This window comes from Humibacillus sp. DSM 29435 (assembly GCF_001758225.1).
GTDB lineage: Bacteria > Actinomycetota > Actinomycetes > Actinomycetales > Dermatophilaceae > DSM-29435.
In genome coordinates this window covers 1-57,671 of record NZ_MAST01000005.1, presented here as the reverse complement: position 1 = coordinate 57,671, position 57,671 = coordinate 1, and the positions used below count along the sequence as shown (strand labels likewise).

Sequence of the window (57,671 nt, the reverse complement as noted above, 5' to 3'; positions counted from 1 at the left end):
GGTCGGCGGAGATCACGTCGAGCAGCGGGGGAACGCTCGTGATCGCGATGCGCAGGTTGGTCGCCACGGCGACGAGCACCGCGGCCATCACCCACACGGCCGGTAGGGCGCGAACCGTGGCCGGGACCCTCGGCCGACGTGCGAGGTGCCGCCCTGACCCGTCGGTCACCCCGCGCCCGGTGTCGGGCGACTGCGCGTCGTGCATCTGTCAGACACTAGAGGTGTCGACGAGCAGGTCGGCCCGTCGTCTCGTTCCGTCGCTCTCGAAGAGCGCGGTCTCCTGGTCGGCCCACTGCTGCCACTTCGGCCGGTACGCCTCCCCGTCACGGGCGATACCGCGCTCCATTCGCAGGCCCGGGTCGGCCTCGACGAACACCCGCACGGCGGCATACGCCCCGGCCGGCATGACGCTCGCGCCGCAGCCCTCGACGACGAGGAACCGCGACGGCAGCACCGCACGGCTGCCTCTCCACTCCTCCCGAAGCCAGCTCCACAGCCGGTACGCGGCCGGCTCCCCCCGGGAGATCGGTTCGAGCACCTGCGCGGTCAGCAGGCCGGGCGCGGCCGCGAGACCGTCCCAGCCGGGGTAGAGGTGGTCCATGTGCACCAGCTCGACGCGGGTCGAGACGCCCAGGTCGAGGATGCCGGGAAGCGCGGCGAGCGCGTCGGCCACCCCTTGCGCGAGAGTGGTCTTGCCGGCGCCGCTGGGGCCGTCGATGGCGACCACGACGGTCGCACCGCACCGCGGGTCGGCCCCCGCCGCCAGCGCGGTGATGGCGGCGACATGCTCGGGCTCGGGCGATGCCGTGATGTCGTCCCACATGGCGGTGACCCTACTGCGGCGGGCACGGCATCCAGACGTGGTGCCGGTCATCGGCGGTCGAGGCGGTCCTGCGCCGACCGACGCGGTCCCGTGCCCGCGGGTGCTGCCCGCTCGCCTAGATTGGGCTCATGCCCGTCGCCACCCGTGTGATCGCCTGTCTCGACGTCGACGCCGGCCGGGTCGTCAAAGGGGTCAACTTCGAGAACCTGCGCGACGCCGGCGACCCCGTCGAGCTGGCCCGGCGCTACGCCGACCAGGGGATCGACGAGCTGACCTTCCTCGACGTCACGGCGAGCAGCGGCAACCGGGAGACGACCTTCGACGTCGTGCGGCGCACGGCCGAGCAGGTGTTCATCCCGCTCACGGTCGGCGGCGGCGTGCGCACAGCCAACGACGTCGACCGGCTGCTGCGCGCGGGCGCCGACAAGGTGGGGGTGAACACCGCGGCGATCGCGAGGCCTGAGCTCATCGCCGAGATCGCTGACCGCTTCGGGGCCCAGGTGCTGGTGCTCTCGGCCGACGTGCGTCGCCGACGAGGCGACGACGGGCTCCCCACCGACGACTTCGTCATGACCACCCACGGCGGGCGCACCGCCGTCGACCTCGACGCGGTGCAGTGGTGCGCCCGTGCTGCCGAGCTGGGGGCCGGTGAGATCCTGCTCAACTCGATGGACGCCGACGGCACCAAGAACGGTTTCGACCTCGAGCTGATTCGCCGGGTGCGGGCGGCGGTCTCGGTGCCGCTCATCGCCAGCGGTGGTGCCGGTCGGGTCGAGCACTTCGCGCCGGCAGCAGCCGCCGGGGCGGATGCCGTTCTGGCCGCCAGTGTCTTCCACTTCGGCGAGCTCACCGTCGCCCAGGTCAAGGCGGGCCTGCGCGAGGCGGGGGTCACGGTTCGCTGAGCGCACGGCGCCCGTCACAGCAGTGGCGAGGTGGGCTCAGACGCCGAAGTCGGCACCGCGCAACGCGGCCACGTCGTCGTCGGAGCCCTCGAAGCTGACCTGTGCCACGCGTTCCCGGCCGAAAGCGAACAGCACCAGCTCACCGACCGGCCCGCGCACGACCACGGTGCCGCCGGCGCCCGGAGCCTTGGCGGCATGGCGGCCCAGACCGGTCGCGATCAGCACTACTCCGGTCGGGGCCTTGCGCAACATCAGCTTCGAAGCAGACTTCAGGGCGGCCCAGAGGGCCTGCTGCAGCTCGGTGGACAGGTTCCGGGGTGTCCAGTCGGGCTGGGCGCGGCGCAGGTCCTCGAAGTGGACGAAGAACTCCGTGAGGTTCGCCTTCTCGTCGACCGCGGGGATGGCCATGGGGTTCCAGACGGGCGGGCCCGAGCGGATCTTCTGCACGAGAGCACCGAAGTCGCCGGCCGCCACCTGGGCCATGCCCCGGTCGGTTCGGCCCGCCAGCGCCGGGATGAAGAGGCCGGCCAGCAGGTCGGGGCGGGTCTCGCGGATCAGCAGGTGGGCGGCAAGGTCCTTGGCCCGCCACCCCTCGGCGATGGTGTCGGCCTCGGGTCCGAGACGCTCCAGCTCGTCGCATAGCGCGTGACGTTCGGACTGTGCGTGGCGTGTCATGACCTCCATCCAACCAGTTGACGGCCAGACCCGAACGCGGTGGAGGGCTGGCGGGGCTGCCCTTAGGCTCGACCGGTGATCGAGCTGGTGCGCCCCACCGTCGACCTCGCCGACTCGTGGTGGGCGATGGTCGACGCGTTCGGCGGCGAGACCATCCACGGCTCGTCGCTCCGGCCGGGCGATCGCGCCGGTCTGCGCGACCCCGCCGTGTTCGAGATCTGGGTCGACTGGCTGGCCGAGCAGTCCAGAGACGACGTGGCGCTGCCCGATGGCAGGGTGCCCAGCTCGTATCGCTGGATCGTCGACGCCGACCGCGTCGTCGGAACCCTCGCCCTGCGCCACGGCCTCAACCCCGCCCTGCTCGTGGTGGGCGGACACATCGGGTATGCCGTCGAGCCCGGCTCTCGTCGTCGTGGCGTGGCCACCGCCGCCGTTGGGCTGGCCCTCTCGATGGCGGCGGCGCGGGGCATCGACCCCGTGCTCATCACGTGTGACCCCGACAATGTGGCCTCGGCCCGCACCATCGAGAAGGTCGGCGGAGTGCTGGCCGACGAGCGCGCCGGCAGCCGCCGGTACTGGGCTGCGACGGGCACGACTGCCTCCGCTTTGCGGCATCCGGAATAAGGAAACTGCGGGTGCCTGTTGTCGAGGGGTCGTGAGAGGCTCAGCGGTCGAGCAGTAGAGCTCGCAACGAGTGTCGCGAACGAGCAACCGTCCAGACGAAGCAGCAGGGAGAACGACACGTGAGCACGGCCACACCCTCGACCCTGCGCGAGGGCTGGAGCGTCATCGGGCGCGGCATCAGGGGCCAGCCGCGCTGGTTCGGCCTGGCGGTCGTGGGCAGCGTGGTCTACGGCATCATGACCAGCCTCACAGCGGCTGCGATCGGTTTTGTGGTCGACCGGGCCGTCACGCCTGCCATCGCGGCCCGATCGGTGACGGCCGGGCAGCTGTGGTTCATCGGCGGGGTGATGTCGGCCGTCGTGCTGACCACCATCCTCGGGGTCATCGGCCGTCGCCTCGCGGGCGGTGTCGCCATGTTCAACCTCGGGGCGATGTACCGCAGGCAGGTGACGCGTCAGTACCTGCGGCTGCCCCTCAGCTGGCACCACAAGCACCCCTCGGGCCAGCTGCTGTCGAACGCGAACGCTGACGTCGAGGCGACCTGGAACATCTTCGGGCCGTTGCCGATGGCCCTCGGTGTCGTGGTCATGTTGGTGTTCGGGGTGCTGCAGATGCTCATCGTCGACCCATGGCTCGCCGTCGTGGGCCTGACGGTCTTCCCGATGCTGTTCGTCGCCAACATCGCGTTCCAGCGGGCGATGTCGCCGCGAGTCACGCGCGCCCAGCAGCTGCGGGCCGATGTGTCCGAGGTCGCCCACGAGAGCTTCGAGGCGGCCCTCATCGTCAAGTCTCTAGGCCGCGAGGACCACGAGGCCGAGCGGTTCCGCGCGGTCACCCACGAGCTGCGTGACGCGAACATCGAGGTGGGCCGCACGCGCGGCCGGTTCGACCCTGCCATCGAGGCGATCCCGACGATCGGCACGCTCGCCGTGCTCTTCGTGGGCACGTTGCGCGTGCGCAGCGGTCTGCTGTCGCCGGCTGAGGTGGTGCAGATCGCCTACCTCTTCTCCATCCTCGCCTTCCCGGTGCGCGCCCTCGGGTGGGTGCTCGCCGAGCTGCCCCGGGCCGTGGTGGGCTGGAAGCGGATCTCCGCCGTGCTCGACGCCGAAGGCAGCATGGCGTACGGCCCTCGCCGCCTACCGACCGGCACGGCCAGCCACCTGCAGGCCGAGTCGCTCTCGTACGCCTATGAGATCGAGACCGAGCAGGGCGACGCCGATCTCAACCCGGCCGTCGTCGATGTCAGCCTCGACATCGCTCCCGGCTCGACCGTGGCGCTCGTCGGCCCCACCGGCAGCGGCAAGTCGACCCTGACCAACCTGATGATGCGACTGGTCGACCCCGACACGGGCGCGGTGCTGGTCGACGGCATCGACTTGCGCCAGGTGCGACAGGGCGGCGTCTCCGAGGTGGCCGCCCTCGTGGCCCAGCAGACCTTCATGTTCGACGACAGCGTCCGCGGCAACATCACCCTCGGCCTCGACCACGACGACGACGCGGTCTGGCGGTCACTCGACGTCGCGCAGGGTGCCGGCTTCGTGGGTGACCTGCGCGACGGGCTCGACACGCACGTGGGTGAGCGCGGGGCCAGCCTCTCAGGGGGGCAGCGGCAGCGGATCGCGTTGGCCCGAGCCGTGATTCGCGAGCCGCAGCTGCTCATCCTCGACGACGCGACGTCGGCCGTCGACCCGAGCGTCGAGCAGGCGATCCTCTCGCGGCTGCGCGAGGCCAGCACCGGCACCACGGTGCTCGTCGTCGCCTACCGCATGGCCACCATCCTGCTCGCCGACGAGGTCGTCTACCTGGAGGAGGGCCGGGTCATCGACCACGGCTCGCACGAACAGCTGCTCTCCCGGTGCGTCGGCTACGAGCGGCTCGTCACCGCCTACGCCCGTGAGTCGGCCGAACGTGATGCCATCGCCGCCGATGAGGAGGTGTCGCGATGAGCATGCGCGGCCAGCCGATCGTCGAGCATCACGGGATCGCCTCCGGCACCGAGATGTCGACCTGGGCCACGCTCAAGCGCGGCTTCGTGCTCTCCCCCGAGCTGAAGAAGGGCATCTGGGTCACCGTTGCCCTGGCCGTGCTCTCGACGCTGGGCCGCGTGCTGGTGCCCTTCGTGGTGCAGCGCATCACCGACGAAGGGCTGCTCGCCGACGGTGGGCCCGACCTGGGCAGTGTGGCGATGTACATCGGCGTCGCCCTGGGCGGTGTGGTGGTCACGGCCTTCTCTGCCTACTTCGTCAACATCAGGCTCTTCCAGGCGTCCGAGAACGGGCTGGCAACGCTGCGCACCAAGGCGTTCCGGCACATTCATGACCTCGCGATGCTGACCCAGAACACGGAGCGACGCGGGTCGCTCGTCTCGCGGGTGACCTCCGATGTCGACACCATCTCGACGTTCGTGCAGTTCGGCGGGCTGATGCTGCTCATCAACGTCGCGCAGATCACGCTCGCCACCGTGCTCATGGTGGTCTACAGCCCGTTGCTCGGGCTCGTGGTGTGGGTGTGCTTCGTGCCCCTGTTCGTCATCATCCGCAAGTTCCAGGGCATCGTCGGTCGGGCCTACACGCGGGTTCGCGAACGGGTCGGCGACATGCTCGGTGCCGTCTCCGAGGCGGTGGTCGGCGCCCAGGCGATCCGGGCCTACGGAGTCGAGGAGCGCACGGCGCAGCGCATCGACGCCGCGGTCGAGGCACACCGAAAGGCGGCGATCGGGGCCCAGGCGCGCTCGGTGATCGCCTTCACCTCCGGTCAGCTGGTGTCGGGCATGACCACGGCCGTCGTGCTGGTGGTGGGCACCGTGCTCGCCGCGCGGGGGAGCCTGACACTCGGTGAGCTGCTGGCCTTCCTCTTCCTTGTGAACCTGTTCACGCAGCCCGTGCAGCAGGCGACCGAGATCCTCAACGAGATGCAGAACGCCGTCGCCGGCTGGCGGCGGGTGATCGGCATCATCGACACCGAGGCCGACGTCGCCGACCCGGGCGACCGGGGCGTCACCCTGCCCCGCGGCCCGATCACGGTGCAGTTCAACGGGGTCGGCTTCGCCTACCCCGGCGGCGACCCCGTGCTGCACGACATCGACCTCACCATCGCACCCCGCAGCCGGGTCGCCATCGTCGGCGAGACCGGGTCGGGCAAGTCCACCCTGGCCAAGCTGCTCACCCGGCTGATGGACCCCACCACCGGCACGGTACAGCTCGACGGCGTCGACCTCGACAGCATCCGCTTCTCCACGTTGCGTTCGCGCGTCGTGCTCGTGCCGCAGGAGGGCTTCCTCTTCGACGGCACGCTGCTCGACAACGTGCGTTTCGGCCGGCCCGAGGCCACCGAGGACGACGTGCGGCTCACGCTCACCGAGCTCGGGCTCGACCCGTGGGTGGCCACGCTGCCGCTCGGGCTGGCCACCGACGTCGGCCAGCGTGGGGAGTCGCTCTCGGCCGGTGAGCGACAGCTCGTGGCGCTGGCCCGGGCCTACCTGGCCGATCCCGACCTGCTCGTGCTCGACGAGGCGACCTCGGCCGTCGACCCGAGCACCGAGGTCAGGCTCCAACGTGCTCTCGACTCGCTCACCCGCGGCCGCACCTCGATCGCCATCGCGCACCGGCTCTCGACCGCTCAGGCGGCCGACGAGGTGATCGTGGTGGATGCCGGCCGCATCGTCGAGCGCGGACACCACACCGATCTGGTGCGACTGGGCGGCGTCTACGCGGGCCTGCACGACTCCTGGGTGGCCCAGCAGACCACGGTCTGACCCACCCCCAAACCTCCGTCCCCATCCCGCGAACGACTCGTTCGAGGTCGAACGAGTTGGTGTACCGACTCGTTCGATCACCAACGCGGCGTTCGAGACGATCTCGGGGTCGTCACCGGCAGGAGAGGATGTCACCATGAACGACGCCACCGGGAACGTCCGACTCGACCCCGCCATCGCCGATCTGCTCAAGCGTGACCGGCACGGGCTGTTCGCCGCAGTGGTGCAGCAGCACGACAGCCTCGAGGTGCTCATGGTCGGATGGATGGACGACGAGGCGCTCCGCCGCACCCTCGCGGAGGGCCGGGTGACGTTCTGGTCACGCAGTCGCGAGGAGTACTGGCGCAAGGGCGACACGAGCGGCCACGCCCAGTGGGTCAAGGGCGTGCGCCTCGACTGTGACGGTGATGCAGTGCTCGTCTCGGTCGACCAGGAAGGGAGCGCCTGTCACACCGGCGACCACACCTGCTTCGACGCCCGAGTGCTACCGGCTGCGGTCGGAATGCGTGACCAAGGCGCTTCAGCCGCTGAGTGATGCCGCAAGAAGAGCCCGTCCGCGCCGAACGCCGGGCTGGGGGTCGAACGCACCGGCATGCCAGCACGTTCGCCCTCGAACGAGTCGTTCGGGGAAGTGGCGGGGGAGGGACCGGGGGGAGGGACGGGGACCGGTGCGCGGCCCGGGTGGGACAGAATGGGCGGGTGCCACACCAGACCGCCCCGCTCGCTGCTGCGCCGGCTCCCGAAGCAGACCTCACCTGGGGGCAGACCTGGCCGAGCCTGGCGGTCTTCACCGAGCTCGCCCTCGACCACCGCCGGGTCATCCCGGTCGTGCGCCGCCTGCTTGCCGACGCGGAGACCCCGGTCGGGGTGTACCGCAAGCTCGCCGGCGAGCAGCCGGGCACCTTTCTGCTCGAGTCGGCCGAGCACGGGGGCATCTGGGCGCGGTACTCGATCGTCGGGGTACGGTGCGCCGCCACCCTGACCGAGCGCGACGGAGAGGCCCACTGGATCGGGACGCCGCCGGTCGGGGTCCCGACGGCAGGTGACCCGACCACGGCGCTGCGCGACACCGTGGCCGCGCTCGCCACCGAGCGGATCAGGGGGCTGCCGCCGCTCACCGGGGGAATGGTCGGCGCCATCAGCTACGACGCGGTGCGGCGGTGGGAAGCGGTACCCGACGGGGGCCGCGACGAGCTCGACCTGCCCGAGCTCGCGATGATGCTCGCGACCGACCTCGCCGTCTTCGACCACACCGACGGCTCGCTGCTGCTCGTCGCGAACGCGATCAACCACGACGCCACCGACGAGCGCATCGAGGCGGCCTGGGCGGATGCCGTGAGCCGCCTCGACCGCATGACGCGCGAGCTCGCAGCCCCGGCCCCGAGCACGGTGGCGACGATCGACCCGATCACCACGACCCCGTCGAGCAGCCACTCCCAGGAGCAGTTCGAGGAGATGGTGGAGGCGGCCAAGGAGGCGATCCGCGCCGGTGAGGCGTTCCAGATCGTCGTGTCGCAGCGCTTCACCGTTCCCTGCCGGGCCAGCGCCCTCGACGTCTACCGCGCCCTGCGGGTCAGCAACCCGAGCCCCTACATGTACCTGCTGCGCCTGCCGCACCCCGACGGCAGCGCCTACGACGTCGTCGGCTCGAGCCCGGAGGCCCTCATCAAGGTGACCGGGCGCCAGGCGATCACGCACCCGATCGCCGGCTCACGTCCGCGGGGCAAGAGCCCCGACCACGACGCCCACCTGGCCGAAGAGCTGATTGGCGACGCCAAGGAGCGGGCCGAGCACCTCATGCTGGTCGACCTCTCGCGCAACGACCTCCAGCGCATCTGCGAAGCCGGCACCGTCGACACGGTCGACTTCATGTCGATCCGCCGCTACAGCCACATCATGCACATCGAGTCGACCGTGATCGGCGACCTCAAGGCGGGAGCCAGCGCCTACGACGCGCTGGTCGCCACCTTCCCCGCGGGCACGCTCTCGGGGGCGCCGAAGCCCCGAGCCATGGCCCTGATCGACGGCTACGAGAACCTGCGCCGTGGCCTCTATGGCGGGGTGGTGGGCTACCTCGACTTCGCCGGAGACCTCGACCTGGCCATCGCCATCCGCACCGCCCTGATCAAGGACGGTCGTGCGCACGTGCAGGCCGGCGCCGGCATCGTTGCCGACTCGGTGCCGCACCTGGAGTTCGAGGAGACGGTCAACAAGGCAGCCGCTGCCCTGCGCGCGGTGGCCGCCGCCGCCGGGCTGCGGCCGGTGAACCCATGAGTGCCGGCGCCGGCGAGACGCCCGACCGCCAGCCGGAGCCCGCGCGGCACCAGGATGCCGTTCGGTCACCCGCCTCACCAGCACGCAGGCACCTCGGCAAGCGGGGGGCTGCGCTCGTCGTGCTTCTCCCCGCCGCGGTGCTGCTCGGGCTCACCACCTTGCCCTGGGCTTCGGGCCGGGCCCGTGACGTGCTGACCTCCGGCGTCATCGAGGTGAGCGGCAGCACGGCAGCACCGGGCACGGTCGGGGTCGCACTCGTGACGATCGTGGCGCTCCTCGCGATGATGACCGGGGGCCCGGTGATCCGGGCCGTGTCGGCCGGGGTGCTGGTGCTGGCCGCCGTCGGCACGCTCGTGCTCACGGTGGCGGTGGCGGTGGCGCCGGTCGGGACCGTGGCGGAGGCGGCCGCCCGTCAGCTCGCACGCACCACGGCGCCAGAGGCAGTGGCCACCACGACGGTCTGGGCCTGGCTCGCCGTCGTGATGGCGGGGCTGCTCGCTGTCGGGGCCGTGTCGGCCGGCGTCTCGAGCCGCTCCTGGGCGGGGCTCTCGAGCCGTTACGAGCGAGCGCCTCAGCCTGATGGCGACGCCTCGGGCAGCACCGGTGCCATGGCGCCCAAGGGCCCTCGCGGGCAGGTGCGAACTGCGTGGGACGAGCTGAGCGAGGGTGGCGACCCCACCCTGCGAGACGGGCCCGGCCCGACCTGACACAATGAAGTCTCGGCAGGCCAGCACGCGGCGCCGAGCTGACGATGGAGGACCTCATGGCAGACCACGACGAGAACCACGGGCACAGCACGGCGGCCTGGACCGCTGTCGGCATCATGTTGCTGGGGTCGCTCATCGGATCGGTGGCGACCCTCATCCCCAGCCTGTGGCTCGGGGCAGTCGCCGCCGTCGTCATCATCGCCGGGGCGGTCACCGGCAAGCTGATGTCCATGGCCGGCTACGGCAGCGACGGGCACCACGCCCAGGCCGGTGGCCTGGTCGACGCCCCCGACGAGGTGGGCGCCGAGACCCGCGGCAAGAGCTGAGCCTGATGGCCACGGTTCTCGACGGGATCATCGTTGGCGTTCGCGAGGATCTCGCCGTTCGTCGTGCCGCCCTACCCTCAGCAGCTCTGGAGTCGCTGGTGTCTCAGGCGCCCCCTGCGCTCGACCCGATGCCCGGCATCCGGCACGCCGATGGCGTCGCGGTGATCGCCGAGGTCAAGCGGTCGAGCCCGAGCAAGGGCGCCCTGGCGGCCATCCCGGCGCCGGGCGACCTGGCTCGCGCCTACGCCGACGGGGGAGCCGCCGCCATCAGTGTGCTGACCGAGCAGCGCCGGTTCGGCGGTAGCCTCGCCGACCTCGACACCGTACGAGCCGCAGTCTCAACTCCGTTGCTGCGCAAAGACTTCATCGTCGACGGCTACCAGGTGACCGAGGCCCGCGTGCACGGCGCCGATCTGGTGCTCCTCATCGTGGCCGCCCTGGGCGACGCCCAGCTGCGTGACCTGCACGACCAGGCGACCGGCCTGGGCATGACCTGCCTCGTGGAGGTGCACGACGCGGCCGAGCTCGACCGCGCCCTGGCTCTGCGGCCCGTGCTGGTCGGCGTCAACGCGCGCAACCTCAAGACCCTCGAGGTCGACCCACGCACCGTCACCGACCTGCTGCCGCGGGTGCCCCCCGAGGTCGTCGCCGTCGCCGAGTCGGGAGTCACCGGCCCGGCCGACGTCGCTAGGTACGTCCAAGCCGGCGCCGGCGCCGTGCTCGTCGGCGAGGCCCTGGTTCGTCACGGCGACCCTGCCGATGCCATCCGATCGTTCATCGCGGCCGCGGCCGCCGTCACCCGAACCACCTCCGGAGCTGCCCGAGCATGACCGCGAAACCCCGCCCGACCCCCGTCCCCACGCCGCCGCCGACCACATTGTCGGGGAGCCCCGACCTGCCGCGCGGGCGGTTCGGCGCGTTCGGCGGACGCTACGTGCCCGAAGCCCTCATCCCGGCTCTCGAACAGCTCGAGGAGGTCTGGCGCAAGGCGTGCGTCGACCCCGAGTTCATCGGTGAGCTTGAACGGCTGCACAAGACCTACACGGGCCGGCCCAGCATCATCACCGAGGTGCCGCGCTTCGCCGAGCACTGTGGCGGGGCCCGCATCATCCTCAAGCGTGAAGACCTCAACCACACCGGTTCACACAAGATCAACAACGTGCTCGGGCAGGCCCTGCTCACCAAGCGGATGGGCAAGACCAGGGTCATCGCCGAGACCGGGGCCGGCCAGCACGGGGTGGCCACGGCCACCGCTGCCGCCCTGCTCGGCCTCGAGTGCATCGTCTACATGGGGCGCAAGGACACCGAGCGCCAGGCGCTCAACGTGGCAAGAATGCGGTTGCTCGGCGCCGAGGTGGTTCCCGTCGACCACGGCAGCAAAACGCTCAAGGATGCCGTCAACGAGGCCTTCCGCGACTGGGTCGCGAACGTCGCGACCACCCACTACGTGCTGGGCACGGTGACCGGCCCGCACCCCTTCCCCGAGATGGTCCGCGACTTCCACCGCATCATCGGGGTCGAGGCCCGCCAGCAGGTGCTCGACCTCGTCGGGCGCCTCCCCGACGTCGTGTGTGCCTGCGTCGGTGGAGGATCCAACGCCATGGGCATCTTCCACCGTTTTCTCGACGACACGTCGGTGCGCCTGGTCGGCTTCGAGGCCGGGGGAGCGGGCGTCGAGACCGGCGAACACGCGGCGCGGTTCGCCACCGGCATCCCGGGAGTGCTCCACGGCGCGTTCACCTACGTCATGCAGGACACCGACGGCCAGACCATCGACTCGCACAGCGTCTCCGCGGGGCTCGACTACCCCAGCGTCGGCCCCGAGCATGCCTTCCTGCTCGAGTCGGGACGGGCCGAGTACCGGCCGATCACCGACGTCGAGGCGATGGAGGCCTTCTCGCTGCTGTCGCGCACCGAGGGCATCCTGCCCGCCATCGAGAGCGCGCACGCGCTCGCGGGGGCCATGAAGCTCGGCCGCGAGCTCGGGCCCGAGGCCGTCATCCTCGTCAACCTCTCCGGTCGAGGTGACAAGGACGTGCACACCGCCGCCGAGTGGTTCGGGCTCATCGACAGCAGCGACAGCAGCGACAGCAACGACACCGAACATGCTGAGCACACCGCTGAGCACACCGCTGAGCACACCGCGGCGGGAGCCGAGCGATTGCCGGGCAACCGTGACGCCAAGGGCCTGGGGGAGCAGCAATGAGCATCGCCCCCGTTCTGGCGAAGTGCCGCGAGGAGGGCCGTGCGGCCCTCATCGGCTACCTGCCCGTCGGCTTCCCGAGCGTCGAGGGCTCGATCGCGGCCATGCGGGTGCTCATCGACGCCGGCGTCGACATCGTCGAGATCGGCGTGCCCTACAGCGATCCCGTCATGGACGGCCCGGTCATCCAGGATGCTGCCGTGCGGGCGCTCGCGGGCGGCGTGCACCTCTCCGACATCTTCACCGCCGCCGAGGCGGTCTCCGGCGCGGGGGCCGGCGCCCTCGTCATGACCTACTGGAACCCGGTGCTGCGCTACGGCGTCGAGCGGTTCGCCGCCGACCTCGCGGCGGCCGGGGGCGCCGGGCTGATCACCCCTGACCTGATCCCTGACGAGGCCGGTGACTGGATCTCGGCCGCTGACAGCCACGATCTCGACAAGGTCTTCCTCGTCGCGCCCAGCTCGACGGCCGAACGGCTGGCGGCCGTCACGGCGCAGTGCCGGGGCTTCGTCTACGCCACCGCGGTGATGGGCGTCACCGGCGCCCGTGCGAGCGTCGGGGAGGCCGCCGCTGCGCTCGTCTCGCGTACGCGCGAGCACACCGACCTCCCGGTCTGTGTCGGGGTGGGCGTGTCGACCGGCGACCAGGCCGCGGAGGTCGGACGCTACGCCGACGGCGTCATCGTCGGGTCGGCGCTGGTGCGCTGCCTCACCGAGGCGTCCACCCCCGACGAGGGGCTCGTGGCCCTGGGAGCCCTGGCTCGTGACCTCGCCGCCGGGGTCCGCCGGGGCCGGTCGTGAGCGCGCTCAGCGGCATCCCCCTCTCGACGGCGTTGTCGAACCTGACGGCCGCGCTCCCCGCCGAGATCCCGTCGCCGTCGGTGGGGGTCTGGCACCTGGGACCGCTACCGATCCGCGGCTACGCACTCTGCATTCTCGCCGGCATCGTCGTCGCGGTCTGGCTCACCGGGCGCCGGCTCACCCGCCGTGGCTACCGGCCCGGCATCGCCATCGACATCTCCGCCTGGGCCGTCCCGTTCGGGATCGTCGGCGGGCGGATCTACCACCTGATCACCACGCCACAGCCCTACTTCGGCGAGGGTGGCCACCCCTGGCGGGCCTTCGCCATCTACGAGGGCGGCCTCGGCATCTGGGGCGCCGTCATGCTCGGGGCCGTCGGAGCGTGGATCGGCTGCCGCAAGAACGACGTGAGCTTTCGCGACTTCGTCGACGCCGCAGCCCCCGGCCTGGCCATTGCCCAAGCGATGGGCCGCTTCGGCAACTGGTTCAACAACGAGATCTACGGCGCCCCGACCGACCTGCCGTGGAAGCTGAAGATCTACGACTGGGACCCCTCCGCCGGCCGGGCCCTGCTCGACAGCGCAGGCAACCCCATCGTCAAGGGCTACTTCCACCCCACCTTCCTCTATGAGGCCCTGTGGTGCCTCCTGCTCGCGGCCGTGCTGCTCTGGCTCGGTCGCCGGTTCAGCCTCAAGCCGGGGCAGGTCTTCGCCGGGTACGTCATGGGCTACCCGGTCGGGCGCATCGTCATCGAGAACATGCGCAGCGACTCGGCGAACTACATTCTCGGCCAGCGGGTCAATACCTGGGTCTCGATCCTGGTCTTCCTCTTCGGGGTGTGGATGTGGTTCCGCTTCGCCCGGATGGCTCCCGTCCCGGTGCCCGAGCCGGCCGGCGAGTCTCGGCCCGGCCCGGCGGTCGCTGACGAGTCTGACGAGGTGGAGCAGGGCGATGACGCCGAGGCCGGCGACCACCTTGACGACCACCCTCACGACAGCGCTGACGACAGCCCTGACGACAGCGCCTCGTCGCGCCCGGAGCGGGCCCCCAGCTCGTAGCGCTCCAGCGCCGGTGACGGGCACGGTCTGAGCGTGACGTCTCACATCTCGGAATCCGCCGTATCAACAGGTAGGACGAGGCTGCCCTCGGATAAAATGTCGTCAACGCCTGTGGTCAGTGCTGCCCACACGCCCTTCGTCAGGGAGCCTCAACGGCCCCATCAGCAAGGACGGTGAAGATGTCGCCGCACACCCGATTCAGCGCCCATCCGGAGAACTCCGGCCTCTATCGTCGAGAGTTCGAGCACGACGCCTGCGGGGTCGCCCTCATCGCGACGATGCGGGGCACGGCGGGCCACGACATCGTCGACCACGCCCTGACCGCGCTGCGCAACCTCGACCACCGAGGTGCCACCGGCGCAGACCCGCATGTTGGTGACGGGGCCGGCATCCTCACGCAGATCCCTGACGAGTTCTTCGCGGCCAACGTGCCCTTCGCCCTGCCGAACAGTGGAGCGTACGCCGCGGGTATCGCCTTCCTGCCGACCGATCCCGACGAGCGGGCTGCCGCCAAGACCCGCATCGAGACGATCGCCGTCTCCGAGAACCTCAAGGTGCTCGGTTGGCGCGAGGTGCCCGTCGACGCTGAGCTGATCGGGGCGGCCGCGCGCGCCTGCATGCCTGCCTTCGAGCAGCTCTTCGTCCGAAGCGCCATCGGCCGCCAGGTCGCGCTCGGTCTCGACCGGCTGGCCTTCTGCCTGCGCAAGCGGGCCGAGCGGGAGGCCGAGGTCTACTTCGCCTCGCTCAGCTCGCGCACCATCGTCTACAAGGGCATGCTGACCACCGGTCAGCTCGAGCCCTTCTTTCCCGACCTGTCCGACCCCCTCTACGCCACCGAGCTCGCCCTCGTGCACTCCCGCTTCTCGACGAACACCTTTCCGTCGTGGCCGCTCGCGCACCCGTACCGCCTGATCGCGCACAACGGCGAGATCAACACGGTCAAGGGCAACCGCAACTGGATGAGCGCCCGCGAGAGCCTCATCACCTCCGACATCATCCCGGGCGACCTCGAGCGGCTCTTCCCCATCTGCACCCCCGAGGCGAGCGACTCAGCCAGCTTCGACGAGGTGCTCGAGCTGCTGCACCTCGGCGGTCGCTCACTGCCCCACGCCGTGCTCATGATGATTCCCGAGGCCTGGGAGAACCACGAGACGATGGACCCGGCCCGTCGGGCGTTCTACGAGTTCCACTCGACCTTCATGGAGCCCTGGGACGGCCCCGCCAACGTCGTGTTCACCGACGGCACGCTGGTCGGGGCGGTGCTCGACCGCAACGGCCTGCGCCCCGGCCGGTACTCGGTCACCGACGACGGGCTGGTCGTGCTGGCGTCGGAGTCGGGGGTGCTCGAGCTCGACCCGGCATCCGTCGTGCAGCGTGGGCGCCTCCAACCCGGAAAGATGTTCCTCGTCGACACCGAGCACGGGCGCATCGTCGGCGACGAGGAGATCAAGACCCAGCTCGCGGCCGCGAAGCCCTACCGAGACTGGCTGCACGCCGGCCTGATCCGGCTCGAAAACCTTCCCGAGCGCGAGCACATCGTGCACACGGCCTCCTCGGTGGTGCGACGCCAACAGACCTTCGGCTACACCACCGAAGACCTGCGCATCCTGCTCACGCCGATGGCCAAGGCCGGCGCCGAGGCGCTCGGCTCCATGGGCACCGACACCCCGATCGCCGTGCTCTCCACGCGCCCCCGGCTGCTCTTCGACTACTTCACCCAGCTCTTCGCGCAGGTCACCAACCCCCCGCTCGATGCCATCCGCGAAGAGCTGGTCACCTCGCTCGGCACCTTCATGGGCCCCGAGGGCAATGTGCTGTCCGCCTCTCCGGCGCACGCCCGTCAGCTCGTGCTCGACTTCCCCGTGCTCGACAACGACGAGCTGGCCAAGATCGTGCACATCAACGCCGACGGAGACCTGCCCGGTTACGCCACGCACGTCGTGCGCGGCCTCTACGATGTCACCGGCGGCGCGCAAGCCATGCGTGAGCGCCTCGACGAGATCTTCGCCGAGGTGAGCCAGGCCATCCGGCGCGGTGCGCGCTTCGTCGTGCTCTCCGACCGCGACTCCGGGCGTGATCTTGCCCCCATCCCGTCGCTGCTGCTGACCGCAGCCGTGCACCACCACCTCATCCGCGAGAAGACGCGTACCCAGGTGGGGCTGCTCGTCGAGGCCGGCGACGTGCGCGAGGTGCACCACGCGGCGCTGCTCATCGGCTTCGGGGCGGCCGCGGTCAACCCCTACCTCGCCATGGAGAGTGTCGAAGACCTCGTGCGCTCGGGTCAGATCGAGGGGGTCGAGCCCGAGAAGGCCGTGGCCAACCTCATCAAGGCCCTCGGCAAGGGGGTGCTGAAGGTGATGTCGAAGATGGGCATCTCCACCGTCGCCTCCTACCGTGGGGCGCAGGTGTTCGAGGCCATCGGGCTCTCACAGGACCTGGTCGACACCTACTTCACCGGCACCGTCTCGCAGCTCGGCGGCGTCGGGCTCGACGTGATCGCCCGCGAGACGTTCGAACGCCACGCGAGGGCCTACCCTCCCGAAGGGGTGCAGCAGCCGCACCGCGTGCTCGACGTCGGCGGCGAGTACCAGTGGCGCCGCGAGGGTGAGCCGCACCTGTTCGACCCCGACACGGTCTTCCGTCTGCAGCACTCCACCCGGGCGCGCCGCTACGACGTGTTCAAGCAGTACACCCAGCGCATCGACGACCAGACCTCGCGCCTGATGACGCTGCGGGGGCTCATGGGCTTCAAGGCCACCGGAGTGACGGGCCGGCTCCCAGTGCCGATCGACGAGGTCGAACCGGTCAGCGAGATCGTTCGGCGCTTCAGCACCGGGGCAATGAGCTACGGCTCGATCTCTCAGGAGGCCCACGAGACGCTCGCGGTCGCCATGAACCACCTCGGCGCGCGCTCGAACACGGGCGAGGGCGGCGAAGACCGAGACCGGCTGCTCGACCCCGAACGGCGTTCTGCCGTCAAGCAGGTCGCGTCGGGCCGCTTCGGGGTGACGAGTCTCTACCTCACGCACTCCGACGACATCCAGATCAAGATGGCGCAGGGGGCCAAGCCCGGCGAGGGCGGCCAGCTGCCCGGTCACAAGGTGTACCCGTGGGTGGCGAAGACCCGTCACTCGACACCTGGGGTCGGGCTCATCTCGCCGCCGCCGCACCACGACATCTACTCCATCGAAGATCTCGCCCAGCTGATCCACGACCTCAAGAACGCCAACCCGGCGGCTCGCATCCACGTCAAGCTCGTCTCCGAGGTCGGGGTCGGCACCGTGGCGGCCGGCGTGTCCAAGGCGCACGCCGACGTCGTGCTCATCTCGGGTCACGACGGCGGCACCGGGGCCTCACCGCTGACCTCGCTCAAGCACGCCGGAGCCCCCTGGGAGCTCGGGCTGGCCGAGGCGCAGCAGACCCTCGTGCTCAACGGTCTGCGCGACCGCATCGTGGTGCAGGTCGACGGCCAGCTGAAGACCGGGCGTGACGTCGTCGTGGCCGCCCTGCTCGGCGCGGAGGAGTTCGGCTTCGCCACCGCCCCTCTCGTGGTGTCGGGCTGCATCATGATGCGGGTCTGCCACCTCGACACCTGCCCCGTCGGTATCGCCACCCAGAACCCCGAGCTGCGGGCGCGGTTCTCGGGTCGGCCCGAGTTCGTCGAGACCTTCTTCGAGTACATCGCGGAGGAGGTTCGTGAGCACCTGGCCGCCATGGGCTTCCGCTCCATCCAGGATGCCGTAGGGCAGGTCGACAGCCTCGACCTCGAGAAGGCCATTGCGCACTGGAAGGCGTCCGGGCTCGACCTGTCACCCATCCTCACCGTGGCCGACAACCCCACCGGCGGCACGCTCTACCAGTCGACCGGGCAGGACCACGCGCTCGAGAAGGCTCTCGACAATGAGCTGCTCACACGGGCGCTGCCGGCCATCGAGAGCGGCGAGCCGGTGCGAACCGAGATCGCCGTGCGCAACGTCAACCGCACCGTCGGCACCATGCTTGGGCACCACGTCACCAAGGCCCACCCCGACGGACTGGCCGACAACACCATCGAGGTGTCGATGACGGGCTCCGGTGGTCAGTCGTTCGGCGCCTTCCTTCCCGCCGGTGTCACGCTCCGGCTCGAGGGTGACGCCAACGACTACGTCGGCAAGGGTCTGTCCGGCGGGCGCGTGACCGTTCGTCCTCACCATCTGGCGCGTCTCGTCGCCGAGAAGAACGTCATCGCCGGCAACGTCATCGGCTACGGCGCCACGGCAGGCGAGCTGTTCCTGCGAGGCCTGGTCGGTGAACGGTTCTGCGTGCGCAACTCCGGAGCCAGCGCCGTCGTCGAAGGGGTCGGCGACCACGGCTGCGAGTACATGACCGGCGGCACGGCCGTCGTGCTCGGCCCCGTCGGTCGCAACTTCGCGGCCGGGATGTCGGGGGGCGTGGCCTACGTGCTCGACCTGCGACCTGAGCGCGTCAACACCGAGATGGTCGACCTCTCGGGCCTGCGACCCGACGACGAGACCGCCCTGCGGCAGCTGCTCGAGGCGCACGTCAGGTGGACCGACTCATCGGTGGCCGGCGCCCTGCTGGCCGACTGGGAGTCAGCGCGCGAACGCTTCACGCTCGTGCTGCCTCGCATCTACCAGCGGGTGCTCGACGTGCGGGCCCAGGCAGAGCAGGAGGGGCTCGACCCCGACGGCACCGTGGTGTGGAACCGGATCATGGAGGCTTCCCGTGGCTGATCCCCAAGGCTTTCTCAACACCCGAAAGCGCGAGCTCCCGGCGCGCAGGCCGGTACCCGTGCGCATCAGGGACTGGAAAGAGGTCTACGAGGAGCAGCAGGTCACCGAGCTGCAGCGCCAGGCTGGTCGCTGCATGGACTGCGGCATCCCGTTCTGTCACGCCGGCTGCCCCCTGGGCAACCTCATCCCCGAATGGAACACCCACGCCTGGAAGGGCGACTGGGAGGACGCCATCGAGCGGTTGCACGCCACGAACAACTTCCCGGAGTTCACCGGCCGGCTGTGCCCGGCTCCGTGTGAGACCGCGTGCGTGCTCGGCATCAACCAGCCGGCCGTCACGATCAAGCAGATCGAGGTCACGACCATCGACCGGGCGTTTGCGAACGGCCTCGTCAAACCCCTGCCACCCGAACGGCTCTCGGGCAAGACGGTGGCCGTCGTCGGGTCCGGTCCGGCCGGTCTGGCGGCGGCTCAGCAGCTGACCCGCGCCGGGCACACCGTCGCCGTCTTCGAGCGGGCCGACCGACCCGGCGGGCTGCTGCGCTACGGCATCCCGGAGTTCAAGATGGAGAAGGCCGTGCTCGACCGGCGGCTCGACCAGATGAAGGCCGAGGGAACCCGGTTCCGCACCGGTGTCAACGTGGGCGCTGACGTCACCGGCCGTCAGCTGCGCGACCGCTACGACGCGGTGGTGCTGGCGCTCGGCTCCACCGTGCCTCGCGACCTCGCGGCCCCCGGTCGCGAGCTGAGCGGCATCCACCAGGCGATGGAGTTCTTGCCGCAGGGCAACCGGGCTGCGCTCGGGCAGGAGGTCGAGAACCAGATTCTCGCCACGGGCAAGGACGTCGTCATCATCGGCGGCGGCGACACCGGGGCCGACTGCCTCGGCACCTCACATCGCCAGGGCGCCCGCTCGGTGACCAGCCTCGAGATCATGCCGCAGCCGGGGGAGGACCGGCCGGGGAGCCAGCCGTGGCCCACCTACCCGATGCTCTACCGCGTCGCGAGCGCCCACGAGGAGGGCGGCGAGCGGCTCTATGCCGTGAGCACGACCGAGTTCGTCGGCGACGACGACGGCCACGTGGCGGCCCTGCGCATCACCGAGGTCGAGCTCGTCGACGGGCGACCGAGTGGCAAGGAGGGCACCGAACGGGTCATCCCCGCTCAGCTCGTGCTCTTCGCGATGGGCTTCCTCGGGCCGGAGGGGCCGGGAGTCGTCGAACAGCTCGGGGTCGAGCTCGACGAGCGCAGCAACGTGCGGCGCGACCAGAGCTTCATGTCGAGCGTGCCCGGGGTGTTCGTCGCCGGCGACGTGGGCCGGGGTCAGTCGCTCATCGTCTGGGCCATCGCCGAAGGCCGCGCCGCGGCGGCGGGGGTCGACGCCTGGCTCACCGGGTCGAGCTCGCTGCCGCGGCCGATCGGCCCCACCGACCGTCCGCTCACGGTCTGAACCCGACTACCCACCAGGCCGGTTGCCTGCCGTGGCCTGACCGAGGCCGGTGGGTGACTGCCATCACACGAGACCTAAGGTTGAAGCATGCGTCGAGCCAAGATCGTCTGCACGATCGGACCCCAGACCTCCTCCTACGAACAGCTGAAGGGGCTGGTCGATGCGGGTATGGACGTCGCCCGTCTCAACCTCTCGCACGGCGAGCACGCCGTTCATGAGCAGGTCTACAACGACGTGCGCCGCGCCAGTGACGAGTCGGGTCGCGCGGTGGGCATCCTCGTCGACCTGCAGGGGCCGAAGATCCGCACCGCGAGGTTTCGAGGCGGCCCGATCACGCTCGCTGCCGGGCAGCGGTTCATCATCACGACCCGAGATGTCGACGGAGACGAGACCGAGGTCGGCACCACCTACGCTGGTCTGCCCGGTGATGTGCGCCCCGGAGACGTGCTGCTCATCGACGACGGAAAGGTCATGCTGCGTGCTGTCGACGTGACCGAGACTGACGTCGTCACCGAGACCGTCATCGGCGGCGTCGTGTCGAACAACAAGGGCATCAACCTGCCGGGCGTCGCCGTGAGCGTGCCTGCCCTGTCCGAGAAGGACATCGACGACCTGCGTTTCGCCATGAAGCTCGGCGCCGACATGATCGCGTTGTCGTTCGTGCGCAACGCCGCAGACATCGACGACGTGCACGCCATCATGGACGAGTTCGGCACGCGGGTACCGGTCATCGCCAAGATCGAGAAGCCGCAGGCCGTCGCCAACCTGCTCGAGATCGTGCTGGCCTTCGACGGAATCATGGTGGCCCGCGGCGACCTCGGGGTCGAGATGCCGCTCGAGGAGGTGCCGCTCGTGCAGAAGCGGGCTATCGAGATGGCCCGTCGCAACGCCAAGCCGGTCATCGTGGCCACGCAGGTGCTCGAGTCGATGATCGAGAACGCGCGGCCCACCCGCGCCGAGGCCTCGGATGCCGCCAACGCCGTTCTCGACGGCGCCGACGCGCTGATGCTCTCGGGAGAGACGTCGGTGGGGGCTTGGCCGATCCAGACGGTGCAGACGATGGCGCGCATCATCGAGAGCACCGAGGAGCACGGCTACGACCTCATCGCGCGCCTCACCGCGAAGCCGTCCACGGTCGGCGGCGCAGTCACCAAGGCCGCGGTCGAGGTCGGCGAGACCATCGGGGCGAAGTTTCTCATCGTGTTCAGCGAGACCGGCGACTCGGCGCAGCGGATGGCGCGCGTGCGGCCGCGGCTGCCGATGCTCGTCTTCACCTCCGACCCGCGCACCCGCTCACGTCTGGCCCTCGTGTGGGGCATCGAGACCTTCCTGGTGCCGCGCATGCACCACACCGACCAGTTCGCCATCCAGGTCGACGTCAAGCTGCTGCCCGAGGGTCGATCGGTGGAGGGCGACCTCGTCATGATCGTCGCGGGTTCGCCTCCCGGGCTGCCCGGTTCGACGAACGCGTTGCGGGTGCACCGCATGGGGGATGCCGTGAACCGGGCGGCGCCGGCCTACCGTCCCGAAGAGGTCACCGGCTGAGGCCAAGGTCTGAGGATCGACCGAGCTCTCTACGGGTGGAGAGGCGCGTTCTGAGCTTTCGGGCTCGGGTAGGTATGCTGGCGCGGCACTCCTGCCGGGGTGGTGGAATGGCAGACACGGAGCACTCAAAATGCTCTGGCCGAAAGGCCGTGCGGGTTCGAGTCCCGCCCTCGGCACCGATCTCGGTCGCCCGTTGACGAGCCCGAAACGTGCCGGAAACGGTGATCCCGCTAGTCTTGGCCCGTGAGCACCGACGAGACGACAACGGCATCGACGCCTTCGGCCGAGACCAATGCGAGCACGCACCTTGCTGCCGAGGTGGAAGCGCCCACACCGGGGGCTACGCGCATCCTTGTCGCCGAGGACGAGACGCTGATTCGGCTCGACCTCGTCGAGATGCTCGGCGAGCTCGGCTACGACGTCGTGGGGCAGGCGAGCAACGGTGAGCAGGCGGTGGCTCTGGCCAAGGAGCTGAAGCCCGACCTCGTCATCATGGACGTCAAGATGCCGATCCTCGACGGCCTCTCGGCCGCCGAGCAGCTGCACGAGACGAAGCAGTGCCCGGTCATCATGCTGACCGCTTTCTCACAGACCGAGCTCGTCGAGCGCGCCCGTGACGCCGGCGTCATGGCCTACGTCGTCAAACCCTTCACCGCCGACGACCTGCGACCGGCCATCGACATCGCCCACTCGCGCTGGCAGGAGCTCAAGGCCCTCGAGTCCGAGATCGCCGACCTGGGCGAGCGGCTCGAGACGCGCAAGCTCGTCGACCGCGCCAAGGGCGTGCTGATGAGCCAGCTCAAGCTCAACGAGGCCGACGCGTTCCGCTGGATCCAGAAGACGGCGATGGATCGGCGCCTGGGCATGAAGGAAGTGGCCGAGGCCGTCATCAACGGTCTGCCCTCCCGCTGAGGGCGCAAACGGGTCGGTCTGAACCCCGGCTCGGTGTCGCGTATGCGGCCCTTGATACGTCGTTCTGGTAAGAACTAGGTCACGACACGGTCACCGACGCAGTTTTTGCTGTTGTACGGGCCTCCCGTGGCCTAGTCTCCGACTCAGCCCTCGACCGAGGGATGTGTGACATCAGGAGGACACCCGTGCGTTCCACCCTCAAGCTTGCTGTGCCGTTCGCGGTCGCAGCCCTCGCCCTGGGTGCCTGCGGCACCAAGGGCGGCGACACGACACCGGCCGCCGGAGCCAGCGGTGGTGCCGCCAAGGTCTGTGACCAGAAGATCGGCATGTTCGGCGCCCTCACCGGCCCGAACGCCAACCTGGGTATCTACATCCAGAACGGCGTCAACCTGGCGCTCGACGACTACAACGCCAAGCACGCCGACTGCAAGGTGACCCTCGAGAACTACGACTCGCAGGGCGACCCCACGCAGGCCCCCGCCCTGGCCAAGAAGGCGATCGACGACAAGAAGGTCGTCGGCCTCGTCGGGCCGGCCTTCTCCGGCGAGTCCAAGGCCGCCGACCCGCTGTTCAACGAAGCCGGCATGGTAGCCATCACGCCGTCGGCGACGGCCACGACCCTTTCCACCAACGGCTGGAAGACCTTCTTCCGGGTGCTCGGCAACGACGCCACCCAGGGCCCGGCCGCGGCGAAGTACATCAAGGACACCCTCAAGTCGACCAAGCCGTTCGTCATCGACGACGCGACCGAGTACGGCAAGGGCCTGGCCGATACGGTGCGCCAGGACCTCGGCGCCAGTGTGGTCGGCACCGACACGATCCAGACGAAGCAGACCGACTTCTCGGCCACCGTCACGAAGGTGACCGCCTCGGGCGCCGACGCGGTGTTCTTCGGTGGCTACTCACCCGAAGCCGCCCCCATGATCAAGCAGCTGCGAGACGCCGGCTTCAAGGGCACCTACGTGGTGGCTGACGGTGTGAAAGACGCGTCGTACCTCAAGAACGCCGGGTCGGCTGCCGAAGGCACCATCATCACCTGCCCGTGCGTGCCGCCGGACGTCGCGCCTGAGTTCCAGACGGCCTACAAGGCCAAGTTCAAGGAAGACCCGAACACCTACTCGGGTGAGGGCTACGACGCCGCGACGATCCTGCTCGACGGCATCGGTGAGGGCAAGGACCGCAAGTCGATGCTCGACTACGTCAAGAGCTTCGACAAGAAGGGCGTGACCAAGCAGCTGAAGTTCGACGACAAGGGCGAGTCGTCCGAGATCAAGGTCTTCGCCTACAAGGTCGAGAACGGCAAGATCGTCTCCATCGGAGAGATCAAGTAGAACAGACCGTCAGCGACAGGGGTGGTCGGGGCCAGGGTGCCCCGACCACCCCTGTCGCTGGGTACAGCACCGCCTGATCCCCCGTCGCCCGGCCCAGGAGGCCTTGGATGCAGTTTCTGATCGACAACTTCGCAGCGTTGACGATTACCGGCCTCGCCATCGGCGCCGTCTATGCCCTGATCGCCCTCGGCTACACCTTCGTCTACGGAGTGCTGCGGCTGATCAACTTCGCGCACTCAGAAGTGTTCATGTACGGCTCTTTCGCGGCCGTCTGGGTGGTGATGATTCTCGGGGGCAACGTCTCTGGCTCGACCGGGCAGGTGATCTTCTGGGTCGCCATGATGTTCGTGGCCGCGATGCTCATGTCGGGGTTCGTTGCCGTCGTCATCGAACGCGTGGCGTATCGCCCGCTCCGTAAACGCAACGCCCCGCCTCTGATTGCCCTGATCTCGGCCATCGGAGCCTCGTTCGTGCTCTCGGAGGCGATGGGTCTGCGCGAGAAGATCGCCCGCTGGTTCGGCCTCGACGACACGCTTCGTGACTACGTGAGCAACTCGCGCAACAACGTGCCGTTGCCCACGATCATCAAACCTCAGGGAGTGTTCAACCTCTTCGGTTACGAGGTCACCAACGTCGACATCTTCGTCATCGTGGGGGCTATCGCGATGATGATCGTGCTCGACCAGTTCGTCAGCCGCTCTCGCCTCGGGCGCGGCATCCGGGCCGTCGCGATGGACCCTGAGGCTGCTGCCCTGATGGGCGTCAACCGCGACCGGGTCATTCGCGTCACCTTCCTCGTCGGTGGGGTGATGGCGGGTGCGGCGGCGGTGTTCTACCTGCTCAAGATCGGGATCACCCGTTACGACGTCGGCTTCATCCTCGGCGTCAAGGCCTTCACGGCAGCGGTGCTGGGCGGTATCGGCAACCTGCGCGGGGCCCTGCTCGGCGGCTTCGTGCTCGGTCTCGCCGAGAACTACGGCTCCGCGATCGTCGGCACGCAGTGGAAGGATGTCGTCTCCTTCCTGCTGCTTATCGTCATCTTGTTGTTCCGGCCCACGGGTCTGCTCGGTGAGTCCCTCGGAAAGGCCCGTGCATGAGCACCTCGACTGCCCAGACCCGCAAGCCGCGCCTCGACTTCAAGGATCGGGTCGCCGGACTGCCCAAGCCCGTGAAGATAGTGCTCTGGGCGCTGTTCGCGGTCTTCCTGTTCGCCCTCCCGCTGCTCAACATCCCGTTCATCACCACCGAAGACTCTGACTTCGGCGGCGTGCTCTTCACTGTCGCGACGTACGTGCTCGTCGCACTGGGCCTCAACATCGTGGTCGGCTACGCCGGCCTGCTCGACCTCGGCTACGTCGGCTTCTACGCCATCGGGGCCTATGTGGTCGGGGTGCTCAGCTCGGCTCACGCCTCGCTGCCGTGGTTGGTGGCGGTGCCCATCGCCATCGTCGTGGCCATGATCTCCGGGGTCATTCTCGGCGCTCCGACCCTGCGGGTGCGCGGTGACTACCTGGCCATCGTGACGCTCGGCTTCGGCGAGATCGTCCGACTGACGCTGGTCAACAGTCAGTGGCTGGGCGGCGCCCGCGGTATCACCGACATCCCCCGCCCACCCGGCATCGAGCTGTTCGAAGTGCCGAGTCTTGACTGGAGCAACGGCACGCCCGTCGTTGACCTCGATAACACGACGACGTTCCTCAAGTTCGGCATCGGCGACTTCGTTCCGTACTACTGGCTCGCCCTCGTCATCATCGTGCTGGTGCTCGTTTTCGACATCCTGGTCAAGAACAGCAGAGTGGGTCGTGCGTGGGAGGCCACGCGCGAGGACGAGGATGCCGCCGAGCTGATGGGGGTGCCCACCTTCCGGTTCAAGCTGCTCGCCTTCTCCCTCGGGGCTGCGATCGGAGGGTTGTCGGGGGCCCTGTTCGCCGGCAAGGCCGGCTTCATCTCGCCCGACAGCTTCCAGCTGCTGCTCTCGATCCTTTTCATCGCCGCCGTCGTCGTCGGTGGGGCCGGCAACCGTGTCGGTGTCATTCTCGGCGCGATCGTGGTCAGCTACTTCCCTGAGCGGTTCCGGGAGTTCGCCGACTTCCGGGTGCTCGTCTTCGGGCTGGCCCTGATGGTCCTGGCGATCTTCCGGCCCCAAGGCATCCTGCCCCCGGGCCGCACGCGCCGAGTCAAACGAGCCGACGAACGAGAGCAAGTGCTCGAGGAAGGGTTGCCCGATGCCTGAGCCGACGATGAACATGCCGGAGCCCGAGGCCGAGGGCATCATCCACACCGAGGTCGACATCACCCCGCTCGACCTCGGCGGCCCCACGATCGCCGACGGCGAGAAGCTGTTGGAGGTCGATGACGTGACCTTGCGTTTTGGGGGCGTGGTCGCCCTCGACGGGGTGAGCTTCGACATTCGCAAAGGTGAGATCCTCGGGCTCATCGGCCCGAACGGCGCGGGCAAGACCACCTGTTTCAACGTAATGACGGGGGTCTACCAGCCAACGTCCGGCGGGGTGCGCTTCCTCGGCACTGCGCTGGGCCGGCGCAAGAAGTTCGCGATCACCAAGCTCGGCATCGCCCGCACCTTCCAGAACATCCGGCTCTTCGCCAACATGACCGCCCTCGAGAACGTCATGGTGGGGGTCGACGCCCACCACACCACCGGGGTCATCTCGGCCATGTTCCGGCTGCCGAAGCACCGCTCCGAAGAGGACACCGGCTACCGGCGAGCCCACGAGCTGCTTCGGTTCATGGGCCTCGACCGCAGGGCCGACGAGCTGGCCCGCAACCTTCCCTACGGCGACCAGCGACGGCTCGAAATCGCCCGGGCCCTGGCCACCAACCCGTCGCTGCTCTGCCTCGACGAGCCGGCGGCCGGCTTCAACCCGGCCGAGAAGATCCGGCTGATGCAGCTGATCCGCAGCATTCGCGACCAGGGCTACACCGTGCTCCTCATCGAGCACGACATGAAGCTGGTCATGGGGGTGACCGACCGCATCGTCGTGCTGGAGTTCGGCCGCAAGATCGCCGAGGGTGCTCCGGCGGAGATTCGTGACAATCCGGCGGTCATCGCCGCCTACCTGGGAGTGGACGAAGAAGATGCTTCTTGAGGTCAAGGGCCTGTGCGTCAACTACGGACGCATCGAGGCGATCCGCGACATCAGCTTCACGGTCGAGGAAGGCGAGATCGTCACCCTGATCGGGGCGAACGGCGCCGGCAAGACGACGACCATGAAGACCATCTCGGGCCTGCGGCCGGTGCGGGCCGGCACGGTGACCTTCGACGGGCAGGACATCACCGACATGCCCTCGCACGAGCGCCCCGTGCTCGGCATCTCGCAGTCGCCTGAGGGCCGCGGCTGCTTCGTCGGTATGTCGGTCATGGAGAACCTCGAGATGGGCACCTACGCCCGCCCCGACCGCAAGAACAAGGCCACGATCAAGGACGACCTCGACCGCGTCTTCGAGCTGTTCCCACGGCTGAAGGAGCGCACCAACCAGGCCGCGGGCTCGATGTCCGGCGGTGAGCAGCAGATGCTCGCCATGGGCCGCGCGCTGATGGCAAAGCCGAAGCTTCTGTTGCTCGACGAGCCGTCGATGGGACTGGCGCCCAAGCTCATCCAGCAGATCTTCGACATCGTCACCGAGATCAACAGCCAGGGCACCACGGTGCTGCTCGTCGAGCAGAACGCTGCCCAGGCCCTCAAGCGCAGTCATCGCGCCTACATTCTCGAGACCGGAGAGATCGTGCGCGAGGGCACCGGCAAGGCGCTCGCCGCTGATCCTGCCGTCAAGGCGGCCTACCTCGGCGGCGACGTCTGATCCCCTGACCCGACATTCCCGGCAAACCCGGGTCAGTCGTGACGCGGGCGATCAGCCTACGACCGACGCGTCCACCAGGCCCGTGGTGATGCAGTGGTGGTGCCCGTCCACACGAAGGCGCGAACGGGTTCCGCTACCCCTTAGTTACCCGTAGTGTCAGTCGGGTGACCTCGGGGCCATACATGTTGGAGGAACGATGGGTCGAACAGTGATCTCGGTGCGGCAGGTCGACGTCGACCTCCATTCACAGTTCATCGAACTGTGGATCACCCACCGGATCGAGGCGGGGACCACCCCCGAGGCGGCTCAGCGTCTTGCCCTCGACGGCACCCTGCGCACCGCCTTGCAGCGAAACGACATCTACGCCTTCATCGCCTTCGTCGACGACCGTGCCGCGGGGTACGTCGTGCTGGCCGACTCCACCCGCAGCCTGCTCGTCAACTCCCCGTGCGTCTCGATCGACATGCTCTTCGTCCATCCTGAGCTGCGCCGCACCGGGGTCGGCAAGGCCCTGCTGGGCGCTGCGGGCCGTCACGCCGACCGGCAGGGCGCAGAACACCTCGCGAGCGCCGTGCCGGCGCAGAACCGTGAGGCCAACCGGTTCTTTGCGCGGCTCGGCTTCGCGCCCGAGACGGTTCGGCGCGTCACGTCGACCGCCACCTTGCAGCGCAAGCTGTCGGGGGAGCCTCGCGGTCAGCGGTACTCGCTCGACCAGGTGTTGCAGCGGCGACGTGACATGCGAACGAAGGCGGCCCGAACGGCCAGCCGGGCGGGTTCGCGACAGCTGCCCACCCAGCCCCCTCAGATCGCCGGCTGAGCCGAGCGCGGCAGGTCCGCGTCATGCTCCCGGGGGTGCGTCCCGCAACAGGCAGGTGATCCGCGACGTGCAGACTCGCTTGCCGGCCTCGTCGGTCACCACGACGTCGTAGCTGACGAGGGTGCGGCCGGCGCTCAAGACCGTGGCCGTGCCGGTGACGGTGCCGGATCGGGCGGCCCGATGGTGGGTGGCGTTGATGTCGAGGCCGACAGCGACGCGGTCGGGTCCGGCGTGCAGCTGCGCGCCGATCGAGCCGAGCGTCTCCGCGAGCACCACGCTGGCGCCACCGTGGAGCAGCCCGTACGGCTGGGTGTTGCCCTCCACCGGCATCGTGGCCACGAGCCGTTCGGGGGTGGCCTCGGTGACCGTGATCCCCATGCGTCCGAGCAACGTGTGGCTCATCTCGGCGTTCATGGTGTCGAGGTCGGTGCTCATCTGCGTCATGGCCCGATCGTAGGCCGACGGGTCGAGAGGACGGTTCGTGGTGTCGGCGGCGGACACTAGGCTGCCGCTTGTGAGCCGACTACTGATCCTCGACGGACACTCGCTGGCCTACCGCGCCTTCTTCGCTCTGCCGGTAGAGAACTTCTCGACCACGACGGGTCAGCACACGAACGCCGTGTACGGCTTCACCTCAATGCTGATCAACATGCTTCGCGACGAAGAGCCTTCGCATGTCGTCGTCGCCTTCGACCTCTCGCGACAGACCTTTCGCACCGAGGTCTACGCCGAGTACAAGGCGGGCCGGGCCAAGTCGCCCGACGAGTTTCAGGGCCAGGTCTCGCTCATGCACGAGGTGCTCGATGCCCTGCGCATCAAGTACGTCGAGCTGCCCGGCTACGAGGCCGACGACATCATCGCCACCTTCGCCACGCAGGCCGAGGAGCAGGGCCTCGACGTGCTGATCTGCTCGGGTGACCGCGACACCTTCCAGCTGGTCTCCGAGAAGGTCACGGTGCTCTACCCCGTGCGTGGTGTCTCTGAGGTGTGGCGTATGTCGCCGGCCGCCATCGAGGAGAAGTACGGTGTGCCCCCGACCCGCTACAGCGACCTCGCCGCGATGGTCGGCGAGACCTCCGACAACCTGCCGGGCGTTCCCGGCGTCGGGCCGAAGACGGCGGCCAAGTGGATCAACCAGTTCGGTGACCTTGACGGCATCGTGGCCGCGATCGGCCAGATCAAGGGCAAGGCCGGCGAGTCGTTGCGCGAGCACCTCGACAACGTGCTGCGCAACCGCCGCCTCAACCAGCTGGTCAAGGACACCCCGGTCGGTCTCACCGTGCCCGAGCTCGAGCGGTCACAGTGGAGCCGCGACGACGTGCACACCGTCTTCGACGGGCTCGAGTTCCGCGTGCTGAGAGACCGCCTGTTCGAGTCGGTCGAGGCCGCCGCGCCCGAGGCCGACCAGGGCTTCGACCTCGACGGCGAGGTCGTGAGCCCGGATGCCGTTCCCGCCTGGGTCGGCGCGCACCTCGTGCCGGGCGAGCGGGCCGGCGTGTCGGTGATCGGCACCTGGGCCCGGGGCACCGGTGACGCGACCGGCCTCGCGATCGCCGCGCCTGACGGGTCGGCCGCCTGGGTCGACCTCACGACCCTGACCCCGGAGGGAGAGGCCTCGGTCGGGCACTGGCTGGCCGACCCTGAACGGCCCAAGGCGATGCACGACGCGAAGGGGCCGATGCAGGCCCTCGCCTCGCGAGGGTGGGCGCTGCGCGGGCTGACGAGTGACACCCAGCTGGCGGCGTATCTCGTCAAGCCCGACAACCGCACGTACCACCTCGACGACCTCGTTCTGCGCAACCTCCAGCGTGAGCTGGTCGCCACCGACGACTCCGGGCAGGGCATGCTCGACCTCGACGGCGACGCCGACGAGAAAGCCGCCGAGTACGAGATGGTGCGGGCGACGGCCGTGCGCGCCCTGGCCGTCGCCCTCGACGAGCAGGTGGCCGCCACCGGAGGGGCCGAGCTGCTCGCCGACGTCGAGCTGCCCCTCATCGATGTTCTCGCCCGCATGGAGCGCACCGGCATCGCCGTCGACGACGAGGGTCTCGACGAGCTCGAGAAGGACTTCGCGGCCAAGGTCGCCACGGCCCAGGCCGACGCCTACGAGGCCATCGGTGGCGAGCAGATCAACCTCGGTTCGCCGAAGCAGCTGCAGGTCGTGCTCTTCGAGACGCTCGGCATGCCGAAGACGAAGAAGACCAAGACCGGCTGGACCACCGACGCCGACGCGCTGGCCGACCTCTACACCAAGACCGAGCACCCGTTCCTCGAGGCGCTGCTTCGTCACCGTGACGCCGCCCGGTTGCGGGTCACGGTCGAGGGCCTGCAGAAGTCTGTCGCCGACGACGGCCGCATCCACACCACCTACCTGCAGACGATCGCCGCGACCGGCCGGCTCAGCTCGACCGACCCCAACCTGCAGAACGTGCCGATCCGCACCGAGGAAGGACGCCGCATCCGCGAGCTGTTCGTCGTCGGTGACGGGTTCGAGTCGCTGATGTCGGCCGACTACTCGCAGATCGAGATGCGTGTCATGGCGCACCTGTCGGGCGACGAGGGCCTCATCACCGCGTTCCGCACCGGCGAGGACCTCCACAAGTTCGTGGGCTCGCAGGTCTTCGGGGTCGAGCCCGACGGGGTGACGTCCGAGATGCGCTCCAAGGTGAAGGCGATGTCTTACGGCCTGGCCTACGGCCTGTCGGCGTTCGGGCTCTCCAAGCAGCTCACCATCACCACCGAGGAGGCCCGGGGCCTCATGGACGGCTACTTCCAGCGGTTCGGTGGGGTCAGCGAGTACCTGCACGACGTCGTCACCGAAGCGCGTGGCACCGGGTACACGGCGACGATGTTCGGGCGGCGCCGCTACCTGCCCGACCTCACCTCCGACAACCGGCAGCGTCGCGACATGGCCGAGCGGATGGCGCTGAACGCACCGATCCAGGGGTCGGCGGCCGACATCATGAAGGTCGCCATGATCGGGGTCGACCGGGCGCTCGTCGAGGCGCAGGCTCGTTCCCGCGTGCTGCTGCAGGTGCACGACGAGCTCGTGCTCGAGATCGCTGCGGGGGAGCGTGAGCAGGTCGAGGCAATCGTGCGCGAGCAGATGGGTTCAGCGGCGCCGATGGATGTGCCCCTCGACGTCAGTGTCGGCGTCGGCCACTCCTGGCACGACGCTGCCCACTGATCTCATGTCGTCGTCTTACGCCGGAGCGCCGGGGCGCTGCGGCGGTTCTACGCGCGAGCGCTTCTGCGCGTGCTCCTGAACAGCAGGATCGCGAACACGCCAGAGCAGAGCAGCAGGACGGCCCCGATCCACGCTCGACCAGACCACGACCACGCCACACCGCTGTCGTCGAACTGAAAACTGAGGGCACCGCCGAGAAAGAGCACGGTTGAAAGGAAGAACGGGGAGCGTGTCACGTTCATCGGAGTCTCCTTGCCAGGCAGCACCCTCTCAGCGTAGACCCGTCTCCGCCGAAAAGCGCTCGCGTGTATGATCGACCAATGGCGATGCCAATGGTCGATGGCGATGAAACGGTCACTCGCGACGATGTCGGTAAGGAAGACGCTGCCGTTCGCGCCGCGGTCTGCCTATTCAACGGGTTCAGCGACCGGTCGCGTCTGACGATCGTGCAGCATCTTGCCTTGGGCGAGCACCGGGTGGTCGACCTCACCCGGCACCTGGGCCTCGCCCAGTCGACCGTGAGCAAGCACCTGGCCTGCCTGCTCGACTGCGGCATCGTCACCGTCCGCGCCGAAGGACGGGCGTCGGTCTACGCACTCGCCCATCCGGAGGCGACGCTCGACCTGCTCGGGGCGGCGGAGCGGCTGCTCGCCCTGACCGGAGACGCCGTGGCCCTGTGCCCCCGCTACGGAACGGCGGTGACCCCGTGAGCACGGGTCCCGTCGCCGGCACCGGCACCGGCACCGCCGCCACCCCGACGCCCCAGCGGCGTCGTCAGCTCGCGCGTCGCGCCCAGCAGCTCGCTGGTGCGTCTGTCGCCTACAACGTGCTCGAGGCTGTCGTCGCGATCACGGCCGGGGCGGCGGCATCCTCGATCGCTCTGGTCGGGTTCGGCCTCGACTCCCTGGTCGAGGTGGGTAGCGGCCTGGTGATCCTGTGGCAGTTTCGTCATGCGATGCCCGAGACGCGAGAGAAGCAGGCGCTGCGGTACATCGCGATCTCGTTCTTCGCCCTCTCCGGCTACGTGACCTTCGAGTCCGTTCGGTCACTGCTCGGGGCCGACGAGGCAACCCCCACCGGGCTCGGGGTCGGTATCGCCGTCGCGTCGCTCGTCATCATGCCGTTCCTGTCGTGGGCGCAGCGGCGTACCGGCCGCGAGCTGGGTTCGGGCAGCGTCGTGGCCGACTCTAAGCAGACCCTGCTCTGCACGTACCTCTCGGCCGTGCTGCTGCTCGGGCTGCTGGCCAACTCCCTCTTCGGCTGGCACTGGGCCGACCCCCTCGCCGGCCTGGTCATTGCGGTCGTGGCCGTTCGTGAGGGGATCGCAGCCTGGCGCGGCGAGGGCTGCGGCTGTGGTGCGGTCGAGGGGAGCTGCTGATGGCCGCGCACGCTCACTCCCACGGCGCCAGCGAGCTGGCCGACCACCGAGGGCGCCTCGCGACCGTGCTCGGTATTACTGTCGTCGTGCTCATCGTCGAGGTCGTCGGGGCTGTCGTCTCGGGCAGCCTGGCCCTGCTCGCGGACGCCGGCCACATGCTCACCGACGTCGCCGGGCTCACGCTGGGGCTGGTCGCGGCCGTGCTGTCGCGACGACCGGCGACAGAGCAGAGAACCTGGGGCTACCGCCGCGCGGAGGTGCTCGGGGCAGCCGCTCAGGCCGCTGTGCTTCTGGCGGTCGGCATCTTCATCCTCATCGAGGGCGTACGCCGTCTCTTCGACCCGCCCGAGGTGGTGCCCGGCGTGATGGTCGTCTTCGGGGTGGTCGGGCTCGTCGGCAACATCGTCGGCCTGCTCGTGCTTGCCGGCGGCCGCGGTGACAACCTCAACATGCGCGCGGCCTTTCTCGAGGTCGTCAACGACGCGCTGGGCTCGGTGGCGGTGCTCGTGTCGGCGGGCGTCATCGCCCTGACCGGGTGGCTGCGCGCCGACGCTCTGGCGTCGCTGGTGATCGGCATCCTCATCGTTCCTCGCACCATCCGGCTCCTGCGCGAGTCGATCGACGTGCTGATGGAGTCGACCCCGGAGGGTCTCGACATCGGTCTGGTGAGAGACCACATGATGGCGCTACCCCATGTGCACGACGTCCATGACCTGCACGCCAGCCAGGTGGCCACCGGCTTGCCGGTGCTCACGGCTCACGTCGTCGTCGACGACAGCTGCTTCCACGACGGGCACCTCGGAGAGATGCTCGACCAGCTGCAGCGGTGCATCTCCGCCGACTTCAACGTCGAGCACTCGACCATCCAGTTCGAGTCGAGCGGGCACGCCGACCACGAGCACGCCGGCCACGCCTGACGGTCCAGGTGCGGGCCGGCTGGGTCACCGGGGTTTGTGGCAGACGAAGATCGCCGTGCCGGGAAAGAGCCGGCCTCGAAGCGGCGACCAGGCGCCCCACGGCTCGTCGTGGCCCTCGGGCCACTCCGGCTCGACCAGGTCGTCGAGCACCAGGCCGGCGGCCCTGATCTCGCGGACCCGGTCACCCAGGGTGCGGTGGTGCTCGACGTAGGTGGCGCGGCCGTCGTCGTCCTGTTCGACGTAGGGCGTGCGGTCGAAGTATGACTGGTAGACGGTGAGCCCGTTCGGCCCCGGGTCGTCAGGAAAGGCCCAGCGCATCGGGTGCGTCGTGGCGAACACGAACCGACCGCCCGCACGAAGCACCCGAGCCGCCTCCCGCAGCACGACGTCGGAGTCGGCGACGAACGGCAGCACCCCGTAGGCGGTGAAGACGGTGTCGAAGCAGGAGTCGGCAAACGGCAGCATGCGGCCGTCGCACTGCACGAACGGAACCCGCGTCTCCTCGGGTACGTGCTCGTTGACCTCCACGCCGGTCGCCACCATGCCCCTCGAGAGGTCGGTCGCCACCACCGTCGCCCTTCGAGCAGAGAGCCACCGGGAGCACTGTCCAGACCCGGCGCCGATCTCGAGCATCCGGCTGCCGTTCGGGTCCCCGAGCAGGCCGGCCTCCGCCTCACGCAGCCGCTCCGGGCCCCACACGAAGTCGGTGTCGCCGAGGAACGCGCCGTGCTCGAGGTAGTAGTCGTCGGCCTCGTCGTCCCACCAGGTGCGGTTGGCGCCGGCCGTCTCCTGCGCCGAGGCGCCCCGTCGGGCGACGTGCGTGTCGTCGGGAGGTGGGCTCACGGCATCCCACCCTCTCTTTGACCCGGTGCTGACCGCGCGGATAAGATCGCTGAGCGCACTCGTGTGCGCAACCTCCGTGACCGAGCCGGGTAGCCGGCGAGGTCACACCATCCAGCGGATGCCGGGACGTCGGGCCGTGCGCCCCTCGAACTCGTGCCTCCATTATGACTGTCCACAATCGGAGTTCCTACTACATGACTGCCTACACGGTCGAAAAGACCGCGCCTGAGGTCGCTATCAACGACATCGGCACCGAAGAAGAGATCCTTGCCGCGATCGACGCGACCATCAAGGACTTCAATGACGGCGACATCGTCGAGGGTGTGATCGTCAAGGTCGACCGCGACGAGGTGCTGCTCGACATCGGCTACAAGACCGAGGGCGTCATCCCCTCGCGCGAGCTGTCGATCAAGCACGACGTCGACCCCGGCGAGATCGTCAAGGTCGGCGACGAGGTCGAGGCCCTGGTTCTCCAGAAGGAGGACAAGGAAGGCCGCCTCATCCTGTCCAAGAAGCGCGCGCAGTACGAGCGCGCCTGGGGCACGATCGAGAAGGTCAAGGAAGAAGACGGCGTCGTCACCGGCACCGTCATCGAGGTCGTCAAGGGTGGACTCATCCTCGACATCGGCCTCCGTGGCTTCCTGCCCGCCTCGCTCGTCGAGATGCGACGCGTCCGCGACCTCCAGCCGTACGTCGGCAAGGAGATCGAGGCCAAGATCATCGAGCTCGACAAGAACCGCAACAACGTGGTTCTGTCGCGGCGGGCCTGGCTCGAGCAGACGCAGTCCGAGGTGCGCACGACGTTCCTCAAGGAGCTCCAGAAGGGCCAGGTCCGCTCGGGCGTCGTGTCCTCCATCGTCAACTTCGGCGCCTTCGTCGACCTGGGCGGCGTCGACGGTCTCGTTCACGTCTCCGAGCTGTCGTGGAAGCACATCGACCACCCCTCGGAGGTCGTCGAGGTCGGCACCGAGGTCACCGTCGAGGTGCTCGATGTCGACATGGACCGCGAGCGCGTCTCCCTGTCGCTCAAGGCGACCCAGGAAGACCCGTGGCAGCACTTCGCTCGTACCCACGCCATCGGCCAGGTCGTGCCCGGAAAGGTCACCAAGCTGGTGCCGTTCGGTTCGTTCGTGCGGGTCGAAGACGGCATCGAGGGTCTGGTTCACATCTCCGAGCTGGCCGAGCGCCACGTCGAGCTGCCCGAGCAGGTCGTCAACGTCGGTGACGAGATCTTCGTCAAGGTCATCGACATCGACCTCGAGCGTCGCCGTATCTCGCTGTCGCTCAAGCAGGCGAACGACCAGGCCGTCTCTGGCTCCGAGTTCGACCCGACGCTCTACGGCATGGCCGCGGAGTACGACGAGGCGGGCAACTACAAGTACCCCGAGGGCTTCGACCCGGAGACGAACGAGTGGCTCGAGGGCTTCGACACCCAGCGCGAGAAGTGGGAGCGGCAGTACGCCGAGGCTCACTCTCGGTGGGAGGCCCACAAGGCCCAGGTCGAAGCGGCGACGAAGGCCGACGCCGAGGCTGCGTCCTCCGTCGGCAACTCGACGTCGTACTCGTCCGCGACCGGCGATGTCGCAGACTCCGGCGACGACGACGCGCCGCGCAGCACCAGCGGCAGCAGCGCCCCGGCCCCGGCCGAGGGAACGTTGGCCTCCGACGAGGCGCTCGCCGCGCTTCGTGAGAAGCTGACGGGTAACTGACCCGGCGCACCGCGCACGAGAAGCCCCGGACCTGCTGGTCCGGGGCTTCTCGCGTCTCGCCCCGGCGTGCCGGTTTCGGGTCGGGCCCGCGACACAGAAGGGTGAGGCGCAGCCACGGCCCAGATGGCTGCAGGTCGGGCGACTTGTCGGAGACTGACGCATTGTTCGCCACGCCGTCTAAACAATGACGCCCCCCTACCGCAAACATGTTGGCTCCGGCGCTAGGTTGTCGAACGTGCAGTCAACCCAGACCCAGGTGCCCGACCGGTCGGACGAGGTGACCGGCCCCCCGGCCGGAGGACCCCCACCTCCGGTCGGCGAGCCGCCCCACCGGTCCAGCGGCCGACGGTGGGAGTGGACGCTGGCGGGCCTGCTGCTGGCGCCGAACCTCGTGCTGCTCATCGTCTTCACCTACCGGCCGTTGATCGACAACTTCCGGCTCTCGTTCACCGACTGGAACATCTCCTCTCCCACCATCAGCTGGGTCGGCTTCTCCAACTACATCGAGTGGTTCACCCGAGACGACACCAAGACCGTGGTGCTCAACACCGTGATCTTCACGGTCGCCACCGTCGGGATCTCCATGTCGCTCGGCCTGCTGTTGGCCCTGCTGCTCGACCAGCGCCTCAAGGGTCGAAACCTCGTTCGGTCTGCGATCTTCGCCCCGTTCGTCATCTCTGGAGCGGCCATCGGAATCGCCTTCCAGTTCGTCTTCGACCCCAGCTTCGGGCTGGTGCAAGACGTGCTCGCCCGGCTCGGCATCGCGAGCCCCGACTTCTACCAGCAGTCGAACTGGGCCTTGTTCATGGTCACGGTGACCTACATCTGGAAGAACCTGGGCTACTCGTTCGTCATCTACCTCGCTGCCCTCCAGGGCCGTCGGGCCGACCTTGACGAAGCGGCGGAGATCGACGGCGCCTCGTCGTGGACCCGGTTCCGTCGGGTGCTCATGCCGCAGCTACGGCCGACGACGTTCTTCCTGTCGATCACCGTGCTGCTCAGCTCGGTGCAGGTCTTCGACATCATCTACGCCATGACCCGAGGCGGCCCGGTCGGCAACGGCACCACCACCCTGGTCTTCCAGGTCTACCAGGAGACGTTCGTCAACCAGCGGGCCGGCTACGGCGCCACCGTCGCCACCGTGATGTTCCTGGTGCTGCTCGTCGTCACGGTCTTTCAGGTTCGGGTCATGGACAAGGGGAGCAGGAAATGAGCGCGCCCGCCATCGTCGGCACCATCGACGAACCGCCCACTGCGCCACCGTCACGGCGCGAGCGTCGAGCCGACCAGAACCGGTCTGAGTCGTCGTCGCACAACCGGGGCCCGCTCATGACGACGGCCGGCTACGTGGGCATGACGGTGGCCCTGCTGATCGTCGCGGTGCCGCTGTTCTGGATCATCATCACCTCGTTCAAGGAACGCGGCGACATCTACGTCCGTCCGGCGCAGTGGTGGCCCAACCCCGCGACCACCGAGAACTACCACGACGTCACCACCCGCATCCCGTTCTCGAACTACTTCCGCAACTCGCTGATCATCACCGGCGTCACCTCGACGGTGAAGATCGTGCTCGGGGTGATCAGCGCCTACGCCCTGTCGCTGCTGCGCTTCCCCGGTCGCGGCATCGTCTTCCTCGTCGTCATCGCCGCCCTGATGGTGCCCAACCAGATCACCGTCATCTCGAACTATGCCCTCGTGGCCCAGCTCGGCTGGCGGAACACCTACCAGGGCATCATCATCCCGCTGGCCGGCGTCGCTTTCGGCACCTTCCTCATGCGCAACCAGTTTCTGAGCCTGCCGGGCGAGATCATCGAGGCCGCGAGGCTCGACGGAGCCGGGCCGCTCAAGCTGCTCTGGAAAGTCGTGCTGCCGATGTCGTGGCCGACCCTCGTGGCCTTCTCGCTCATCACCGTCGTCAACGAGTGGAACGAGTACCTCTGGCCGTTCCTGATGTCTGACGACGAACGCGTGGCTCCGTTGCCGGTCGGGCTGACCCAGCTGCAGAACAACGACGGAGTCACCAACTGGGGGCCGGTGATGGCCGGCACGGTCCTGGCGATGGTCCCCATTCTTGTGTTGTTCCTCGTGCTGCAGCGACAGATGATCAAGGGACTCACCGCAGGAGCTCTCAAGGGCTGAGCGCCCAACCCCCACTTCACCCAAACACACGGAAGGCACCACACCATGAACGATGTCACTCGCCGCGGCTTCCTCGGCGGTCTGGCCGGCGTCGCAGGAGTCGCCGGTCTCGCAGCCTGCGCCGGAGGCAGCACGGCACCAGCCTCCGGCGGAGGCGGTGGCCAGGCCGGCACCGCCGGGCAGATCGAGTTCTGGAGCAACCACCCTGGCACGTCCAAGCCGGTCGAACAGGCGATCATCAAGAAGTTCGAGGCCGCCAACACCGGTCTCAAGGTCAAGCTCGTCGACGCGGGCCAGAACTACGAAGAGGTGGCGCAGAAGTTCAACGCGGCTCTGGCCGGTGGCCAGCTGCCCGATGTCGTCGTGGCCTCCGACGTGACGTGGTTCAACTTCGCCCTGAACAAGCAGATCACGCCGATCGACGACCTGCTCGCCACGGCGAAGGTCGACACGTCCGACTACGTCGATGCCCTCTTCAACGACTACAACTTCAGCGACAAGCACTACGCCCTTCCCTACGCGCGGTCCACCCCGCTCTTCTACTACAACAAGGACCTGTGGAAGAAGGCCGGTCTCGAGGACCGCGGCCCCAAGGACTGGGACGAGTTCAAGGCCTGGGCGCCGAAGATCAAGGCCGCCCTGGGCAACGGCCAGGTGGCTCTCGAGATGGCTGACGGCTCGAACTACCTCGACTGGTACTTCCAGAACATGGCCTGGACCTTCGGTGGCGGCTACTCCAAGGAATGGACGCCGACCTTCTCTGACCCCAACACGATCAAGGCGGGGCAGTTCCTGCAGGGGCTGGCCAAGGACGGCACCGTGAAGTTCAACAAGTCCCCGGAGGCCGACTTCAGTGCCGGCCTTGCGGCCTGCATCATGCAGTCGACCGGGTCGTTGGGCGGAATCACCAAGGACGCCAAGTTCGACGTGGGCACGGCCTTCCTGCCCGGTGACGGCAACTGCCCGACCGGTGGCGCGGGGGTGGCCATCCCGATGAACATCAGCGACGAGCGCAAGGCCAACGCGTTGAAGTTCATCGCGTTCCTGACCAACGCCGAGAACACCGTGACCTTCACCCAGGCCACCGGCTACATGCCCGTGCGCAAGTCGGCCGTCGACCTCCCGGCCGAGAAGGCGTTCCTCGAGAAGAACCCCAACGCCAAGACCGCGATCGACCAGCTGGCCAAGACCCGCTCGCAGGACAACGCGCGGGTGCTGTTGCCCGGTGGTGGCGCCCGCATCGGCAAGGGCCTCGACCAGGTCGCCCAGGGCCAGGACGTCGCGACCGTGTTCAAGGGTCTCGACCAGCAGAGCCAGCAGGTCTTCGACTCGCAGGTCAAGAGCAAGCTGCCCAGCTGACGCCGTACCACCACCTGATCGCACCATCGGCCGGGATGCCGCTGGGCCGGCTCGCACAGAGCCGGTCCACGGCGTCCCGGCCAGGACCACCCGCGGAAGGGACCACCATGGCAACTGTCTACTTCGACGAGGCGACCCGCCGGTTCGCCGGACACGACAAGTCGGCTGTCGACTCGATCACTCTCGACATCGCCGACGGCGAGTTCCTCGTGCTGGTCGGCCCGTCCGGCTGCGGCAAGTCGACCACGCTGCGGATGCTGGCCGGGCTGGAACCGATCAACGGCGGACGGATCCTGGTCGACGGGCACGACCAGCAGGGTGTGCGACCCCGCGACCGCGACATCGCGATGGTCTTCCAGAGCTACGCGCTCTACCCGAACATGACGGCGGCGCAGAACATGGCCTTCGCCCTCGACAACGCCAAGGTCAGCAAGTCAGAGACCAAGTCGCGGGTGGCGGAGGCCGCGAAGATCCTCGAGCTCGACGAGCTGCTCGACCGCAAGCCGGGCTCTTTGTCGGGAGGTCAGCGCCAACGTGTCGCCATGGGCCGCGCCATCGTGCGCAACCCCAAGGTCTTCTGCATGGACGAACCGTTGTCGAACCTCGACGCGAAGCTGCGCGTCTCGACCCGTTCTCAGATCGCGGGCCTCCAGCGCCGCCTCGGCATCACCACGGTCTACGTCACCCACGACCAGGTCGAGGCGATGACCATGGGCCATCGGGTGGCCGTGCTGCGCGACGGTCGGCTGCAGCAGGTCGACACCCCCGAGCGGCTCTACGACCACCCGGTCAACACGTTCGTGGCCTCCTTCATCGGTTCGCCCTCGATCACGCTCGTGGAGTCGAAGGTCGAACAGGGGGTGGCCTCGGTGCACGGACTGGCGGTGCCGCTCCAGCGCGACGTGGCCGCCCGTGCGGGCGGCTCCGTGGTTGTCGGTTTCCGGCCCGAGTCGTGGCGCATCGTCGGGGCGGGCGACGGCGCGGGCGACGGCGCTAGGAGCGAGACGGGCGTCGAGTCGCTGGCCATCTCCGTCGACCTCGTCGAGTCGCTCGGCTCCGAGTCGTTCGTCTACGGTCGCCCGGTCGGTGCCGAGGAGGCCAGCCGGGTGACCGTCCGCCTCGAGAAGCGCACCCACCTGCGCGTGGGCGACGTGGTGAACGTCGTTCCGAACCAGGGCGAGGTGCACGTCTTCGACGCGAGCACAGGCGACCGCATCAGTGACTGAGGCGACGACGGCACCCACGCCCTTGACACCGTCACCTCGCCCGGGCCCGTGGGCCGGTGGGCGGATGGACATCGAGGGTCACCGGGGGGCACGTGGTCTCGTGGTCGAGAACACGCTGCCGAGCATGGCCGCTGCCCTCGACGCGGGGGTCACGGGTATCGAGATCGACGTGCGCATGACCGCCGACGGCCAGCTCGTCGTGTGGCACGACCCGGTGCTGCTGCCGGAGAAATGTCGGGCCCCCCGGGGCGGTCTCGTCGGGGCCAGAGTCGACGAGCTGACGCTCGACCAGCTGCGCACCGTCGACGTGGGCAGCCAGACCCTGCCCGAGTTCGCGACCCAGCGCGCGGCCCCCGGGGCTCAGATCGCGACGTTGGCCGAGGTGATCGCCCTCGGTGAGCACCGTTCGTCGCAGCTGTGGTGGACCATCGAGGTCAAGCTCGACCCGACCGACGAGCGCCAGGTGGCGCGTCGTGAGCGCCTGGTGGAGGCCACCCTGGCCGCGGTCCACGAGGTGGGCGTCGAGCGTCGCTGCTTCCTGCACTCCTTCGACTGGGCCGTGCTCGACCTCGCCCGTGAGCTCGCTCCCGACGTGCTTCGTTCGGCGTTGACGCAGGCCCGGCACTTCTCGACCGGAAGCCCCTGGACCGGCAGCGTCGACCCTGCCGAGCACGGCGAAGACGTCATCGCCGGGGTGGCGGCCATCGGTGCGAGTGTCGTCAGCCCTGACTTCGCCCTGGTGGATGCCGATCTCGTGCGACGCGCCCACGATCTCGACATCAGCGTGCTGACGTGGACCGTCAACGAACCCGACGACCTGGTCAGGATGATGGAGCTCGGCGTCGACGGCATCGTGACCGACTACCCCGACCTGGCCGTGGAGCTGGTGGCGGCGAGGTCGCGAGGTGATGCACCCGGGAATGCGCCCGGGGATGCGTTTCAGGGGCGATGACGAGGTCGGGAGACGGCCTGTCACCTTCTGGCTACCAAGGGGGGCCGGGCCTTGCGGCCCGGCCCCCCTTGGTACTCGGCGCAGATGTGATCAGGAACGAGTGCAAGACTGGCGGATGGAGCCCCTGACTCTCCACCCATTCGATTGAACATCGTTCCAGCGAACCTATCGTCCAGTGAGGGAGGCTGCGTGTCAACCGGACGCGCCTACGACAACTCCTCGCGGGTCGAGGCGGCCCGGCTGACGCGGCGCCGGATCATCGAGGCGGCCTGCGAGATGCTGCTGCTGCAGGGCTATCACGCCACGTCGGTGAACGAGCTGGCGGCCGCTGCAGGCGTGAGCGCCCAGACGGTCTACAACGCCATCGGTGGCAAGGCGCAGGTGGTCAAGGCCGTCTACGACGTACTGCTGGTGGGCGACGACGACCCGGTGGCCATGCCCGACCGGCCCGAGTTCCGGGCCATGTCGTTGGCTCCTGACCGCGAGTCCTTCCTGCAGGCCTACGCCGCCCTGTGCGCCACGATCTACCGGCGCACCGGCGCGCTGCTCGGGGTGCTGCTCGCGCAGGGCGCCGGGGGTGACCCGGGTCTGCGTGACTTCGTCGCGACCATCGACCGTGAGCGGCGGGTCGGCAACACCAACGTGCTCGCTGCTCTGGAGCAGGCGCATGGCCTCGACGGGCAGATCGACAAGGAGGCCCTGACCGACATCCTCTGGACGATCACGGCGCCGGAGATCTACGACCGGTTCGTGCGCCGCTGCGGCTGGAGCCATGAGCAGTACACGGCGTGGTTGGGGGAGGCGTTCATCGCGACCTTCGAGCGGGCGGCGGTGTTCGAGCCCGACCCCCAGTGCCTTGGCCCGGCATCCGCCGGCTAGTCACGCGCCGGGCTCCACCGAGACCATCAGAGGTGTAAGACTCGAGGCATGCCCCGTGCCATCGCCACCACCACCGACGTCGACCGTGACGACATGCTCGCCTTCGTGCGGCCTCGACACGACATGGTGCTCGTGACCTCCCGTCGTGATGGGCGCCCTCAGATGTCGCCGGTGAGCGGTGGCGTTGATGACCAGGGCCGCATCGTCATCTCGACCTACCCTGAGCGAGCCAAGACGACCAATGCCCGTCGACGACCCCAGGTCAGCGTGATGGTGCTCTCCGACGACTTCGGCGGGGCCTGGTTGCAGGTCGACGGCGACTGCGAGGTGCTCGACCTCCCCGACTCCGTCGAGCCGCTCGTCGACTACTTCCGTTCCATCTCGGGTGAGCACCCCGACTGGGACGAGTACCGTCAGGCGATGCGTGACCAGGGCAAGTCGCTGCTGCGCGTCACTCCCACACGGTGGGGGCCGATCGCCACCGGTGGCTTCCCGGCGCGCCTCGCCGAGAGCTGAACCGTGCTGCGGGTGGGGGTGACCGGCGGTATCGGGTCGGGCAAGTCGACGGTCTCGCGCCGGCTCGCCGACCTGGGGGCGTTCGTCATCGACGCCGACGAGGTGGCCCGCGAGGTGGTCGAGCCGGGGGAGCGAGCGCTCGACAAGATCCGTAACCGCTTCGGCGAGAAGGTGATCCGAGCTGACGGAACTCTCGATCGGGCCGGCTTGGCCGCGATCGTCTTCGGTGACCCCGCCGCCCTGGCCGCTCTCGACCAGATCACCGGGCCGCCCATCGCAGAACGGGTCGAGCAGCTGCGTCGCACCGTGGGTGCGGATGCCGTGTCGGTCTACGACATGCCGCTGCTCGTCGAACGAGGGCTGTGGGTGCACGAGCACGTCACGGTCGTGGTGGAGGTCGACGCCGAGACCCGCGTGCGGCGCCTCGTCGACAAGCGGGGTCTCGACGCAGCAGACGCGCGTCGCCGGATCGCGGCTCAGGCGAGCGACGAGCAACGCCGCACGGTGGCCGACGTCGTGCTCGACAACCACGCCACCCCAGCGGTGTTGGCGTCGGCGGTCGACGACCTCTGGCACACCCGGCTCGCGCCGTGGAACGACAACCTGCTCGCCGGTCGTCGATCGAGACGACCGGATCACCACGCGGTGGTGGATCCGCGCCCCGACTGGGAGGCCAGGGGCGAGCGGGTCGTCGCCAAGCTGGCCGCCGCCCTCGCGGTCGACCCCGGCGTCACGGAGGTCTCGCACATCGGCTCCACCTCGGTGCCGGGCCTCATCGCCAAAGATGTCATCGACGTGCAGATCGGCGTGCGCTCCCTCGTTCACGCCGACGCCGCCGCCTTTCAGGCAGCCGTGACTGACGCCGGCTACGTGCTGACTCCCGACAACACGGCTGACCGTCCCAAGCCGGGAACCGACCCTGCCGGCTGGGGCAAACGTTTCTACGGGGGCTGCGACCCGGGCCAGGTCGTACACGTCCATGTGCGCGAACGTGGCTCTCCCGGTTGGCGCTTCGCCCTGCTCTTTCGAGACTGGCTGCGCGCGACACCGGCCGAACGCGAGGCCTACGCGGCCGAGAAGCGGCGGCTGCTGGCCGTCGACGCCTCGACCGATGTGTACGCCGAGGCCAAGGAGCCGTGGTTCGACTCGGCCTATCGCCGGGCTGACCGCTGGGCGGGCCACACCGGCTGGGCTCCGCGCTGAACGGGCGCGTGCCCTGCATCTGCGCGCCCCACTCTGTCGTGCTCAGCCGCGGCTGGCCGGCATCCGCTGGGGTCGGCACGGCGTACCGAAGGCTGATGTGGTGTGGTGGGTGTCATGCGCGGTGAGTACAAGGTCGTCGGTGGCAAGCTCGTAGCGGTCGAGCTGGAGGTGGTAGCCGGGCGCCTCGCGAAGGTCAGTGTGTCGGGCGACTTCTTCCTCGAGCCCGACGAGGCCCTCGACGATGTCAACGCCGCCCTGACCGGTATGCCGGCTGATGCGGGGGTGGACCAGCTTGCGGCAGCGGTCACTGGCGCCGTCGACGACGGCGTGGCCTTCATCGGTTTCTCGCCCGAGGCCATCGGCATCGCGGTGCGCCGGGCCCTCGGCAAGGCGACCGGGTGGCACGACCACGAGTTCGACCTCATTCCGGCCCAGGTGCTCGACCCCGCCATGCACGTCGCCCTCGACGAGGTGATCGCCCGGGAGGTGGCGGCCGGCGACCGCCCGCCGACCCTGAGGTTCTGGGACTGGGACAGCCCGCTCGTGGTCATCGGGTCGTTCCAGTCGGTGAAGAACGAGGTCGACCCCGAGGGAGCGGCGCGCCACCACATCAACGTGGTGCGACGGGTGTCCGGCGGTGGCGCCATGTTCATGGAACCGGGCAACTGCATCACCTACTCCCTTGTGGTGCCCACCTCCCTCGTCGAGGGGCTCAGCTTCGAGCGGTCGTACTCCTTCCTCGACGAGTGGGTCATCGGGGCACTGGCCGACGTCGGGGTCAAGGCGCACTTCGTGCCCCTCAACGACATCGCCTCGGAGAAGGGCAAGATCGGGGGCGCGGCGCAGAAGCGGTTCGCCGCGGGCGCCGTGCTGCACCACGTGACCATGAGCTACGACATCGACGCCGACAAGATGCTCGAGGTGCTGCGCATCGGTCGAGAGAAGATGAGCGACAAGGGCACCAAGTCGGCCAACAAGCGGGTCGACCCGATGCGTTCGCAGACCGGCATGACCCGAGCTGCGATCCTCGAGAGCTTCGCGGCCTCCTTTGCCCGCCGCTACCGCTGCACGACGTCGGCGTACACGCCCGACGAGCTCGAAGCGGCCACGGTGCTCGTCGAGACGAAGTTCTCGACCCCGGAGTGGACCTACCGCGTGCCCTGATGCCGAACGGTTCGCCGAGTGCTGACGCGAAGTGAGCCCGGACACGCCGGGGCCCCACGCCTGGTCGGATGACGCACTGAAGTGCCCTAGCGTGAGGCCATGGCGTTGACGCGCAGAGTCGCTGCGCTGGTGCTGGCCGCCGTCGTCGCGACCGACGTGGTGGTCGCGGCGTGTGCGCAACCGGCGGGGCGGATGCCGTCTGCGACGCCCGGCGTCTCACGTGCACCGAGCGCGCCGACGACGCCGACGACGCAGACGACGCGCGCATCCGTCGGGCCGTCGAGCCCGGCTTCCACCCGGCCGCTGGTCGGAGGCTCGAACGGGCCGGCCGCAGGGCTGCCCGATCGGATCACACTCGCCTTCGCCGGTGACGTGCACTTCGAGCGCCGGCTGAGCCGGCTGGTCACCGACTCTGCGCCCCTCGACGCCGCGTTGAGAGACACGCTGGGGAGGGCCGACTTCGCCATGGTCAACCTCGAGACCGCGCTCGGTGAGGGTGGCGCACCGCTGCCGGGCAAGAAGTACACGTTCCGCGCGCCGGCCGCCGGCCTGTCGACCCTCGCAGGGGTCGGCGTCGACGCCGTGAGCATGGCGAACAACCACGCCGCCGACTTCGGCAACGCCGTGTTCGCCCAGACTCTCGACGCCCGGCGACGCGCGCCGATCCCGATCGTGGGCATCGGACGTGACGAGACAGAGGCCTTCGCGCCGTTGCGGATCAACGTCCGGGGCGTCAAGGTCGCGGTGCTCGCGTCGTCACAGATCCGTGACGAGACCTCGTTGCAGCACGCGGCGGGGCCGAGCACCCCCGGCATCGCGACCAACCTCGACTCGGGCCGGCTGCAGCGGGCCGTGCGTCAGGCGGCGGCCACGAGCGACCTCGTCGTCGTGATGCTGCACTGGGGCACGCAGTACACCGACTGTGCCGACCAACGGCAGCGCGAGACGGCCCGGTTGCTCGCGGCCGACGGTGCCGACGTCATCGTGGGCGCTCACGCCCACCGGCCGCAGGGCGGTGGCTGGTTCGGCCCGGATCAGGCCGCCTACGTCGCCTACGGCCTTGGAAACTTCGTCTGGTACAACAACGAGGGCGCGTCGGCCGAGACCGGCGTGCTGACCCTGACCGTCGACGCGGCCGCGGCCCGGGCGGGCGGCCGTGGAGACGGCCCTCGCGCGCGGCCCCTCGTCGTCGGCCAGCAGTGGTCGCCGATGCTCATCGGCGACGACGGTGTGCCTCGCCCACCGGCCGCTGCTGCGACCCGGGCCCGCCTCGACGGGGCGTGGGACACGGCCACCCGGTGTGCGGGCCTCGACGACCGACGCGGTTGAGCGGCATCCACCGGCGTTGACGGTGTCGACGGCGCCGACGGCTCCCTCGGAATGGGTGCTGTCGGTGCTCGGACGTACGGTTGTCCTATGCGTCCGACAACCGACCTACAGCGCACAGTGGCACCGTTCGAGGTGATCTCCGAGTACACGCCCAGCGGAGACCAGCCGACGGCTATCACCGAGCTCGCCAAGCGGGTCAAGGCGGGCGAGACCGACACGGTGCTGCTCGGCGCCACGGGTACCGGCAAGTCGGCCACCACCGCGTGGCTCATCGAGCAGGTGCAACGCCCGACGCTCGTCATGGCGCCGAACAAGACCCTCGCGGCGCAGCTGGCCAACGAGTTCCGCGAGCTGCTGCCCAACAACGCCGTCGAGTACTTCGTCAGCTACTACGACTACTACCAGCCCGAGGCGTACATCCCGCAGACCGACACCTACATCGAGAAGGACAGCTCGGTCAACGACGAGGTCGAGCGGTTGCGTCACTCTGCGACCAACTCGCTGCTCACCCGTCGTGACGTCATCGTGGTGGCCTCGGTGTCGTGCATCTACGGCCTCGGCACGCCCCAGGAGTACGTCGACCGGATGGCGCGGCTCAAGATCGGCCAGCAGATCGTGCGCGATGACCTGCTGCGGCGCTTCGTCGCGATGCAGTACACCCGCAACGACCTGGCCTTCACCCGCGGCACCTTCCGGGTGCGCGGTGACACGGTCGAGATCATCCCGGTCTACGAAGAGCTCGCGATCCGCATCGAGTTCTTCGGTGACGAGATCGAACGCATCTACACCCTGCACCCGGTGACGGGCGAGGTCGTCAACGAGGAGACGGAGATGTACGTCTTCCCCGCCTCCCACTACGTGGCCGGCCCGGAACGCATGGAGCGAGCGATCCGCGGCATCGAGCTCGAGCTGGCCGACCAGCTGGCCCTCTTCGAGAAGCAGGGCAAGCTGCTCGAGGCTCAGCGGCTGCGCATGCGCACCACGTACGACCTCGAGATGATGCGCCAGGTCGGCTTCTGCAACGGTATCGAGAACTACAGCCGCCACATCGACGGCCGCACCCAGGGCTCGGCCCCGAACTGCCTGATCGACTACTTCCCCGAAGACTTCCTGCTCGTGCTCGACGAGTCGCACCAGACCGTGCCGCAGATCGGCGCGATGTACGAGGGCGACATGTCGCGCAAGCGAATGCTCGTCGACCACGGCTTCCGGCTGCCCAGCGCCATGGACAACCGGCCGCTGAAATGGGAGGAGTTCCTCGAGCGCACCGAACAGACCGTCTACCTCTCGGCCACGCCTGGGGCCTACGAGCTGGCCAAGTCGGGCCCACCCGTCGAGCAGATCATCCGACCCACCGGCCTGGTCGACCCCGAGATCGTGCTCAAGCCCACCAAGGGCCAGATCGACGACCTCATGCACGAGATCCAGGAGCGCACCGCGCGCAACGAGCGCGTGCTGGTCACGACGCTGACCAAGAAGATGGCCGAAGACCTCACCGACTACCTCCTCGACAAGGGCATCCGGGTTCGCTATCTGCACAGCGACATCGACACCCTGCGCCGGGTCGAGCTGTTGCGCGAGCTGCGCCAGGGCGTCTTCGACGTGCTCGTCGGTATCAACCTGCTGCGCGAAGGCCTCGACCTGCCCGAGGTCTCCCTCGTCTCGATCCTCGACGCCGACAAGGAGGGCTTTCTGCGCTCGGCGCGCAGCCTCATCCAGACGATCGGCCGCGCGGCCAGAAACGTGTCGGGGCAGGTGCACATGTACGCCGACAAGGTCACGCCGTCGATGCAGGCGGCGCTCGACGAGACGAACCGACGCCGTGAGAAGCAGGTCGCCTACAACCTCGAGCGGGGGGTCGATCCGCAGCCGCTGCGCAAGAAGATCGCCGACATCACCGACCTGCTCGACCGCGAGGACGCCGACACCCAGGAGCTGCTCGGTTCCGGTCGCATGCAGTCGCGCGGGAAGAGTGGTGGAGGTCGTGGCGCGATGGCCGCCGACGTCGGCGTGTCGGGCGGCGGGCGGTCCGGTCGCCCGGCCGACATGGCGGCTGCCGACCTCGCGGGTCTCATTCAGGAGCTGACGACCCAGATGCACCAGGCCGCCACCGAGCTGCACTTCGAGCTGGCGGCCCGGCTCCGCGACGAGATCGGCGACCTCAAGAAGGAGCTGCGTCAGATGACGGCTGCGACTCGGTGACGTCTTCCGGGTGAACCGGGGCCCTGGCAGCTAGCCTCGGCGTATGAGCGGAGCACACATCGTTGCAGCAGGAGAGTCCCTCGGAGCGATCGCCGGCAAGTACGGCCTCGCACTCGCCGACCTGGTCCGATGGAACGACATCGACGACCCGAACCTGATCAAGGTCGGGCAGAAGATCGAGCTCAGCGGTCACGAGGCCGCGCCCGAACCGCCCGCCGACGTCGTGCACACGGTCGTCGCGGGCGACACCGTCTCGCAGATCGCCGAGCGGTACGGCAAGCGGTGGATCGACATCGCCGTGGCCAACCGGCTCGACGACGTCGACCACATCGAGGTGGGCCAGAAGCTCGTCATCCCGGCGCAGGGCGTCGCTCGCTGAGCCACTTCCGCCTCGCGCGACTCGGCTCACAGAACTTGAGTACCGACGACAGGAGTGAAAGACTCAGTCGTTCACGGAGGGGAGTATCCCCACGCGGCGTGCTCGTCATCACGGAACGGATTGCCGAATCTGCTCCCGGGCCGCCGGTCTGCGTCTGTTCAGGGCGCCGGCGGGAGAGACCTCCGGTTACTGTCGCGGTGACCGGAAGGTTGTGCCCATGAATGTTCCAGCTTGGGGCTGGTTTGTCACCATCGGTGTGATGGCGGTGTTCCTCGTCGTGGACGTCTTCGTCATTGCCCGGCGACCACACGTGCCCTCCACGAGCGAGGCCACCCGACACCTGGCCTTCTTCATCGGCGCCGCGGTGCTGTTCGGGCTCTTCATCTGGTTCGAGTGGGGTGGCCAGTACGCCGGCGAGTTCTACGCCGGGTGGCTCACGGAGTACTCGCTCTCGGTCGACAACCTCTTCGTCTTCCTGCTGATCATGAGCAGCTTCAAGGTGCCACTGAAGCTTCAGCAGTCGGCGCTGATGACGGGCATTGTCATCGCCATCATCCTGCGCGGCATCTTCATCGCGCTAGGGGCTGTCGTCATCAACGCCTACGCGTGGGTGTTCTACATCTTCGGCGCCTTCCTGATCTACACGGCGTTCAAGCTCGCCACCGGCGACGGTGACGACGACGACGAGTACCACGAGAACCGGCTGCTTGTTTTCGTGGAGAAGCGCTTCCCGGCCACGAAGGAGTTCCACGGGACGAGCCTGACGATCGTCGAGAGCGGCAAGCGGCTGGTCACCCCGATGTTCATCGTCATCCTCGCCCTGGGCACCACCGACCTGTTGTTCGCCCTCGACTCGATCCCCGCGATCTACGGTCTGACCAAAGAGCCCTACCTCGTTCTGACGGCCAACATCTTCGCCCTGATGGGCCTGCGTCAGCTCTACTTCCTCATCGGTGGGCTGCTCAAGAAGCTGGTCTACCTGAGCATCGGTCTGGCCGTGCTGCTGGCGTTCATCGGCGTGAAGCTCATCCTGCACGCCCTGCACGAGAACAACCTGCCGTTCGTCAACGGAGGCCAGCCCATCGAGGGCGTTCCCGACATCCCGATCTCTGTCTCGCTCGGTGCCATCGTGCTGATCCTCGGGGCCACGACGGTGCTCAGTCTCTGGAAGAGTAAGCGTGACGGCACTCTCGGCGAGGTGACCGGCAGAACGTCGGAGCCGGATGCCGAGGGGGCACCTGCTCCTGCCTCTGAGCAGCCCGTGCACGACCCGGACAACGCGGACAACGCAAACGACCCGGACAAGGCGGACGACGCGAACGACCTGGACGGCACGACCGTCGGGGAGGTCTCCACCGACTCGTCCGGAAGCCGACCGGCCAAGACGGACTAGCCCTGGGCCTGCACCGGTCAGGTCGACCCAGGTCGGGTCAGCGCACCCGCCGCCCGGCGAGGGCGCCCACCGCCACCGGCAGCGCCATGGCGGCGAACACGGCGGCGTAGGCCGCGGTCCCACCCGCACTGCTCAGGCCAGCACTTCCGGGAGCAGCCATGCCGATGCCGGCGAAGACCACTGCCGAAAGGGCGATGGCCGTGGCCCCGCCCGCCGAGTCGCCGATCTGCAGGGCCGAGCTGACGAAGCCCTGCTCTTCGGGGTCGGCCCGTGACAACGCTTGCGCCGTCGCCCGCGGGTAGAGGGTGCCGATGCCGAACCCAGCGAGAGGGAACAGGGCGATGAGCACCCACGCCGGTGCCCCGGTGGCCACGGCCACGGCCATCAGCATCAGGGTCAGGGTCATCAGGGTGAGCGCGAACGTGGCGGTTCGACCGATCTCGAACCTTTGGTCCCATCGGCCCTGAATGCTGGAGCCGGCGAACCAGGTGACCCCGGTGACGGTGAGCGACAATCCCGCCAGGCTCGGGCTGAGGCCGTCACGGTCGGTGAGCAGTCGTGGCAGGTAGATCTCGGCGCCACTGAACCCGGCAAAGGCCAGGGCACGCAACGCGATGTCGGTGGGCAGGCCGCGGGCGAGCCGGAGGGTTCCGCGGGGCGTCAGGGGCAGCACGCTCACCCCGACGACGACCACCGCCACGGCCGCCAGGGCGATACCGCGCGCGTCAAGGTTCTCGGCCGCGGCGTTGAGCACGAGCACCCCGATGGCCAGCAGCACAGCGCAGAGCAGCGCCGCGCGGCGCCACGGTACGTCGACGACGTCCTGCGAGAGACTGGGCAGGATGCGGGCCAGCAGCATCCCGGCGCCCACGAGCACCGCGAGCGACAGCCCGAAGACCCAGCGCCAGCCGAGCGCCTGGGTGATGAGCCCGGCGATGAAGGGCCCGACCATCGAGGGAACCACCCAGGCGGCCGAGAAGCCGGCGAGGATCGCGGTGTGCAGCCGTTGTGGGTAGATGCGGGTGACGACGACATAGAGGGCGGTGCTCGTCATGCCGGCGCCGAGGCCCTGCACGACCCGCGCCGCGATGAGCACGTGCATGGTGGGGGCCAGACCGGCCCCCACCAGCCCGACGGCGAAGAGCACGAGGCCGATCACGAGCGGAGGCCGGGGCCCGCGCCGGTCGGCGAGGTTGCCCGACCACACGATGCTGACGATGCCGGCGGCCAGTGTGGCCGTGAACGCCATGGCGTAGAGCGACTCACCGTCGAGCTCACGGGCGATGGTCGGCATCACGGTGGTCAGGGCCAGCGCCTCGAACGCGTGCAGCGACACGAGCGCGACGACGCCGATGGTCGTGGCCCGCAACGCCGGCGAGAGCACCCCCCCGGCGCTGCTCTCCGCCGTCGAGGGTCTGGTCGTGGTCATGCGCCGAACGGTAGAACTTCGAGTGCGCTGGAGGTCAACCGGCAGCTGGCGGTGAGGTTCAGGAGGGCGCTCACGGGGCGGGTAGGCGGCCCGCGGCGACCAGCGTCTCGAGGCGGTCTTCTCGGAGTGCCTCCTCGACCAGCACCCGGCCGGTCTCGGAGGCGTGCACCATGTGCCCCGGGGTCACCACGATGCCGACATGGTGGACGCGGGCACCCGGGTGGGCGAAGAAGTAGAGGTCACCGCTGCGTTCAGCGCCGAGCTCGACCGGCTCGCACGCCTCCGCTTGCGCGTACGCGTCGCGCGGCACCACGATGCCGAAGCGCCGCCAGGTGTGGTGCACGAGCCCCGAGCAGTCGAGACCGAGAGGGGTGAGCCCGCCCCAGAGGTAGCGCAGGCCGAGGTGCTCACGAGCCAGCCCCAGGGCGGGGTGCTCCTGGTCGTTGTTGCGGTCACCGACCGGTTCGGACACGGGCCCGGTGGCCATCGGCCCAGCGGCATCCCGGATGCCGTCGGCTGAGGTGGTGGTCAGGTGTGCGCTCGGCACCCAGCCCGGGTAGCCGCCGTCGCTCCCTGGCGAGGGCTGCCACGGGGCGAGGATGTGTGACCACGCGCCGGTGTCGTCGGCGCCGACGACGGTGACGGGCTCGCCCTCGAGCAGCTGGGTCAGCACCCGCCCGTGCAGCCCGAGGCGTCCGCCCTCCGGGTCGGGCTGATCGTCCATCGCGGCCAGCCAGGCGGCGAGGTCGGGATCGGGGTCGACCATGGGGGCATCGACGTCACGAGCACGGTCGGGGCCGGTCCACACGGTGGTGGCCGCGACGGTCACGATGGCGGACGGGATGGCGGTCGGCATGGCGCTCGACGCAGCGAGGTCGAGGGGGCGGGTCGATGGCGAGGAGGACGACGAAGACACGCCCAACATCCTGTCACGGGCGCTCGAAGGCCGGTCTTAGGTTCGGAGGCGGTCTGTCGGGCTGGGCCAGTGCGACGCGGGGCCGGGGAGCTGCTCGCCGGCTGACCGGGCCGTGCGGCGCGGGCTCTTCCCTCCGGCGCTCTCCCGTCGTACGGTCAGGGAATGGACGAGCAGATCGGCATCGACAGCATCCAGCCGCCGCGGCTACGCCGTAGCGACGAAGACGGTGACCTCGCCGACTATCAGGGCTACCTGCACGCTCCTCGCACCTGGGAGCACGAGCGCGATCTCGAGAAGCTCTGGAACCGCAAGCACTCCTCACGCCTCGGGGTCGGGCTGTGCGTGGCCGGCAGCCCGCGCCGACACTTCATCATCACCAACGTCAGGCACAGCATCGAGTGGGCCCGGGCCGAGCTCGAGGCGCTTATCGTCGAGCTCGAGCAGACGACCGACGCCGTCGCCGGCGCAGCCACCGTCGGCCCGATCGAGCCCGCCACCGACGACCAGGTGGCGGGCAACACGACGACCTGACCGTTCGGGCCGAAGGTGGCGGTCGGTCGACCTGTCCAGTCCGAGCCAAAATGAGACTTCGACGTCGAAAAAGAGACGCGTGCGACAAACGGCTGTTTGGGCGTGACAAATGAGACGGATCTTCGACCAAGATGAGGCCGGTGACCGTGTCAACCCGACCTGAACGACTGGGACTGGCTGGGCGGGCCCCACCCTTGGCCCTCTTCGTCAACGCACTCTTCGCGGCAAATGAGGATGTTTGGGCGACCGAGTCCAGGGCGGAAACGCGCATCAGTCGAGGAGTCGCGGACGTGGTGCTCGCGACGCTGACGGTCAGAGTGACTCTCAGTTGTTCCGGTGCAGGTTTCGCGCGAAGCGCGACTGGCCCATCGTGCCGTACCAGGCCGCGCTGGCAGCGGCGACGATGGCTATGGACGCGACGGGGTGGGCGGTCAGGTTGGTGCTGGCTCCGCTGACCGGTAGGTGGGCGGCGAGCTGGGGTGCGCTCTGTTGGACGACGATGGCGGCGGCGTAGCTGCACAACCCGATGATGGGGCCGGCCAGGCGACCGAGGAACGTCGTGGCCAGCAGCGACACCGCGGCGAAGAAGGCAACGTTGCAGCTGATGTCCCACCAGCGAGCATCCGGTGGGAGGCGCCAGTGCGCGATCCAGGGAAGGGTCGCTGGAAGCAGCGCCCCGACCGCAGCGATGCTCGCTGCCCGAGCCCGGATCCTGGCCCGTCCGGGCATCTCCCAGCTAGCCAAGCCTGGACGCAGCAGCGCCGGGGTGAGGACGGCCAGCAGTACCGGGACGGCCTCCCACACGGGGGTGAAGCGTGGTGTCTTGGCCGGGTCGACACGCAACTCGAAGACGGTCACGCCCGCTAGGAGCACGAGCACCGTAGCGGCGGTCGTCAATGCCAGCCAGGCGGTAGTGTTCCGGGCGCTGAGGTAGAGCCTCCAACCGCGGATCACGGGAGGGCGCTGCTGCTCAGCTGACACGCCGCGATCTGGGGCGCGAAGCGTTCGTAGAGCTGCCGCGCCTGGATCGTGGGCAGCCGCGTGAACGTGTCCGCGACCTGGTCGGCCGTTTCGGAACGGTTCAGCGGTGCGGTGTAACCCGCTGCTTGGGTCAGCCAGGCGGTGATACCAAAAGAAACGTCGGCCTGGTCGATCGCGGCCTCGGCGGCGTCGCCGGACGCATCGCCGCGCTGGTTGCACGCTTGTTGGCCGGAGATGTAGCCGGCGACGTCGGCGGCGGCCCACCCGGCCCAGTTTCCGTCGGCTGTTTGCAGGTCCATGACGAGCACGTCCGGGGCGGTCGTTCGGCCCAGGGCCGCGTCGGAGACGCCGGTCAGCGGCACGGCCGGCTTGTCATCGACACTGGTCAGGACTTTGTCCACGGCGGTAGCCACCGCGGGCAGCAGCGTCGCCTTCGCGGTGTGCACACACACCGGGACGGAGCCGACACGAGTACACGATGCTGGTGGTCGCGCCTCGCGCACCACCGCGTCAGGACCGGCTGCGCGGGCAACGCCCCCCAGCAGCAGCGGCACCACCAGTACGGCCAGGCCCACGTAGTTGCCGACCGACCGGGTGGTGGTCCGATCGGCCACGATCCGGGCCGACGCAACGACCAACGCGAGGGCCAACGCCGTGAAGAACACCACCCGGAAGGCCGCGACGGTGCCGGTCTCGTACAGGCCGACACTGGGGGTCGAGAGCCGCAAGGGTGCGACCACCGGCCCCCACGTCTCGGCCAGCAAAATGACCGCGAAGGCGGCCGTAGCAGCGGCGATCACCGACGCCGCGCGAGGCAGCGCGCAGCCGATCAGGTAACCCACCGAGCAAAACATGAGCAGGACGGCCACCGACCCCGCCAGCACCAACCAGTCCAAGGACCCGTACGTCGCGCGTTGACCGGTCGACCACAACACCGGAGCGAGGCCTGCGGCGAACCCAGCGAGCGCCCCCGCAGTGATGACGCCCGCGTGCGCGGTGACGATGCGGGCACCGGACCGGGCCGCAGAAGGCAAGCAGAGCATGCTGCGGGGCCCGAGATAGCGCCCCGCGATCCAGGCGCACCACGCGGCCACCCAAGGCCCGGTATAGACCTGCGACTCCCGGGTAACGGCCGACACGGCTGTCCAGTCGGCGTAGGCCCAGCTCGTCACCGAGAACGTCCCCAACACCGTCAGCGCCAGAACGCCCGCGGCCATGGCCGTCAGGACCAGAATCGGCACAGGACGGGTCGCCGCCCGGGTCATGACGGCGCCTGGTCGGTGTCGCCTTCAAGGGCGTGAAGGTAACCGGCCTCCAGCGGCGTCGTCGCCTCGGTCGACCCTGCACCACCGTCTGAGCTCTGGCCGAGGGCGGCGAGCTCTGCGGTCGAGCCCAAGAACAACACCCGGCCGCGATCCATGACCGCTACCCGATCGCAGACCTGGGCCACATCCTCGAGCAAGTGACTGGACAGCAGCACGATGCGGTCGCTGGCCGCCGCGCGGATCGAGGCCCGGAACCGCAGCCGTTGTTGCGGGTCCAACCCCACCGACGGCTCGTCGAGCAGGAGCACCGGGGGCCGGTGGGCTACCGCCGCGGCCAACCCCAACCGTTGACGCTGACCCCCTGACAGGCGCCGAACACGCTCACGGGCCCGGTCGCTCAGATCGACCAAGGCCAACGCATCCTGCGCCAGGACGAAACTCTGCGCAGGGTCGGCCCCGTTGGACCACGCCGCGTACGCCACCGTGTCTTGCACGCTCATGCCGCCAGCGAGGTCGAACCGTTGCGGAAGCCACCCGATCAGCCCTCGCGCGGCGCGGCGCCCGGAGGGCGTCCCGACATCGTGGCCACCCACCCACGCCTGCCCGGCAGGAACGCGCAAAGCCGTAGCCAACACCGAGAGCAACGTCGTCTTGCCCGCCCCGTTCGGACCAAGAATGCCGACCACACCACCATCGACGGCGAACGACACATCATCCAGCGCCCGCCGGGTACCTCGAAAACCCACACTCAAACCGGTGACGACCACGCCGGAGCCAACCAGGTGCGGCGCCTCACTCAAGCCCATCCGTACATTCAAGCCCACGAGCTCGCTGAACCGAGTCAGGCCCAGCAACAGGTGCGGCGCAGAGGCCCACGCATCGATACGACCGCGCGGAGAGCGGCAGATGAGTGAATGGTCCGAGAGGGCGCGTTGCCCATCCCTGAATCATGCCGTACAGTTTTCCGTACAGGAGGACATCATGAAGACCATGAGCTACACCGAGTCCCGGGCTCGCTACG

General features: G+C 68.9%; 52 protein-coding genes and 1 tRNA gene (1 of these 53 running past the window's edge). 42 read left to right on the top strand and 11 right to left on the bottom strand.

From position 1 onward, the window contains the following. Both BA895_RS04990 and BA895_RS04985 read right to left on the bottom strand, forming a co-directional pair. Window positions 1-205, bottom strand: the 5' end (the start) of a protein-coding gene (locus tag BA895_RS04990; RefSeq protein WP_254666325.1) for a CynX/NimT family MFS transporter. 1,079 nt of this gene lie to the left of the window's left edge; 205 of the gene's 1,284 nt are visible here — the first part of the coding sequence; its start codon is at window positions 203-205; its stop codon lies off the left edge, out of view. Between the two features lie 3 nt (window positions 206-208). Beyond that, a complete protein-coding gene (locus tag BA895_RS04985; protein ID WP_070190797.1) occupies window positions 209-823 on the bottom strand; it encodes a uridine kinase in 615 nt (204 codons plus the stop codon). Between the two features lie 128 nt (window positions 824-951). Between BA895_RS04985 and hisF the strand changes: the two genes are divergently transcribed. Continuing rightward, entirely contained in the window at window positions 952-1,725 is a 774-nt protein-coding gene (gene hisF / locus BA895_RS04980; protein ID WP_070190796.1) for an imidazole glycerol phosphate synthase subunit HisF, read from the top strand. A 36-nt stretch (window positions 1,726-1,761) separates the two neighbouring features. On the opposite strand, the gene BA895_RS04975 is transcribed toward hisF, so the two are convergent. After that, window positions 1,762-2,400 carry a TIGR03085 family metal-binding protein gene (locus BA895_RS04975; protein WP_070190857.1) on the bottom strand — a complete coding sequence of 213 codons (639 nt, stop codon included), beginning with the start codon at window positions 2,398-2,400 and terminating at the stop codon, window positions 1,762-1,764. A gap of 75 nt (window positions 2,401-2,475) precedes the next feature. Between BA895_RS04975 and BA895_RS04970 the strand changes: the two genes are divergently transcribed. The 22 genes from BA895_RS04970 (at window position 2,476) to BA895_RS04865 (ending at window position 28,753) form a co-directional block, all read left to right on the top strand. Next, window positions 2,476-3,024: a GNAT family N-acetyltransferase gene (locus BA895_RS04970; protein ID WP_070190795.1), complete on the top strand. Its 549-nt coding sequence runs from the start codon at window positions 2,476-2,478 to the stop codon at window positions 3,022-3,024. A 119-nt stretch (window positions 3,025-3,143) separates the two neighbouring features. Then, the gene (locus tag BA895_RS04965; protein WP_070190794.1) at window positions 3,144-4,970 is read left to right on the top strand and encodes an ABC transporter ATP-binding protein; all 1,827 of its coding nucleotides are present in this window, start codon (window positions 3,144-3,146) and stop codon (window positions 4,968-4,970) included. Beyond that, complete coding sequence (locus BA895_RS04960; RefSeq protein WP_070190793.1) at window positions 4,967-6,778, top strand: ABC transporter ATP-binding protein; 1,812 nt, start codon at window positions 4,967-4,969, stop codon at window positions 6,776-6,778. Before BA895_RS04965 ends, BA895_RS04960 begins: the two co-directional genes overlap by 4 nt. 136 nt (window positions 6,779-6,914) lie before the next feature. Then, window positions 6,915-7,313: a phosphoribosyl-AMP cyclohydrolase gene (hisI, locus tag BA895_RS04955; protein ID WP_070190792.1), complete on the top strand. Its 399-nt coding sequence runs from the start codon at window positions 6,915-6,917 to the stop codon at window positions 7,311-7,313. Window positions 7,314-7,477: 164 nt separating this feature from the next. Then, window positions 7,478-9,052: an anthranilate synthase component I gene (locus BA895_RS04950; protein ID WP_070190791.1), complete on the top strand. Its 1,575-nt coding sequence runs from the start codon at window positions 7,478-7,480 to the stop codon at window positions 9,050-9,052. Next, window positions 9,049-9,759 (top strand): Trp biosynthesis-associated membrane protein, encoded by a 711-nt coding sequence (locus tag BA895_RS04945; protein WP_083282984.1) that lies wholly within the window; start codon window positions 9,049-9,051, stop codon window positions 9,757-9,759. Before BA895_RS04950 ends, BA895_RS04945 begins: the two co-directional genes overlap by 4 nt. A 56-nt stretch (window positions 9,760-9,815) precedes the next feature. After that, a complete protein-coding gene (locus BA895_RS04940; RefSeq protein WP_070190855.1) occupies window positions 9,816-10,085 on the top strand; it encodes an HGxxPAAW family protein in 270 nt (89 codons plus the stop codon). 5 nt (window positions 10,086-10,090) lie between these two features. Further along, window positions 10,091-10,915, top strand: a complete 825-nt coding sequence (trpC, locus tag BA895_RS04935) for an indole-3-glycerol phosphate synthase TrpC (RefSeq protein ID WP_070190790.1) — start codon at window positions 10,091-10,093, stop codon at window positions 10,913-10,915. Then, on the top strand, window positions 10,912-12,291 hold the full coding sequence (gene trpB / locus BA895_RS04930) for a tryptophan synthase subunit beta (protein ID WP_254666324.1): 1,380 nt from the start codon (window positions 10,912-10,914) through the stop codon (window positions 12,289-12,291). The genes trpC and trpB overlap by 4 nt, the downstream gene beginning before the upstream one ends. After that, window positions 12,288-13,088 (top strand): tryptophan synthase subunit alpha, encoded by an 801-nt coding sequence (gene trpA, locus BA895_RS04925; RefSeq protein ID WP_070190789.1) that lies wholly within the window; start codon window positions 12,288-12,290, stop codon window positions 13,086-13,088. The genes trpB and trpA overlap by 4 nt, the downstream gene beginning before the upstream one ends. Beyond that, window positions 13,085-14,146: a prolipoprotein diacylglyceryl transferase gene (gene lgt, locus BA895_RS04920; RefSeq protein ID WP_070190788.1), complete on the top strand. Its 1,062-nt coding sequence runs from the start codon at window positions 13,085-13,087 to the stop codon at window positions 14,144-14,146. Before trpA ends, lgt begins: the two co-directional genes overlap by 4 nt. A gap of 179 nt (window positions 14,147-14,325) precedes the next feature. Further along, window positions 14,326-18,879: a glutamate synthase large subunit gene (gene gltB, locus BA895_RS04915; RefSeq protein ID WP_070190787.1), complete on the top strand. Its 4,554-nt coding sequence runs from the start codon at window positions 14,326-14,328 to the stop codon at window positions 18,877-18,879. Next, a complete protein-coding gene (locus BA895_RS04910) occupies window positions 18,872-20,329 on the top strand; it encodes a glutamate synthase subunit beta (RefSeq protein ID WP_070190786.1) in 1,458 nt (485 codons plus the stop codon). Before gltB ends, BA895_RS04910 begins: the two co-directional genes overlap by 8 nt. Before the next feature lie 87 nt (window positions 20,330-20,416). Continuing rightward, window positions 20,417-21,874, top strand: a complete 1,458-nt coding sequence (gene pyk, locus BA895_RS04905) for a pyruvate kinase (protein WP_070190785.1) — start codon at window positions 20,417-20,419, stop codon at window positions 21,872-21,874. 93 nt (window positions 21,875-21,967) lie between these two features. Next, window positions 21,968-22,050 (top strand) — tRNA-Leu (locus tag BA895_RS04900). Window positions 22,051-22,117: 67 nt separating this feature from the next. Continuing rightward, window positions 22,118-22,786, top strand: coding sequence for a response regulator (locus BA895_RS04895; RefSeq protein WP_083282982.1), 669 nt, complete (start codon window positions 22,118-22,120; stop codon window positions 22,784-22,786). A 185-nt stretch (window positions 22,787-22,971) separates the two neighbouring features. After that, entirely contained in the window at window positions 22,972-24,117 is a 1,146-nt protein-coding gene (locus tag BA895_RS04890; protein WP_254666323.1) for a branched-chain amino acid ABC transporter substrate-binding protein, read from the top strand. A gap of 107 nt (window positions 24,118-24,224) precedes the next feature. Further along, window positions 24,225-25,214, top strand: coding sequence for a branched-chain amino acid ABC transporter permease (locus BA895_RS04885; protein ID WP_070190783.1), 990 nt, complete (start codon window positions 24,225-24,227; stop codon window positions 25,212-25,214). After that, a complete protein-coding gene (locus BA895_RS04880; RefSeq protein ID WP_070190782.1) occupies window positions 25,211-26,350 on the top strand; it encodes a branched-chain amino acid ABC transporter permease in 1,140 nt (379 codons plus the stop codon). Before BA895_RS04885 ends, BA895_RS04880 begins: the two co-directional genes overlap by 4 nt. Then, window positions 26,343-27,224: an ABC transporter ATP-binding protein gene (locus tag BA895_RS04875; RefSeq protein ID WP_083282981.1), complete on the top strand. Its 882-nt coding sequence runs from the start codon at window positions 26,343-26,345 to the stop codon at window positions 27,222-27,224. Before BA895_RS04880 ends, BA895_RS04875 begins: the two co-directional genes overlap by 8 nt. Then, complete coding sequence (locus BA895_RS04870; RefSeq protein WP_070190781.1) at window positions 27,214-27,936, top strand: ABC transporter ATP-binding protein; 723 nt, start codon at window positions 27,214-27,216, stop codon at window positions 27,934-27,936. Before BA895_RS04875 ends, BA895_RS04870 begins: the two co-directional genes overlap by 11 nt. Before the next feature lie 196 nt (window positions 27,937-28,132). Further along, window positions 28,133-28,753, top strand: a complete 621-nt coding sequence (locus BA895_RS04865) for a GNAT family N-acetyltransferase (RefSeq protein WP_070190780.1) — start codon at window positions 28,133-28,135, stop codon at window positions 28,751-28,753. Between the two features lie 21 nt (window positions 28,754-28,774). Here the strand turns inward: BA895_RS04865 and BA895_RS04860 are convergent, their stop codons facing one another. Continuing rightward, window positions 28,775-29,197 carry a hotdog fold thioesterase gene (locus BA895_RS04860; RefSeq protein ID WP_083282997.1) on the bottom strand — a complete coding sequence of 141 codons (423 nt, stop codon included), beginning with the start codon at window positions 29,195-29,197 and terminating at the stop codon, window positions 28,775-28,777. A 70-nt stretch (window positions 29,198-29,267) separates the two neighbouring features. Between BA895_RS04860 and polA the strand changes: the two genes are divergently transcribed. After that, window positions 29,268-31,940, top strand: a complete 2,673-nt coding sequence (gene polA / locus BA895_RS04855) for a DNA polymerase I (RefSeq protein ID WP_070190779.1) — start codon at window positions 29,268-29,270, stop codon at window positions 31,938-31,940. Between the two features lie 47 nt (window positions 31,941-31,987). On the opposite strand, the gene BA895_RS04850 is transcribed toward polA, so the two are convergent. Then, window positions 31,988-32,182 (bottom strand): hypothetical protein, encoded by a 195-nt coding sequence (locus tag BA895_RS04850; RefSeq protein ID WP_070190778.1) that lies wholly within the window; start codon window positions 32,180-32,182, stop codon window positions 31,988-31,990. Between the two features lie 84 nt (window positions 32,183-32,266). Here BA895_RS04850 and BA895_RS04845 point away from each other — a divergent pair, with 84 nt between their 5' ends. Genes BA895_RS04845 through BA895_RS04835 form a run of 3 tightly spaced genes read left to right on the top strand, consistent with a single transcriptional unit; the run spans window position 32,267 to window position 34,235 of the window. Continuing rightward, window positions 32,267-32,650, top strand: coding sequence for a metalloregulator ArsR/SmtB family transcription factor (locus tag BA895_RS04845; protein WP_083282996.1), 384 nt, complete (start codon window positions 32,267-32,269; stop codon window positions 32,648-32,650). Then, a complete protein-coding gene (locus BA895_RS04840; RefSeq protein ID WP_070190776.1) occupies window positions 32,647-33,318 on the top strand; it encodes a cation diffusion facilitator family transporter in 672 nt (223 codons plus the stop codon). Before BA895_RS04845 ends, BA895_RS04840 begins: the two co-directional genes overlap by 4 nt. After that, a complete protein-coding gene (locus BA895_RS04835) occupies window positions 33,318-34,235 on the top strand; it encodes a cation diffusion facilitator family transporter (protein WP_070190775.1) in 918 nt (305 codons plus the stop codon). Before BA895_RS04840 ends, BA895_RS04835 begins: the two co-directional genes overlap by 1 nt. A 24-nt stretch (window positions 34,236-34,259) precedes the next feature. On the opposite strand, the gene BA895_RS04830 is transcribed toward BA895_RS04835, so the two are convergent. Further along, complete coding sequence (locus BA895_RS04830; protein ID WP_070190774.1) at window positions 34,260-35,078, bottom strand: class I SAM-dependent methyltransferase; 819 nt, start codon at window positions 35,076-35,078, stop codon at window positions 34,260-34,262. A 194-nt stretch (window positions 35,079-35,272) separates the two neighbouring features. Here BA895_RS04830 and rpsA point away from each other — a divergent pair, with 194 nt between their 5' ends. The 14 genes from rpsA (at window position 35,273) to BA895_RS04755 (ending at window position 51,528) form a co-directional block, all read left to right on the top strand. Further along, window positions 35,273-36,787, top strand: coding sequence for a 30S ribosomal protein S1 (gene rpsA / locus BA895_RS04825; RefSeq protein WP_070190773.1), 1,515 nt, complete (start codon window positions 35,273-35,275; stop codon window positions 36,785-36,787). Window positions 36,788-37,022: 235 nt separating this feature from the next. After that, window positions 37,023-38,000, top strand: coding sequence for a carbohydrate ABC transporter permease (locus tag BA895_RS04820; RefSeq protein ID WP_254666322.1), 978 nt, complete (start codon window positions 37,023-37,025; stop codon window positions 37,998-38,000). Then, window positions 37,997-38,926: a carbohydrate ABC transporter permease gene (locus tag BA895_RS04815; RefSeq protein WP_070190772.1), complete on the top strand. Its 930-nt coding sequence runs from the start codon at window positions 37,997-37,999 to the stop codon at window positions 38,924-38,926. Before BA895_RS04820 ends, BA895_RS04815 begins: the two co-directional genes overlap by 4 nt. A gap of 45 nt (window positions 38,927-38,971) precedes the next feature. Beyond that, window positions 38,972-40,285, top strand: coding sequence for an ABC transporter substrate-binding protein (locus BA895_RS04810; protein ID WP_070190771.1), 1,314 nt, complete (start codon window positions 38,972-38,974; stop codon window positions 40,283-40,285). A 107-nt stretch (window positions 40,286-40,392) separates the two neighbouring features. Beyond that, complete coding sequence (locus BA895_RS04805; protein WP_070190770.1) at window positions 40,393-41,511, top strand: ABC transporter ATP-binding protein; 1,119 nt, start codon at window positions 40,393-40,395, stop codon at window positions 41,509-41,511. Window positions 41,512-41,575: 64 nt separating this feature from the next. Further along, window positions 41,576-42,463 carry a glycerophosphodiester phosphodiesterase family protein gene (locus BA895_RS04800; RefSeq protein ID WP_070190769.1) on the top strand — a complete coding sequence of 296 codons (888 nt, stop codon included), beginning with the start codon at window positions 41,576-41,578 and terminating at the stop codon, window positions 42,461-42,463. 189 nt (window positions 42,464-42,652) lie between these two features. Then, entirely contained in the window at window positions 42,653-43,342 is a 690-nt protein-coding gene (locus tag BA895_RS04795; RefSeq protein WP_254666321.1) for a TetR/AcrR family transcriptional regulator, read from the top strand. Between the two features lie 48 nt (window positions 43,343-43,390). Beyond that, window positions 43,391-43,858, top strand: a complete 468-nt coding sequence (locus BA895_RS04790) for a PPOX class F420-dependent oxidoreductase (protein WP_070190768.1) — start codon at window positions 43,391-43,393, stop codon at window positions 43,856-43,858. 12 nt (window positions 43,859-43,870) lie between these two features. Beyond that, complete coding sequence (coaE, locus tag BA895_RS04785) at window positions 43,871-45,061, top strand: dephospho-CoA kinase (protein WP_371327691.1); 1,191 nt, start codon at window positions 43,871-43,873, stop codon at window positions 45,059-45,061. A gap of 114 nt (window positions 45,062-45,175) precedes the next feature. After that, window positions 45,176-46,225 carry a biotin/lipoate A/B protein ligase family protein gene (locus tag BA895_RS04780; RefSeq protein ID WP_070190849.1) on the top strand — a complete coding sequence of 350 codons (1,050 nt, stop codon included), beginning with the start codon at window positions 45,176-45,178 and terminating at the stop codon, window positions 46,223-46,225. Between the two features lie 99 nt (window positions 46,226-46,324). Beyond that, window positions 46,325-47,554, top strand: coding sequence for a CapA family protein (locus BA895_RS04770; protein WP_083282979.1), 1,230 nt, complete (start codon window positions 46,325-46,327; stop codon window positions 47,552-47,554). Window positions 47,555-47,641: 87 nt separating this feature from the next. Further along, entirely contained in the window at window positions 47,642-49,756 is a 2,115-nt protein-coding gene (gene uvrB / locus BA895_RS04765; protein ID WP_070190764.1) for an excinuclease ABC subunit UvrB, read from the top strand. A 43-nt stretch (window positions 49,757-49,799) separates the two neighbouring features. Beyond that, window positions 49,800-50,135 (top strand): LysM peptidoglycan-binding domain-containing protein, encoded by a 336-nt coding sequence (locus BA895_RS04760; protein WP_070190763.1) that lies wholly within the window; start codon window positions 49,800-49,802, stop codon window positions 50,133-50,135. A 217-nt stretch (window positions 50,136-50,352) separates the two neighbouring features. Next, window positions 50,353-51,528 carry a TerC family protein gene (locus BA895_RS04755; RefSeq protein WP_083282978.1) on the top strand — a complete coding sequence of 392 codons (1,176 nt, stop codon included), beginning with the start codon at window positions 50,353-50,355 and terminating at the stop codon, window positions 51,526-51,528. A gap of 37 nt (window positions 51,529-51,565) precedes the next feature. On the opposite strand, the gene BA895_RS04750 is transcribed toward BA895_RS04755, so the two are convergent. Beyond that, complete coding sequence (locus tag BA895_RS04750) at window positions 51,566-52,957, bottom strand: MFS transporter (RefSeq protein ID WP_070190762.1); 1,392 nt, start codon at window positions 52,955-52,957, stop codon at window positions 51,566-51,568. 70 nt (window positions 52,958-53,027) lie between these two features. Then, window positions 53,028-53,873, bottom strand: a complete 846-nt coding sequence (locus tag BA895_RS04745) for a C40 family peptidase (protein WP_217493822.1) — start codon at window positions 53,871-53,873, stop codon at window positions 53,028-53,030. A gap of 162 nt (window positions 53,874-54,035) precedes the next feature. Here BA895_RS04745 and BA895_RS04740 point away from each other — a divergent pair, with 162 nt between their 5' ends. Further along, window positions 54,036-54,404 (top strand): hypothetical protein, encoded by a 369-nt coding sequence (locus BA895_RS04740; RefSeq protein ID WP_070190760.1) that lies wholly within the window; start codon window positions 54,036-54,038, stop codon window positions 54,402-54,404. A 324-nt stretch (window positions 54,405-54,728) separates the two neighbouring features. On the opposite strand, the gene BA895_RS04735 is transcribed toward BA895_RS04740, so the two are convergent. The 3 genes from BA895_RS04735 to BA895_RS04725 form a co-directional block, all read right to left on the bottom strand. Continuing rightward, window positions 54,729-55,262 (bottom strand): hypothetical protein, encoded by a 534-nt coding sequence (locus BA895_RS04735; protein ID WP_070190759.1) that lies wholly within the window; start codon window positions 55,260-55,262, stop codon window positions 54,729-54,731. 92 nt (window positions 55,263-55,354) lie between these two features. Beyond that, on the bottom strand, window positions 55,355-56,650 hold the full coding sequence (locus tag BA895_RS04730) for a hypothetical protein (protein ID WP_070190758.1): 1,296 nt from the start codon (window positions 56,648-56,650) through the stop codon (window positions 55,355-55,357). Continuing rightward, window positions 56,647-57,456: an ABC transporter ATP-binding protein gene (locus BA895_RS04725; protein ID WP_070190848.1), complete on the bottom strand. Its 810-nt coding sequence runs from the start codon at window positions 57,454-57,456 to the stop codon at window positions 56,647-56,649. The genes BA895_RS04730 and BA895_RS04725 overlap by 4 nt, the downstream gene beginning before the upstream one ends. Window positions 57,457-57,671 lie beyond the last annotated feature (215 nt).

Coding starts and splice junctions, on each gene's coding strand:
- BA895_RS04960 (WP_070190793.1), top strand. CDS start 4,967: ATGAGCATGCGCGGCCAGCCGATCGTCGAGCATCACGGGATCGCCTCC.
- BA895_RS04860 (WP_083282997.1), bottom strand. CDS start 29,197: ATGACGCAGATGAGCACCGACCTCGACACCATGAACGCCGAGATGAGC.
- BA895_RS04845 (WP_083282996.1), top strand. CDS start 32,267: ATGCCAATGGTCGATGGCGATGAAACGGTCACTCGCGACGATGTCGGT.
- BA895_RS04940 (WP_070190855.1), top strand. CDS start 9,816: ATGGCAGACCACGACGAGAACCACGGGCACAGCACGGCGGCCTGGACC.
- BA895_RS04865 (WP_070190780.1), top strand. CDS start 28,133: ATGGGTCGAACAGTGATCTCGGTGCGGCAGGTCGACGTCGACCTCCAT.
- BA895_RS04750 (WP_070190762.1), bottom strand. CDS start 52,957: ATGACCACGACCAGACCCTCGACGGCGGAGAGCAGCGCCGGGGGGGTG.
- uvrB (WP_070190764.1), top strand. CDS start 47,642: ATGCGTCCGACAACCGACCTACAGCGCACAGTGGCACCGTTCGAGGTG.
- rpsA (WP_070190773.1), top strand. CDS start 35,273: ATGACTGCCTACACGGTCGAAAAGACCGCGCCTGAGGTCGCTATCAAC.
- BA895_RS04880 (WP_070190782.1), top strand. CDS start 25,211: ATGAGCACCTCGACTGCCCAGACCCGCAAGCCGCGCCTCGACTTCAAG.
- BA895_RS04780 (WP_070190849.1), top strand. CDS start 45,176: ATGCGCGGTGAGTACAAGGTCGTCGGTGGCAAGCTCGTAGCGGTCGAG.
- BA895_RS04975 (WP_070190857.1), bottom strand. CDS start 2,400: ATGACACGCCACGCACAGTCCGAACGTCACGCGCTATGCGACGAGCTG.
- hisF (WP_070190796.1), top strand. CDS start 952: ATGCCCGTCGCCACCCGTGTGATCGCCTGTCTCGACGTCGACGCCGGC.
- pyk (WP_070190785.1), top strand. CDS start 20,417: ATGCGTCGAGCCAAGATCGTCTGCACGATCGGACCCCAGACCTCCTCC.
- BA895_RS04755 (WP_083282978.1), top strand. CDS start 50,353: ATGAATGTTCCAGCTTGGGGCTGGTTTGTCACCATCGGTGTGATGGCG.
- trpC (WP_070190790.1), top strand. CDS start 10,091: ATGGCCACGGTTCTCGACGGGATCATCGTTGGCGTTCGCGAGGATCTC.
- trpA (WP_070190789.1), top strand. CDS start 12,288: ATGAGCATCGCCCCCGTTCTGGCGAAGTGCCGCGAGGAGGGCCGTGCG.
- BA895_RS04985 (WP_070190797.1), bottom strand. CDS start 823: ATGTGGGACGACATCACGGCATCGCCCGAGCCCGAGCATGTCGCCGCC.
- BA895_RS04725 (WP_070190848.1), bottom strand. CDS start 57,456: ATGGGCTTGAGTGAGGCGCCGCACCTGGTTGGCTCCGGCGTGGTCGTC.
- BA895_RS04810 (WP_070190771.1), top strand. CDS start 38,972: ATGAACGATGTCACTCGCCGCGGCTTCCTCGGCGGTCTGGCCGGCGTC.
- BA895_RS04740 (WP_070190760.1), top strand. CDS start 54,036: ATGGACGAGCAGATCGGCATCGACAGCATCCAGCCGCCGCGGCTACGC.
- BA895_RS04770 (WP_083282979.1), top strand. CDS start 46,325: ATGGCGTTGACGCGCAGAGTCGCTGCGCTGGTGCTGGCCGCCGTCGTC.
- BA895_RS04945 (WP_083282984.1), top strand. CDS start 9,049: ATGAGTGCCGGCGCCGGCGAGACGCCCGACCGCCAGCCGGAGCCCGCG.
- BA895_RS04805 (WP_070190770.1), top strand. CDS start 40,393: ATGGCAACTGTCTACTTCGACGAGGCGACCCGCCGGTTCGCCGGACAC.
- BA895_RS04800 (WP_070190769.1), top strand. CDS start 41,576: ATGGACATCGAGGGTCACCGGGGGGCACGTGGTCTCGTGGTCGAGAAC.
- gltB (WP_070190787.1), top strand. CDS start 14,326: ATGTCGCCGCACACCCGATTCAGCGCCCATCCGGAGAACTCCGGCCTC.
- BA895_RS04850 (WP_070190778.1), bottom strand. CDS start 32,182: ATGAACGTGACACGCTCCCCGTTCTTCCTTTCAACCGTGCTCTTTCTC.
- hisI (WP_070190792.1), top strand. CDS start 6,915: ATGAACGACGCCACCGGGAACGTCCGACTCGACCCCGCCATCGCCGAT.
- BA895_RS04790 (WP_070190768.1), top strand. CDS start 43,391: ATGCCCCGTGCCATCGCCACCACCACCGACGTCGACCGTGACGACATG.
- trpB (WP_254666324.1), top strand. CDS start 10,912: ATGACCGCGAAACCCCGCCCGACCCCCGTCCCCACGCCGCCGCCGACC.
- BA895_RS04835 (WP_070190775.1), top strand. CDS start 33,318: ATGGCCGCGCACGCTCACTCCCACGGCGCCAGCGAGCTGGCCGACCAC.
- BA895_RS04870 (WP_070190781.1), top strand. CDS start 27,214: ATGCTTCTTGAGGTCAAGGGCCTGTGCGTCAACTACGGACGCATCGAG.
- BA895_RS04730 (WP_070190758.1), bottom strand. CDS start 56,650: ATGACCCGGGCGGCGACCCGTCCTGTGCCGATTCTGGTCCTGACGGCC.
- BA895_RS04815 (WP_070190772.1), top strand. CDS start 37,997: ATGAGCGCGCCCGCCATCGTCGGCACCATCGACGAACCGCCCACTGCG.
- BA895_RS04875 (WP_083282981.1), top strand. CDS start 26,343: ATGCCTGAGCCGACGATGAACATGCCGGAGCCCGAGGCCGAGGGCATC.
- BA895_RS04760 (WP_070190763.1), top strand. CDS start 49,800: ATGAGCGGAGCACACATCGTTGCAGCAGGAGAGTCCCTCGGAGCGATC.
- BA895_RS04885 (WP_070190783.1), top strand. CDS start 24,225: ATGCAGTTTCTGATCGACAACTTCGCAGCGTTGACGATTACCGGCCTC.